57 protein-coding genes (2 of these 57 cut by a window edge) are annotated in these 57671 nt (G+C 44.4%); 32 read left to right on the top strand and 25 right to left on the bottom strand.

All coding sequences use genetic code 11. The features are described from left to right. Both L3V36_RS20480 and L3V36_RS20475 read left to right on the top strand, forming a co-directional pair. Positions 1-750, top strand: partial view of an SgrR family transcriptional regulator gene (locus L3V36_RS20480; RefSeq protein ID WP_208775382.1) — the final stretch only. Its footprint begins 1035 nt before the window's first position; 750 of the gene's 1785 nt are visible here — the last part of the coding sequence; its start codon lies beyond the left edge, outside the window; the stop codon is at positions 748-750. Positions 751-937: 187 nt separating this feature from the next. Further along, positions 938-2002: an MBL fold metallo-hydrolase gene (locus L3V36_RS20475; protein ID WP_102566508.1), complete on the top strand. Its 1065-nt coding sequence runs from the start codon at positions 938-940 to the stop codon at positions 2000-2002. Between the two features lie 130 nt (positions 2003-2132). Here L3V36_RS20475 and L3V36_RS20470 read toward each other — a convergent pair whose 3' ends face one another. Beyond that, entirely contained in the window at positions 2133-2558 is a 426-nt protein-coding gene (locus L3V36_RS20470) for a MarR family winged helix-turn-helix transcriptional regulator (protein WP_017060573.1), read from the bottom strand. Between the two features lie 97 nt (positions 2559-2655). Here L3V36_RS20470 and L3V36_RS20465 point away from each other — a divergent pair, with 97 nt between their 5' ends. From L3V36_RS20465 to L3V36_RS20455, 3 genes are all read left to right on the top strand, one after another. Next, positions 2656-3147, top strand: a complete 492-nt coding sequence (locus tag L3V36_RS20465) for a DUF2798 domain-containing protein (protein WP_208775380.1) — start codon at positions 2656-2658, stop codon at positions 3145-3147. Between the two features lie 33 nt (positions 3148-3180). After that, on the top strand, positions 3181-3486 hold the full coding sequence (locus L3V36_RS20460) for a DUF3861 domain-containing protein (RefSeq protein ID WP_017071499.1): 306 nt from the start codon (positions 3181-3183) through the stop codon (positions 3484-3486). Between the two features lie 206 nt (positions 3487-3692). Beyond that, positions 3693-4457, top strand: a complete 765-nt coding sequence (locus L3V36_RS20455; RefSeq protein WP_121602677.1) for a hydratase — start codon at positions 3693-3695, stop codon at positions 4455-4457. A gap of 155 nt (positions 4458-4612) precedes the next feature. Here L3V36_RS20455 and L3V36_RS20450 read toward each other — a convergent pair whose 3' ends face one another. Together L3V36_RS20450 and L3V36_RS20445 are read right to left on the bottom strand one after the other, a co-directional pair. Then, a complete protein-coding gene (locus L3V36_RS20450; RefSeq protein ID WP_208775378.1) occupies positions 4613-6040 on the bottom strand; it encodes an NAD-dependent succinate-semialdehyde dehydrogenase in 1428 nt (475 codons plus the stop codon). A 180-nt stretch (positions 6041-6220) separates the two neighbouring features. Then, positions 6221-7009 carry an IclR family transcriptional regulator gene (locus L3V36_RS20445; RefSeq protein ID WP_004731927.1) on the bottom strand — a complete coding sequence of 263 codons (789 nt, stop codon included), beginning with the start codon at positions 7007-7009 and terminating at the stop codon, positions 6221-6223. A gap of 153 nt (positions 7010-7162) precedes the next feature. Between L3V36_RS20445 and pta the strand changes: the two genes are divergently transcribed. Together pta and L3V36_RS20435 are read left to right on the top strand one after the other, a co-directional pair. Continuing rightward, positions 7163-8236: a phosphate acetyltransferase gene (gene pta / locus L3V36_RS20440; RefSeq protein WP_208775376.1), complete on the top strand. Its 1074-nt coding sequence runs from the start codon at positions 7163-7165 to the stop codon at positions 8234-8236. 68 nt (positions 8237-8304) lie between these two features. Continuing rightward, positions 8305-9069 (top strand): TSUP family transporter, encoded by a 765-nt coding sequence (locus tag L3V36_RS20435; RefSeq protein ID WP_208775374.1) that lies wholly within the window; start codon positions 8305-8307, stop codon positions 9067-9069. 84 nt (positions 9070-9153) lie between these two features. Here L3V36_RS20435 and L3V36_RS20430 read toward each other — a convergent pair whose 3' ends face one another. Then, positions 9154-10872 carry a cobalamin biosynthesis protein CobT gene (locus L3V36_RS20430; protein WP_208775372.1) on the bottom strand — a complete coding sequence of 573 codons (1719 nt, stop codon included), beginning with the start codon at positions 10870-10872 and terminating at the stop codon, positions 9154-9156. Between the two features lie 3 nt (positions 10873-10875). Beyond that, the gene (locus L3V36_RS20425) at positions 10876-11859 is read right to left on the bottom strand and encodes a MoxR family ATPase (RefSeq protein WP_198593253.1); all 984 of its coding nucleotides are present in this window, start codon (positions 11857-11859) and stop codon (positions 10876-10878) included. A 262-nt stretch (positions 11860-12121) separates the two neighbouring features. On the opposite strand from L3V36_RS20425, the gene xsc reads away from it, so the two are divergent. The 10 genes from xsc to L3V36_RS20375 all read left to right on the top strand — a co-directional run bounded on the left by xsc (position 12122) and on the right by L3V36_RS20375 (position 24445). Then, on the top strand, positions 12122-13933 hold the full coding sequence (xsc, locus tag L3V36_RS20420) for a sulfoacetaldehyde acetyltransferase (protein WP_004731917.1): 1812 nt from the start codon (positions 12122-12124) through the stop codon (positions 13931-13933). Between the two features lie 429 nt (positions 13934-14362). Continuing rightward, the gene (locus L3V36_RS20415) at positions 14363-15178 is read left to right on the top strand and encodes an FRG domain-containing protein (protein WP_108175507.1); all 816 of its coding nucleotides are present in this window, start codon (positions 14363-14365) and stop codon (positions 15176-15178) included. A gap of 264 nt (positions 15179-15442) precedes the next feature. Continuing rightward, positions 15443-15880 carry a nuclear transport factor 2 family protein gene (locus L3V36_RS20410; RefSeq protein WP_004731912.1) on the top strand — a complete coding sequence of 146 codons (438 nt, stop codon included), beginning with the start codon at positions 15443-15445 and terminating at the stop codon, positions 15878-15880. A 48-nt stretch (positions 15881-15928) separates the two neighbouring features. Further along, on the top strand, positions 15929-17395 hold the full coding sequence (locus L3V36_RS20405) for an FAD-binding oxidoreductase (RefSeq protein WP_208775371.1): 1467 nt from the start codon (positions 15929-15931) through the stop codon (positions 17393-17395). A gap of 117 nt (positions 17396-17512) precedes the next feature. After that, positions 17513-18514: a TRAP transporter substrate-binding protein gene (locus L3V36_RS20400; protein ID WP_017077365.1), complete on the top strand. Its 1002-nt coding sequence runs from the start codon at positions 17513-17515 to the stop codon at positions 18512-18514. A gap of 164 nt (positions 18515-18678) precedes the next feature. After that, positions 18679-19221 carry a TRAP transporter small permease gene (locus L3V36_RS20395; RefSeq protein ID WP_004731905.1) on the top strand — a complete coding sequence of 181 codons (543 nt, stop codon included), beginning with the start codon at positions 18679-18681 and terminating at the stop codon, positions 19219-19221. Positions 19222-19258: 37 nt separating this feature from the next. Then, on the top strand, positions 19259-20599 hold the full coding sequence (locus L3V36_RS20390) for a TRAP transporter large permease (RefSeq protein ID WP_004731904.1): 1341 nt from the start codon (positions 19259-19261) through the stop codon (positions 20597-20599). Positions 20600-20610: 11 nt separating this feature from the next. Next, complete coding sequence (locus L3V36_RS20385; protein WP_054545772.1) at positions 20611-21531, top strand: cache domain-containing protein; 921 nt, start codon at positions 20611-20613, stop codon at positions 21529-21531. Positions 21532-21767: 236 nt separating this feature from the next. Continuing rightward, entirely contained in the window at positions 21768-22340 is a 573-nt protein-coding gene (locus tag L3V36_RS20380; protein WP_004731899.1) for a malate synthase, read from the top strand. 497 nt (positions 22341-22837) lie between these two features. Beyond that, positions 22838-24445: a BCCT family transporter gene (locus L3V36_RS20375; RefSeq protein WP_102446951.1), complete on the top strand. Its 1608-nt coding sequence runs from the start codon at positions 22838-22840 to the stop codon at positions 24443-24445. 200 nt (positions 24446-24645) lie between these two features. Here L3V36_RS20375 and L3V36_RS20370 read toward each other — a convergent pair whose 3' ends face one another. Further along, positions 24646-25572, bottom strand: coding sequence for a M14 family metallocarboxypeptidase (locus L3V36_RS20370; RefSeq protein WP_102503626.1), 927 nt, complete (start codon positions 25570-25572; stop codon positions 24646-24648). Positions 25573-25746: 174 nt separating this feature from the next. Between L3V36_RS20370 and L3V36_RS20365 the strand changes: the two genes are divergently transcribed. Further along, complete coding sequence (locus L3V36_RS20365; protein WP_017095842.1) at positions 25747-26652, top strand: DUF808 domain-containing protein; 906 nt, start codon at positions 25747-25749, stop codon at positions 26650-26652. A gap of 173 nt (positions 26653-26825) precedes the next feature. On the opposite strand, the gene pyrC is transcribed toward L3V36_RS20365, so the two are convergent. Further along, entirely contained in the window at positions 26826-27854 is a 1029-nt protein-coding gene (gene pyrC, locus L3V36_RS20360) for a dihydroorotase (RefSeq protein WP_208775370.1), read from the bottom strand. Positions 27855-28056: 202 nt separating this feature from the next. Further along, positions 28057-28215: a YqaE/Pmp3 family membrane protein gene (locus tag L3V36_RS20355; protein ID WP_004731890.1), complete on the bottom strand. Its 159-nt coding sequence runs from the start codon at positions 28213-28215 to the stop codon at positions 28057-28059. Between the two features lie 217 nt (positions 28216-28432). On the opposite strand from L3V36_RS20355, the gene L3V36_RS20350 reads away from it, so the two are divergent. After that, entirely contained in the window at positions 28433-30289 is a 1857-nt protein-coding gene (locus L3V36_RS20350; RefSeq protein WP_102446953.1) for a hybrid-cluster NAD(P)-dependent oxidoreductase, read from the top strand. 139 nt (positions 30290-30428) lie between these two features. Here the strand turns inward: L3V36_RS20350 and nadE are convergent, their stop codons facing one another. After that, entirely contained in the window at positions 30429-31259 is an 831-nt protein-coding gene (gene nadE, locus L3V36_RS20345) for an ammonia-dependent NAD(+) synthetase (protein ID WP_017095623.1), read from the bottom strand. Positions 31260-31368: 109 nt separating this feature from the next. Between nadE and L3V36_RS20340 the strand changes: the two genes are divergently transcribed. Continuing rightward, positions 31369-31890: a nicotinate-nicotinamide nucleotide adenylyltransferase gene (locus tag L3V36_RS20340; RefSeq protein ID WP_017081421.1), complete on the top strand. Its 522-nt coding sequence runs from the start codon at positions 31369-31371 to the stop codon at positions 31888-31890. 22 nt (positions 31891-31912) lie between these two features. Beyond that, positions 31913-32404, top strand: coding sequence for a hypothetical protein (locus L3V36_RS20335; RefSeq protein ID WP_017077380.1), 492 nt, complete (start codon positions 31913-31915; stop codon positions 32402-32404). 113 nt (positions 32405-32517) lie between these two features. On the opposite strand, the gene L3V36_RS20330 is transcribed toward L3V36_RS20335, so the two are convergent. After that, positions 32518-33144 carry an AraC family transcriptional regulator gene (locus L3V36_RS20330; RefSeq protein WP_102446954.1) on the bottom strand — a complete coding sequence of 209 codons (627 nt, stop codon included), beginning with the start codon at positions 33142-33144 and terminating at the stop codon, positions 32518-32520. A 175-nt stretch (positions 33145-33319) separates the two neighbouring features. Between L3V36_RS20330 and L3V36_RS20325 the strand changes: the two genes are divergently transcribed. Next, positions 33320-34426 carry a 1-acyl-sn-glycerol-3-phosphate acyltransferase gene (locus L3V36_RS20325; protein ID WP_029222283.1) on the top strand — a complete coding sequence of 369 codons (1107 nt, stop codon included), beginning with the start codon at positions 33320-33322 and terminating at the stop codon, positions 34424-34426. Positions 34427-34607: 181 nt separating this feature from the next. Here the strand turns inward: L3V36_RS20325 and L3V36_RS20320 are convergent, their stop codons facing one another. Further along, positions 34608-35207: a hypothetical protein gene (locus tag L3V36_RS20320; protein ID WP_102446955.1), complete on the bottom strand. Its 600-nt coding sequence runs from the start codon at positions 35205-35207 to the stop codon at positions 34608-34610. Between the two features lie 100 nt (positions 35208-35307). On the opposite strand from L3V36_RS20320, the gene L3V36_RS20315 reads away from it, so the two are divergent. Further along, complete coding sequence (locus L3V36_RS20315; RefSeq protein WP_017081902.1) at positions 35308-35607, top strand: DUF1496 domain-containing protein; 300 nt, start codon at positions 35308-35310, stop codon at positions 35605-35607. Between the two features lie 39 nt (positions 35608-35646). On the opposite strand, the gene L3V36_RS20310 is transcribed toward L3V36_RS20315, so the two are convergent. After that, a complete protein-coding gene (locus tag L3V36_RS20310) occupies positions 35647-35946 on the bottom strand; it encodes a YfcZ/YiiS family protein (protein WP_004731876.1) in 300 nt (99 codons plus the stop codon). 530 nt (positions 35947-36476) lie between these two features. On the opposite strand from L3V36_RS20310, the gene L3V36_RS20305 reads away from it, so the two are divergent. Further along, a complete protein-coding gene (locus L3V36_RS20305) occupies positions 36477-36938 on the top strand; it encodes a TetR/AcrR family transcriptional regulator (protein WP_004731875.1) in 462 nt (153 codons plus the stop codon). A gap of 432 nt (positions 36939-37370) precedes the next feature. Here the strand turns inward: L3V36_RS20305 and L3V36_RS20300 are convergent, their stop codons facing one another. The 6 genes from L3V36_RS20300 to L3V36_RS20275 form a co-directional block, all read right to left on the bottom strand. Continuing rightward, on the bottom strand, positions 37371-38153 hold the full coding sequence (locus L3V36_RS20300; protein WP_102446957.1) for a heme ABC transporter ATP-binding protein: 783 nt from the start codon (positions 38151-38153) through the stop codon (positions 37371-37373). After that, positions 38153-39190 carry an iron ABC transporter permease gene (locus tag L3V36_RS20295; protein ID WP_029222281.1) on the bottom strand — a complete coding sequence of 346 codons (1038 nt, stop codon included), beginning with the start codon at positions 39188-39190 and terminating at the stop codon, positions 38153-38155. The genes L3V36_RS20300 and L3V36_RS20295 overlap by 1 nt, the downstream gene beginning before the upstream one ends. A gap of 126 nt (positions 39191-39316) precedes the next feature. Continuing rightward, positions 39317-40207: an ABC transporter substrate-binding protein gene (locus L3V36_RS20290; RefSeq protein WP_004731869.1), complete on the bottom strand. Its 891-nt coding sequence runs from the start codon at positions 40205-40207 to the stop codon at positions 39317-39319. Between the two features lie 157 nt (positions 40208-40364). Then, positions 40365-40778, bottom strand: a complete 414-nt coding sequence (locus L3V36_RS20285) for a biopolymer transporter ExbD (RefSeq protein ID WP_017077389.1) — start codon at positions 40776-40778, stop codon at positions 40365-40367. Continuing rightward, entirely contained in the window at positions 40775-41476 is a 702-nt protein-coding gene (locus L3V36_RS20280; RefSeq protein WP_004731866.1) for a MotA/TolQ/ExbB proton channel family protein, read from the bottom strand. The genes L3V36_RS20285 and L3V36_RS20280 overlap by 4 nt, the downstream gene beginning before the upstream one ends. A 2-nt stretch (positions 41477-41478) precedes the next feature. Further along, a complete protein-coding gene (locus tag L3V36_RS20275; protein ID WP_102446958.1) occupies positions 41479-42279 on the bottom strand; it encodes an energy transducer TonB in 801 nt (266 codons plus the stop codon). A gap of 160 nt (positions 42280-42439) precedes the next feature. Here L3V36_RS20275 and hutW point away from each other — a divergent pair, with 160 nt between their 5' ends. From hutW to L3V36_RS20255, 4 genes are all read left to right on the top strand, one after another. Beyond that, on the top strand, positions 42440-43849 hold the full coding sequence (gene hutW / locus L3V36_RS20270; RefSeq protein WP_102446959.1) for a heme anaerobic degradation radical SAM methyltransferase ChuW/HutW: 1410 nt from the start codon (positions 42440-42442) through the stop codon (positions 43847-43849). Positions 43850-43906: 57 nt separating this feature from the next. Continuing rightward, on the top strand, positions 43907-44428 hold the full coding sequence (gene hutX / locus L3V36_RS20265; protein WP_102446960.1) for a heme utilization cystosolic carrier protein HutX: 522 nt from the start codon (positions 43907-43909) through the stop codon (positions 44426-44428). A gap of 141 nt (positions 44429-44569) precedes the next feature. Next, positions 44570-45100 carry a heme utilization protein HutZ gene (hutZ, locus tag L3V36_RS20260; RefSeq protein WP_004731858.1) on the top strand — a complete coding sequence of 177 codons (531 nt, stop codon included), beginning with the start codon at positions 44570-44572 and terminating at the stop codon, positions 45098-45100. A 113-nt stretch (positions 45101-45213) separates the two neighbouring features. Continuing rightward, positions 45214-45756, top strand: a complete 543-nt coding sequence (locus L3V36_RS20255; protein ID WP_004731855.1) for an ATP:cob(I)alamin adenosyltransferase — start codon at positions 45214-45216, stop codon at positions 45754-45756. A gap of 116 nt (positions 45757-45872) precedes the next feature. Here the strand turns inward: L3V36_RS20255 and L3V36_RS20250 are convergent, their stop codons facing one another. Continuing rightward, positions 45873-46787 (bottom strand): chemotaxis protein, encoded by a 915-nt coding sequence (locus L3V36_RS20250; RefSeq protein WP_017095633.1) that lies wholly within the window; start codon positions 46785-46787, stop codon positions 45873-45875. A gap of 279 nt (positions 46788-47066) precedes the next feature. Here L3V36_RS20250 and ppiC point away from each other — a divergent pair, with 279 nt between their 5' ends. Then, positions 47067-47345 carry a peptidylprolyl isomerase PpiC gene (ppiC, locus tag L3V36_RS20245; RefSeq protein WP_004731852.1) on the top strand — a complete coding sequence of 93 codons (279 nt, stop codon included), beginning with the start codon at positions 47067-47069 and terminating at the stop codon, positions 47343-47345. Between the two features lie 134 nt (positions 47346-47479). Here ppiC and L3V36_RS20240 read toward each other — a convergent pair whose 3' ends face one another. Then, entirely contained in the window at positions 47480-48073 is a 594-nt protein-coding gene (locus tag L3V36_RS20240) for an isochorismatase family protein (protein ID WP_017095634.1), read from the bottom strand. Positions 48074-48092: 19 nt separating this feature from the next. After that, positions 48093-48920, bottom strand: coding sequence for a pirin family protein (locus L3V36_RS20235; protein ID WP_102446961.1), 828 nt, complete (start codon positions 48918-48920; stop codon positions 48093-48095). A 108-nt stretch (positions 48921-49028) separates the two neighbouring features. Here L3V36_RS20235 and L3V36_RS20230 point away from each other — a divergent pair, with 108 nt between their 5' ends. After that, on the top strand, positions 49029-49928 hold the full coding sequence (locus tag L3V36_RS20230) for a LysR family transcriptional regulator (RefSeq protein ID WP_017094865.1): 900 nt from the start codon (positions 49029-49031) through the stop codon (positions 49926-49928). Between the two features lie 408 nt (positions 49929-50336). After that, on the top strand, positions 50337-51743 hold the full coding sequence (locus tag L3V36_RS20225; protein ID WP_102446962.1) for an alpha-amylase family glycosyl hydrolase: 1407 nt from the start codon (positions 50337-50339) through the stop codon (positions 51741-51743). Between the two features lie 146 nt (positions 51744-51889). On the opposite strand, the gene L3V36_RS20220 is transcribed toward L3V36_RS20225, so the two are convergent. From L3V36_RS20220 to L3V36_RS20205, 4 genes are all read right to left on the bottom strand, one after another. Beyond that, positions 51890-53761: a methyl-accepting chemotaxis protein gene (locus L3V36_RS20220; RefSeq protein ID WP_004731849.1), complete on the bottom strand. Its 1872-nt coding sequence runs from the start codon at positions 53759-53761 to the stop codon at positions 51890-51892. 457 nt (positions 53762-54218) lie between these two features. After that, positions 54219-55589 carry a YjiH family protein gene (locus tag L3V36_RS20215; protein WP_102446963.1) on the bottom strand — a complete coding sequence of 457 codons (1371 nt, stop codon included), beginning with the start codon at positions 55587-55589 and terminating at the stop codon, positions 54219-54221. Positions 55590-55818: 229 nt separating this feature from the next. Continuing rightward, positions 55819-56493, bottom strand: a complete 675-nt coding sequence (locus tag L3V36_RS20210; RefSeq protein WP_029224322.1) for a YoaK family protein — start codon at positions 56491-56493, stop codon at positions 55819-55821. Between the two features lie 150 nt (positions 56494-56643). Continuing rightward, a complete protein-coding gene (locus L3V36_RS20205) occupies positions 56644-57126 on the bottom strand; it encodes a GFA family protein (RefSeq protein ID WP_017087345.1) in 483 nt (160 codons plus the stop codon). A gap of 32 nt (positions 57127-57158) precedes the next feature. On the opposite strand from L3V36_RS20205, the gene L3V36_RS20200 reads away from it, so the two are divergent. After that, on the top strand, positions 57159-57671 hold the 5' portion of the coding sequence (locus L3V36_RS20200; RefSeq protein ID WP_102446964.1) for a hypothetical protein. Its footprint extends 141 nt past the window's final position; only the first 513 of its 654 coding nucleotides appear in the window; the start codon lies at positions 57159-57161; the stop codon falls past the right edge of the window.

Below are 57671 nucleotides of genomic sequence, written 5' to 3'. Positions count from 1 at the left end.
AGCGATACGGAGCTTGTTTCAGCAGACACAGACGGCCTTCGTAGCCGAGTCGAAGATGGGTGCTTGTTTATCCTGTTCAATCAGAATTCAGCGGCAACTCCGCTTAATAATGAGCAGCGAAAATACCTTTCAGAACTGACCAACCCACAAGCTATTTTATCTCAGCTGGAAAAAAACAAGGGTTTGTTCAGTGTCTCTTTAGCTCAAAATATACTGCCAAGTTGGCATAAATTGTATCGAACGCCTTCGAAAGAAGCTCAATTGCCGAAAAAGATGAGTATTGCAGTTTACGACTATTATGCGTTGTATCGATGTGCGATTTGCGTATCCGACATACTCAAAAGATATGGTGTGGAAGTTGAGGTGAACACCTACAGTTTTCGAGAGTTGGCGCAGCTCTCTCAGAGTGGCGAGTTAAAGGAGGATCTGGTGTTGTGTAACCTCAACCTCGATGACAATGCCCCGTCTTCGCTGTTTTCGTGGATGATGAATGATCCTGTTTTGCACTCTGCTTTGGGAGAGGTGAACAGTGATTGGCTCAAGCAGCGTTTAGATCTTCATAAAGCATCCGTTGAACTGCCTAATTACTTGGCAGAGTTGGAGCCCGTTGCATCCACGTTGATTTCTGATTATTGGCTAGTGCCTATGTTCCATCACCTACAAACAGTTCGTTTCCAAGGCATTTTGAAAAACGTCGCCATCACAAACTGGGGCTGGCCAGACTTCAAGAATGTATGGTCTGCTGATTAACCTTTCTTACTAACTAAATAACTAAGTTAGCTCGTTTTCAAAGTCGGTTTTTCCAAAATCGACTTTGGCACGCTCACGTCTAGATAAATGAAAAATTACACTCATTGGTTTACTTTTTGATTTTGATATGTACACTAGTCAGTGTAGTTTTTGCGTTGGGATAGACCCAATGATTAAAGAGATACCAATGAAAAAATATCTATTACCGATTTTAGGAGTACTTGCCGTGGTCGCTATCGTAAGCACAGGTTCACAATCAAACGACAATCTAGATAAGCTTCCAAAGAAGTTTGTAAACAGTGAGCTGGAATACAAATCGGGTATGTCTGATATTTTTTCAATCTTGAAAGCATACGTGACTGTGGAAAGAAACGAGCCCGTGCCGCGCGCTGCATTGCCTTTGATTCCAATGACAGCTGAGCAATTGATCGAAGAACAAGACGACGTTGCTTACCGCTTGGGTCACTCAAGCGTGATGATGAAGCTGGATGGCAAGTTAGTGATGACTGACCCTGTGTTCAGTGATCGTGCATCACCGGTGCAATGGATGGGACCAAAGCGTTTTCATCCGACACCAATCACACTGCAAGACCTACCCGATATTGATGTGGTGGTGATCAGCCACGATCACTACGACCATTTAGACAAAGGTGCCGTTAAGGTGCTCGCTGACAAAGTGGGGACGTTCTTAGTGCCATTAAGAGTGGGCGCACTATTGGAAAAATGGGGAGTGGATAAAGAGAAGATCATCGAATTGAATTGGTGGGAATCGGCAACGGCCTCAGATATTGAGTTCACTTTGACGCCGACACAGCATTTCTCTGGGCGTGGCTTACTTGATCGTGACCAAACACTGTGGGGTAGCTGGGTTATTAACGCTTCCGACAAAAAAGTCTTCTTTAGCGGTGACTCCGGTTACTTCAGCGGCTTTAAAGAGATTGGCGACCGCTTCGGGCCGTTTGATTTAACCATGGTTGAAACGGGCGCGTATAACTCTCTTTGGGCGGATATTCATATGTTCCCAGAGCAGAGCGTTCAGGCCCACATTGACCTGCAAGGTAAGGTGATGATGCCAATCCACAACAGTACCTTCGACCTTTCTATGCACGATTGGCAAGATCCAATGGAACAAGCTCTGGCGATTAGCAAAGAGCGAGATGTGCAAATGGTAAGCCCTGTGATGGGTGAACGTTTGGTGATCTCAGAGCCCGTACCTGTTCAGGCATGGTGGAAACTGGCATCGAATAATTAGAACGGACATCTAATTAACACTCTCATCTAAGTTAGAAGTAGTCATACTGCTAATCTATATAAAGCCAGTTGATACAAAAAACGCCACCGATCATTCGATTCGGTGGCGTTTTTTCGTTTCGTTTTGAAGATCAGCTTTCTAAGTTCTGCGCCATTTTCTTCGCAATTTTTCTGAATTGTTCTAACTCGTCTTCGGCCATGCCTTTGGTCATTCTCTTCAGCATGTCTCGATCGATATCCGAGACCTTACTCATGATCTCTTGACCCTTATCAGTCAGAACCAATAACTGGCTGCGCTTGTCTTCCGGGTTCGGAGACTTCTTCACAAGTTCCTGATTGATCAAGGCATTAATGAGCCGAGTGACCTGTGCTTTATCACGATCTAGGAAGTGTGCGATATCGATAGCGGTACATGGAGACTTCTTGGTAATGATCTTCATGACACGAATGTTCATAGGTGCGATCTCTGAGTCTAAGCTCTCAATCTGTTCGCTCATTTGACGTTTCAAAGAGTGCACTAAACGAAAGATAGACTCTAGCGATGTGTTATCAGACATAAACGATCCTTAGAAATGTAGCTGACATTGTCAACTACTGTATTTATAGTTGACATTATCAACTTAATTGTTCGTAAATTCAAGACAGGAAATAGATATGACGATTCAAGCAACTCTAACGCTAACTCTTCCTGAGCAAAAAGGCACACCGGTTTTATACAAAATTTTGGTCATGATGAGCTTAATGCTAACGATTGGCGGCAGTTTAACGGCCGTGATGACTTACATGAATGTCGGATTCGGTGAGGCATTTATTGGCAACTGGCTTTCTTCATTAGCCCTTGTTGTCGTGATCATGATGCCAATGGGCGCGGTGATGATGGCTTTAGTCACCAAAGCCGTTGCTAGAGTGTTCACAACTTATGGCGAGAAAGTACGCAACCTGATCGTGGGACTGATCATGGCTTTTATCATGGAGTCCATCATGGCATTTGTAACAGCTGCAAATAATATTGGATTTTCGGATACATCGGCGTTTACCAGTGGATGGTTTAATGGATTTATTGCCGCGCTTCCTGTTGGCCTTACGATCATGGTCGTAATGTCGATGACGGTTAAACCTAAGCTTGAACGACTCATGAAGAGCTAGCCAAAACATTTCACAGCATTGTAGGAGATCCACATGAAAGCATTTACAGGTAAACACAATAACTACCGCATCACTATTGAAGAAGTGAGCGTTAAAGAAGACCGTGAACTTCAAACCATGCAGTTTGAAATTGAAGACAGAGAAAACATGTTCGCGATTGTTGAGAAGATCAAACAAGACAGCGGCTTAGACGAGCAATCTGCAGCGCGACTCGGGGTGAGCATCCGCTTACTTGGCCCAATGATGATGCAAGATAGAAAGCACCCTCTGTTTGTTGATTTCATGCCTCACTTCAGAAACTTCATGCAGAATCTGAAGAAGACATTGAAAGGGCAGTAAAGCCTAATCATCAGTAATACATCGAAAAGCCAGTAACCAACTTACTGGCTTTATTTACATTTAAATCAAAATAGTTTCAGTTGTTTGCGTCTAGAATATGCGAAAATTGAGGACTAAATTTTCGGTGTTGCACCGTTGTTTAATTGTCTATTCAAGCTTTAAGAAATCCGATATTATACTGGTCATAAAACTAAAGGTGGTATTATATGACAAATGTATTTAAGCAAGCAGCTGAAGAACTGTTGAGTCGTCGCGTTGCAGGCACCAAAGCACCAAGATTGGACGAACAGTACCGTCCGAATAACTTGGAAGATGCGCTAAAGATCCAATCATCAATGATCGATTTGAAAAGCGATAAAGTCGGTGGTTGGAAGTGTTTGCTTCCTTTAGCTGAAGACAAGTTCATTGTTGCGCCTATCTTTTCGGGTAGTGTTCAACAAGGCGAGGTTTGCGAACTGTTTGCTGACAACGACGTAGTACGTGTTGAGCCTGAAATTGCATTTACTCTTGCTAAGAGCTTGCCTGCAAGCCAAGAAGGTTACAGCGAAGAGCAAATCAACGAAGCGATTGGCTCTTGCCATATGGCACTTGAGTTAATGCAATCTCGTTTTGCGGATGACAGCGGCGCTGAGTTCTATGAAAAGCTTGCTGATGGCCTAGTGAACCAAGGTCTGTTCATTGGCCCTGAGATTGACCGCGAAAAAGCGTTCACTTCTGCTGAGATCAACATTGAAGTGACCCAAGGCGAACAAGTTCAAGCATTCGATGGTAAGCACCCAAATACATTACCGCCAAGCCCAATCTACTGGCTGATTAACTACATGACTCGTCGTGGTGTTGATTTCCAAGCGGGTGAAGCCATTATCACGGGCTCTTACTGCGGTATCGTAGAAATGGGATTCGATAAGCCAACGACCTTCCACTACGAAGGCATTGGCGAATACCAAGTAACGTTCAAGCAGAAACGCTAACTTCTAGCGGCGTACTATTTGTTATCGAAAGGCTGTTTACTGATGAGTAAATAGCCTTTTCTACTTTCTGGAGCAATAAGAGTCTAATACGACTCTTATTTTAGTGCTCGTTACCATTAAAACGAGTGAATGCGAAATTTAACTACTTCTAATACCTAGTTACTACCAAAACACAGATACTTAATATCCATGTACTCATCGATGCCTTCTTTTGCGCCTTCACGGCCAATACCTGATTGCTTAACACCGCCGAAGGGCGCGACCTCGGTTGAGATGAGGCCATCATTAATACCGACCATACCGTACTCAAGTGCCTCTGCGATGTTCCATACTCGATGAATGTTCTGACTGTAGAAGTACGACGCTAATCCATAAATGGTGTCGTTTGCCATCTCAATAAGCTCTTCGTCTGTCTCGAATTGCATCACAGGAGCGACAGGACCAAAGATCTCTTGCTGAACAATGTCCATGCTGTGTTTCACATTTTTCAGAATGACAGGCTGAAGGAAAAGCCCATCAAGCTCTTGAGTTTGCGTCACAGGTGTCGCGCCTTGTTCTACTGCTCTGTCTATTAATGCTTGGATGTTGTTCTTCGCATTCTGACTGACAACAGGACCAATGGTGACACCTTCATCTAAGCCGTTACCAATCTTAAGCTGCTGAACCGCTTGATCGAATTTAGCCACGAACTCATCGTACACTTTACTGTGAACATAGAAACGGTTTGCACAGACACATGTTTGTCCCGCATTACGGAATTTCGACGCCATTGCGCCTTGAACGGCCGCATCGATGTCGGCATCGTCAAACACAATAAAAGGTGCGTTGCCACCGAGCTCCATAGAAGTGCGTTTGATGCCTTTTGCCGCTTGAGCCATCAAGATACTGCCCACTCGAGTCGAGCCTGTGAAAGAGATTTTTTTGATCAGTGGATGAGAAGTGAATAGGTTGCCAACTTGCTCAGGGCTTTCACCAAGAACGACTTGAAGTAGATCTTTAGGGATGCCCGCTTGATAAGCCAGTTCAACCACAGCAAACGCAGAAAGCGGTGTTTCATCTGAAGGTTTTACGACGAAGCTACAACCAGCGGCTAGGGCAGGTGCTGCTTTACGAGTGATCATTGCAATAGGGAAGTTCCATGGCGTAATTGCACACGCGACTCCAATAGGCTGCTTGATGGTCACCAAGCGTTTGCCAGCGACTGTGCTAGGAATAGAATCACCATAAGTACGCTTGGCTTCTTCTGCAAACCACTCAATAAAGCTCGCGCCATACACGACTTCGCCTGTCGCTTCTGCTAACGGTTTACCCTGCTCAATCGTCATGATTCGAGCCAGATCTTCTTTGTTTTCAATGATCAGTTGGTGCCAACGGTGCAGTGATGCAGCACGAGATTTAGCTGGAACCTTGGCCCACTCTTTCTGTGCAACATGAGCACGTTCAATCGCGTTTGCTAACTCTGCTTGTGATGAAATAGGTGCGTGTCCGACGAGTTCACCTGTCGCTGGGTTTGTGACTGCAACTGCGTTGTTCGCTTCTGTCACCATAAAAGAGAGTAAGTGCTGGTTCTTAATGTTTAGCATCGTGATTCCTTTGTTGTGATTACTTTAGACGTGTTGCTTATATGCGGGTTGGCGAGTGTTCAAATGACTTCGACCAACCGTTGATTGGTCGAAGATTGTGGTCGTTAGTTCGTTAGTTCATTCGTGCTTAAGTTGTTGCTTGCGAAGCGATAGCCACTCGAAGCGGTCTAAGAAAATGACCTATTGTTGACTCCAATTATCAGACTCTATTTTCGCTAGCGCTTTCGCGGCTTTCTGAAGAGCGGGTAGGTACTTGATCGCTTCATCAGGCTTGACTCGAATTACAGGCGCTTGTATCGCTAGGCCGAGGTTTGATTGACCCGTAGATGACGGAATCAGTACCGCGATACAGACTAAGCCGGGCAAAAACTCTTCGTCATCAATCGCAAAGCCTTGGATTTTCGCTTCTTCGATGTCTTTCTCTAACATCGAATAGTCGGTAATGGTGTTCACTGTGTATTGAGTCAGTGGCACATTTTCAATTAATCGTCTGCGCTGTGACTTAGACATGTGCGCCAAAAACAGTTTTCCGCTTGCTGAGCAATGCACTGGGACGCGAGAACCTGGGTGTAGATGAAAACGAAGGGGTGCTTCAGTTTCTGCGCGATCAAGATAGATGATTTCACCACTTGATAGCGCCGTTAGGTTACAGCTTTCACCAACTTCTGCTCTCAGGTTTTCAAGAATAGTGCGTCGGGCACTGTGCATGGTGCTATTCAACAATAGGTTTTCGGCAAGCTTTCTGAGTCGAATACCTGAGCTGTAGTGCTTCTCATCGCCGTCTCTTTGAATAATGCCTGCCGCTTCTAACTGCTGAAGCATTCGGTGCAGCGTAGGTTTTGGCAGTCCAGTTTCTTCGACTAATCCTTGAAGAGAAATAAACTCGTCTTTTTGCGCTATCACCTCTAATAGTGCAAAAAGTCGGAGAGTCGGTGTATCCCCTTGAACTGGTGGTGTTTCTGTTTGCATATAATGATCCATCCTTGCGATATGTCTATGCTTAAGAGTGTACATACCAAATCATTATTCTTCAATTATCTGAATAAAATTTGACCTTTTTTATTATTCCAATAATATAAATATAAATTATGGAACAATTAATCTCAATAAATGGAATTTAAGATGAAGGCGATTGAACGGATTATTGACAAGGCTCACTTAGATCGTAAGCGAGTGGTTTTGAGTGAAGCTGAGGACCCGCGAGTACTAGCAGCCGCAAGAATGGCGATAGACAAACAGCTCGCTTACATCACCCTAGTCGGGGATGAACCAGCGATCATCGCTGCTGCAGAATTGCATCACATTGATCTTGTGGGCATTCATATTGTTTCCCCACAGGCGTCATCACTCAAAGAAGTGCTCGCTGAGCGGTTGTATACATTAAGAAAAGCGAAAGGTATGACTTACGATGATGCGCTAGAGCTGGTTCTAGACCCGCTCGTTTTTGCCAATTTGATGGTCAGAGAGGGGCTGGTGGATGGCACAGTTAATGGTGCGGTTTATACCACGTCTGATGTGGTGCGAGCTGCGCTTCAGATTATCGGCCCCGCGCCAGACAGTGAATTGGTGTCCAGTTTCTTTCTGATGATGTTGTGTGAGCCTTTCCATAATCTTAAAGGCGGCATGATTTTCAGTGACTGTGGTTTGGTGATTAACCCCAATGAAACCGAGCTAGCATCGATTGCAGTGGCCGCATCAAACAGCGCTCAAACGCTACTGATGGAAGAACCTAAAGTCGCAATGCTGTCGTTTTCGACCAACGGCAGTGCCAAGCACGAATCGGTCGATAAGGTTCGTACCGCGGCTCAACTCGTGAAACAGCGTTGTCCCGGAATCGCCGTCGATCAGGATGTTCAACTCGATGCCGCGATTGTGACTGAGATTGCCGCGAAGAAGCTGCCAGATTCAGAGGTGAAAGGTCAATCGAACGTGTTGATATTTCCCAATTTAGAAGCCGGTAATATTGGTTATAAGCTTGCGGAAAGATTAGGAGGGGCAGTTGCGATTGGTCCACTGTTACAAGGGTTGAATCAACCTGCGAATGACTTATCAAGAGGGTGTAACGCACAAGACATCTTTAATGTGATCGCGGTGACCGCGGTACAAGCGCAGCAAGGAAAAACAGCAAATTCAAAGACTGACGCGGCGGCTGATTCTGAAAAAAGAGATGAATCGACATTTGATTTTAGATACTAAAATCTAGCTCCTGAAGCTGATACTCACATTTAAATCAACCCCCAAAAACAACCTAACTAGGACTGCTGATGGAGTTACCTGTTTTACTCGCTATTCTTGCCACCATCGCGGTGGGTACCTATTTTCAAACTGTCACCGGATTTGGCCTCGGTATCATCGTGATTGGTTTAACGGTTAGCCTTAATCTGGTTTCCTTACCCGTTATAGCCGCTGTGGTCAGTATTGTGACCTTGTTCAATTGCTTGGTCGCATTGATGGGTAAGCCACTGCTTGGGGAACTCAAGATTCTTGTGGTGTTGGTCATCGGTATTATTCCCGGCGTTTCGATGGGGGTGTACTTGCTGGACGAGTTAAGCGATTCGGCAACGCATATTCTCCGAGGACTATTGGGTGCGATGGTGCTATTCGCAGGTTTGAGTTTTATGTTCAAACCTAAAACCAGAAAGAACCGTTCGGCAACGGTAACTTTCCTTGTCTCAGGCTTTAGCTCTGGCTTAGCGGGTGGGTTGTTTGGGATGGCAGGTCCACCGATTGTTTATCATCTTTATCGGCAGCCTTTTACGCTCGATCTGGTGCGAAGCACACTGCTGATGGTTTTCGCTTGTACGTCGATGTCGCGTACTGTCAACGTCTACGCTGCAGGCGACATGGAACAGAGCATACTGTGGTTATCTGCTATTGCTGTCCCCTTGGTGGCGCTTGTCACGATGTTTGCTCGACGTTTCCCACCGCCGTTGTCTAATGATCAACTCAGAAAGTTAGTGTTTATTGTGTTGATGTTGATTGGTGGGTACTTGATGGCGGTCTCTGTATGGTCGTTGTTTTTGACTTAGAACGTTTTCTTTATCAAAATTATCTTTGAAGGAGGAGGGCTTGATTCTCGTTTAATGCTTGATGACACCCTCCTCACTGACACGTCAGCGCTTTAGCATCTCAAAGATGTTCCTACATAGCCCGAACAAGCAGCTCTCTTGTACGTCCAAGGTAATGTTGTTGCGGTAATATGGGCTCAAATCCACTCCCATCCCCACGCCATGAATCTCAATTCCGTTTTTGGTCGACTCACGTTCAATGACTTGTTTTAGGTGGTTATCCAAATAGAACTGATCGTTGGCGGTGCTGGTGGCGGTATCCATTGGGCAGCCGTCTGAGAACACGATCAAAACCTTTCGTTGAGCAGTGTGCTGTTGCAACCGCTGGCTAGCGAACTGCACCGCTTCGCCATCAATCCCTTCTTTAAAGACGTCTGCTTTACGAAGACTCGCAATGCCAAGGCGAGATCGTCTCCAATGCGTATCAAAATCCTTAAACACGATGTGCCGAACTTCGTTCAAGCGCCCTGGGTGCTTTGGTTGGCCTTGTTTAAGCCACTGTCGATAGACCTTGCCACCGTTCCAGTTGTTGGTAGTGAAGCCAATGATTTCAAATGGGATATCAGCCAATCCAACGGATTTGAGAATAGTATCCATCAACAAACTTAGCTTGTGACTGTGCTTTTGCATTGAACCTGAACAATCCATCAAAAACGTGATGGCACATTGATGAGATGCGCCGATGTCAGGTTGATAAAAGACAGTGCGATCCAATGGCGACGTGATGAGCTTGGTGATGGTGGTGGCGTTAACAATGCCTTCTTCTAAATGGTCCTGACGTCGGTTCCTTTGTGGCGTGGCGACAAAGCTGGTGAGCATAGCGGCTAAACGGCGAGTGTTTACTTGTCTCGCCATGATGTCATCGGTGAGTTTCTGCCTCAGTTCGAGTAATAGGGCGCGCCTGACGAGTTTATCTGCGGCGATGACTTGATCAAATTCTGAATTAAAGACCTGATAATTCGCGCCCGAAAGCTCGAACACCTTACTACTGCCTGTGATGTCAGTATCGACGTCTTGATCTTGAATGTCTCCATCAACGATAAGGGCAAGCTGCGCAAGGATTTTTATGTCTTCTTCAACCGTTGGCGTAGCCGAGCTATCGCTCTCTTGCTCTTGGTTGATGAGCTCTTGTGCAAGGGCAGCAAGCTCATTGGCGCAGTGAGCAAACTGTTGTTGGTCGGTTCTATGTTGCTTTAAGCGCTTCACGCTGTACCCGAAAGTAGGCACGATACCGGCGCGAGTCGATTCAATGGTCTCAGCGATAGGCTCAGACACCGGAACGCCAGTTAAGCGGGTGTAGATGACTTGCATCAGTGTAAACAGCAACATGCCTATTAGTGATTCGGTAAAGCCATTTTGATGATATTGGTTGCTCCAATACGCAAAGTTGAATTGGATGCTGGTGGTCACGCCTTTTAGATAAGGCGGGACTTGAGATTCAATTCGGACCTGTTCGCAGAAGTCGTAAAGCAGACGTTCTATTTCGTTTTGAGGGCGTAGTGAATAGTGGAGGTCAGCGTCTGAAAGCAATAATCGCAGTGCCGATGAATCGATCTTGCCCTGCATCGATAGCTTGCTGTTTTTTAGCTCGTGGCGAGAAACAAAGGTGAGATCGTTAGTATGCGCAGACTGATAATAACAGGGGCTATTGCCTTTATAGAGACGTTCTCCCCGGTAGTTCAGATTGAGTTCGCCACTGATTGCTCTGGCGACAGACACACCAATATCGAGGATCTTTTTCTGCTGGGAAGAAACATTGGCCATGGTTTACGACTCCGAGTGCGAATAGTTTTGAGTAGGCGTTTCTAAATCTTCACCAAAGCAACGGAAATAGTATTCGCTAACCAGCTCTTTCTCTTCGTCTTCACATCGATTCAAGAATGACAATCTAAATGCAGTCGCTACATCGTCGAATATTTGGATGTTTTCGGCCCAAGTGAGCACCGTTCGCGGAGACATCACCGTTGAAAGGTCACCAGCCCTAAACCCGTTACGCGTTAATCCTGCGGTGGCGATCATTTTCTCGACCAGTTGTCGACCACTCTCATTATTCAGCTCTGGAAGCTTGGATAACACGATCTTAGTTTCATGTTGTGGATCTAAATAGTTGAGCGTGGCGATGATGTTCCATCTATCTAACTGACTGTGGTTAAGCACTTGAGTGCCAGAATACAAACCTGAGAAGTTACCCAAGCCAAGCGTGTTGCAGGTAGCAAACAGGCGGAAAGAAGGGTGAGGCGTGATCACTCGGTTTTGCTCTAAAGAGGTGTACTTTCCGTCTTGCTCTAATAACTGCTGAATCACAAACATCACGTCAGGGCGACCAGCGTCGTACTCATCTAATACCAGTGCGATGGGTTGTTGAATGCTTTGCGGAAGAATGCCTTCTTTAAACTCAGTCACCTGCATTCCGTCTTTAATGACGATGCTGTCTTTACCTATGAAATCCAATCGACTTAAGTGTCCGTCTAGGTTAATCCTCAAACACGGCCAATTCAATCTCGCGGCAATTTGCTCAATGTGAGACGACTTGCCCGTTCCGTGTGTGCCTTGTATCAATGTGCGACGATTGGAGGTGAACCCCGCCAATATAGCCAACGTCACTTCAGGATCAAAACAGTAATTTGGGTCGACTTTCGGCACATATTCACCCGGATGTTCAAATGCCATCACCGTTAGGTTGCTGTCGATGCCAAAGCGTTCTCTCACGCTTACCGGCTGCGTTGGTACCAATTCCGCCTCTTTCATCATATTTCCCTCTATATAGCTCATTACTTGTCGCTGCTATCGCGATATGTCATCGATTATTAACAGCTCCAGTTAAGTTAACGGCACTTTTTGTACGAAAAACTACCAATAATGTGATCCAGTTTTATTAATTAGAATGAATTGTTCCATTTTAATATAAAAAGTTGACGCGCAAAAGTTCTACTACTAAGGTGAAAATGAATTCGAAAAAGAGACAATTCATTCCGAAAAATGAAATTTTGGTTAACTCAAGGAGAATGGAAGAATGAGCGAGCAAGAAAAACGTACGGTTGTTTCCGGCACAGTAACAATGACACCATCAGAAGCGTTCGTTGAAACTATGGTTGCTAATGATGTTACCGATATGTTCGGCATCATGGGGTCGGCATTTATGGACGCAATGGATATCTTTGCTCCTGCTGGCATTCGATTGGTCCCAGTAGTACACGAGCAAGGCGCTGCCCACATGGCAGATGGTTACTCCCGTGTATCGGGTCGCCACGGTGTAGTCATCGGGCAAAATGGCCCGGGTATCAGTAACTGTGTAACAGCAATTGCAGCTGCGTTCTGGGCACATAGCCCGGTCGTAATTGTGACGCCAGAGACAGGCACTAAAACAATGGGCTTAGGTGGTTTCCAAGAATGTAACCAGCTTCCAATGTTCCAAGAGTTTACTAAGTATCAAGGTCACGTAACGCACCCAGATCGTATGGCGGAATACACAGGCCGATGCTTCGACCGTGCGATGAGCGAAATGGGTCCAACTCAGTTAAATATTCCTCGTGACTACTTCTACGGTGAAACTCAAACTGAAATCCCTAAACCCGCGCGTTTAGACCGTGGTCCAGGTGGTGAAAAATCTCTAAATGAAGCAGCAGACCTGATTGCTGAAGCGAAATTCCCAGTCATCATTTCTGGTGGCGGCGTGGTCATGGCAGATGCAGTTCAAGAGTGTGCGGCATTAGCAGAAAGACTGGGTGCTCCTGTTGTGAACAGCTACCTACACAATGACTCTTTCCCTGCTAGTCACCCATTATGGTGTGGTCCTTTAGGCTACCAAGGTTCGAAAGCAGCAATGAAATTGATGGCTCAAGCGGATGTGGTTATCGCTTTGGGTACACGTCTTGGTCCATTTGGTACCTTGCCTCAACATGGCATGGACTACTGGCCGAAGAACGCGAAAATCATTCAGATTGATGCTGACAACAAGATGCTTGGTCTGGTTAAGAAGATTTCGGTTGGTATCTGTGGTGATGCGAAAGCAGCTGCGGTTGCTCTATCTGAAAGATTGGAAGGTCGTGCACTGTTGTGTGATGACAACAAAGGCGCTCGTCAAGACACAGTCGCAACAGAGAAAGCACTTTGGGAAAAAGAGCTTGATGAGTGGACACACGAACGTGACTCTTTCAGCTTAGATATGATTGAAGAAAACTCACACGAGACTCCGTTCTCTGGTGGCGAATACTTACATCCACGCCAAGTATTGCGTGAGCTAGAAAAAGCGATGCCAGAAGACGTAATGGTCTCGACGGATATCGGTAACATCAACTCAGTGGCAAACAGCTACTTACGCTTTGAAAAACCACGTAGCTTCTTTGCTGCAATGAGTTTCGGTAACTGTGGTTACGCATTCCCGACCATCATTGGTGCGAAAGCAGCGGCACCTCATCGTCCAGCTATTTCTTATGCAGGCGATGGTGCGTGGGGCATGAGCTTGATGGAAACCATGACATGTGTTCGCCATAACATTCCAGTGACAGCCGTGGTATTCCACAACCGTCAATGGGGTGCTGAGAAGAAGAACCAAGTCGACTTCTACAACCGACGCTTTGTTGCTGGTGAACTTGAAAACCAAAGCTTTGCAGAGATTGCACGAGCAATGGGTGCTGAAGGTATAACGGTTGATAAGCTAGAAGATGTAGGTCCAACCCTGCAAAAAGCCATCGACATGCAGATGAACGAAGGCAAAACAACCATCATTGAAATCATGTGTACTCAGGAATTGGGTGACCCGTTCCGCCGAGATGCACTATCAACACCGGTTCGTTTCCTAGATAAATACAAAGATTACGTGTAAGTCATAGGAAATTTGTCCGGCCGCAGATATCTCGAGAGTTTTAGAGAAAGTGCTATCGAGAATGTGGTCGGGCAATACCAACGGGTATTGGCAAAGGACTTAGGTGAAGAACGTAAACGCTTAGTTCAATAATTTCCAGTTAAACATTAGAACACTAATTAAATGTTCATTAGGGAAATAAGTGGTTATTGCTATATAAACTTTGTTACTCGTTATTATTAATCGACCATTAACTCATAGCTACTTAGTGAATGGTTCTAATACTGATACTTGTTTATGAAGATATATACTTATTATCATTTTAGAAAAAATAAAATAACGACACTCGTTGACTATTGGTCAATCGTTATTATTGGTTGATTTTTATCATCGATTGATAGGGTTGTTGATATTTGGATCTTACCGAATTTAAATTAAGTGAATCGTAGTATGCATGTTGTGAAAAATAAACATTATATAAGCTCACTCGACGAGCTGTATAAAATAATCGATTCACTCATTACAGAGTGTAATGGGCATCGTGGTTTGATTTATAACGTGTGTGATTATGAAAATAATAACCTGATGCCAAGCTTAGGTCGCTCAAATCGAAAGAATATTCGCCGTGTCGAACAAGAGCTTCTTTCGACCGTGAGAGTTTATGGCGGGCATTCGTTGAGTGCACACGAGATAAACGATTGGTTATTGATGTGTTTAGCCAAGAAACAGGGGTTTCCAACCCGTTTACTTGAGTGGACAGATAACCTGGTCAATGCGTTGTGGTCTGTGTGTCATAGCCAAAGCAAAGACTGTATCAATATTATTAAAGCCATTGATTATCATAAGGTTAGTGTTTTTAACTCACCATGTGACCTGAATAGAACTCAGATATTCAATGTGGCTGATTGTGATCAACAAGAGCAACGAAAGGATAAGTGGTATTCCATTCACCCATTTAAGGAAGGTGGCAATGATGCCATTCAGCCTTTGTACGATGAGAAAGAATATTCAAACGGTCTAGTGTCCGTTCATATTCTTCCATCAGCGAAAGTAAACCTGATAAAGGAATTAACCTCCATGAATGTTTTAAATGAACCGACAGAATATATTGAAGAGAAACTGGCTGATTTGAAAAATGAAGCCCATGTAGATGGTAATCAAGAAATTAATAAAGGTGAGGGTAATATCGAATTACAAGTTAATACCCATGATCGTCAGCTTGAGCAGTATGGCCGAAAGTACCATCAAGATTTTGACTTCGACTAAAGTCTAATATTTCTAATTATTTTATTTAGACCTCGTATAAATCTAGTGAGTGACTGTGTAAATAAAATTAGAACACTAATTAATTTATAAAAAGATGAAATCTGTGAGCTTAAAGATTGTTTATAAAGTAACTCGAAGTTAGAGTGGCGAAGCTTGTTATCAAGTTGTTAAATTTCACAGATCTAGTTTAAACACTCTAATAAAAAAGTGGCGCAAAGCTACTGAAATTTAAACCAATAACGAAAACATAAAGGATTCTGGAATATGAATATGCAAACCAATGCAGCGACATTCGTGCTGGAAAACCAAGTCGACACCGCCTTTTTACAGTCTTTCAGTGATGCATGGAATAACCATGATATTGAAGCGCTAATGTCGTTTATGACCGAAGACTGTGTCTTCCACACCGTGGCAGGAGAAGGCGTACTTGGAAACACTATCGAAGGGTACGAAGCCGTTCGCAATAGCTTTGAATTGGTTTGGCAGAACTTTCCAGATGCAGCCTGGAGCGACCCTGTCCACTTTGTGTGTGGTGACCGCGCAGTAAGCGAATCAACGTTCTCTGCGACTAACCCTGATGGCACTGTCATCGAAGCTCGTATGGTTGATGTGTTTACCCTGAAAGATGGAAAAATCAGCGTAAAAAATGCCTTCCGTAAAACACGACCTCTTTTGACTCCCAGCAATACTCCCAAGAGCTAGACACGAAACCAAAATCAGTCCACGTGTTATGACTAGGAGAGTCGAATTATGAGTTTAGTAATGGAACAACCGGCAGCCGATGTGCCGCCAAAGGTGACAAGCACCCAAGCACAAGAAAGTACCCAAGCAAAAGAAAGATACGACCCAAAATACGATCCACTTAAAGACAAGAGCCCAGGTCACGGCAAGGAATACGCCCCGACTTATTGGGTAGATACCGCAGGCGCGCCACCTGAAGATGATGGCCCAATTACATCGGATATGGATGTCGATGTAGCGATAATCGGTTCAGGCTACACAGGCTTAAGCACCGCGATACACCTTGCTGAAATGTACGGTATTAAAGCGACTGTGATTGAAGCTAACCGTATGAGTTGGGGTTGCAGTACCCGAAATGGTGGTCAGGCTCAGTGTGCGTCAGGACGTTTGAAGCGCTCTCAGTGGATTGAACGCTGGGGACTCGAAACCGCGCTAAAAATGCACCGCGAATGCGTCGATGGTATGAACACCTTTAAGTCTCTGATCAAAGACATTGATTGTGACCCGCAGCCGGGTGGCCACTTATACGTTGCCCATCGTCCCAAAGTGATGGCAACACTTGAAAAAGAAGCCAAGTTGCTGCGTGACACGTTCGATTACGATGCGCAGATTTTAGATGAGGAAACCGTAAAGCGTGATTACGTTGGTGACCAAGAAGCGGCAGGCGCAATGCATGAGCCAGAAGGTATTGGCATCCATGCAGGGAAACTGGCTTTTGGTTATCTAAGAAAGGCGAGAGCACTCGGCGTAAAAGTTCACCCAGCAAGCCCTGTGATGGGTTGGGAAACACGTAACGGTGTGCATTATCTGAAAACGCCAGGTGGTGTTGTGAAAGCTCGCTCTGTTGGTGTTTGTACCGGTGGGTATACCAGCCAAGGTTTGCATTCAGAGCTTAAGAATCGCCTATTACCCGTACTTTCTAATTCGATGGTGACACGTCCGTTAACTCAAGACGAAATTGCTGCGTGTAACTTCAAAACCAATCAGGTGATTACTGATACCAGAATCCTGCGTCATTACTACCGTTTGTTACCGGATAACCGAGTGCAGATTGGTACACGCAGTGCCATCAGTGGCAAGAATGCACCTGAAAAGAAATACGAAGATATGTTGAGAGCGGATTTAACCCGAAAATTCCCTTCTCTCGATCAGATCAAAATCGATTATTCATGGTGGGGTTGGGTTGATGTTAGCCATGACATGATGCCAAGAATCTATCAGCCGAATCCAAAGCAGTCCATATTCTACGCGCTAGGGTATGGAGGCAATGGTGTGATGTACTCCGCTCAAGCAGGCAAGCGCCTTGCCCAGTGGATCGCAGGTGAAGGTCATAAGCTTGACTTGCCAATATTTGAATCAAAACTTCCGTTCCCCAACGTGAGGGAAGTGGTGGAATCTGAGATGTTTGCACCATTTCGAAGAGTAGGGCAACAGTTCCTCTATCAGTGGTATTCGTTAAAGGATGAAGTGCTTTAGCTACTCGAACATTGTTTCCAAAATAGGGAAATAGAACTACGACCAGGAAAGTTGTACCAGGTCACCTTGTGAGCAAAGTACAGGCAGGACGTCTGTATGATATTAAAGGTTAAGACTATGAAATTGATTAAAAATAAAATTATTGCTGGCGTCACAATTGTAGCAACAGCGATGCTATCTCATACCGCGGCAGCAGCAAATTTTAAAATGGCTATCGGCGATGCTGCTGGTGGTACTCAATGGGAATTAGCGACATCATTTTCTGAATTGATGGAGCAAAAAACAGACGGCAAAGTCAAAATAGACCTGTTCCCGAATGGTCAATTGGGCAATGAGCAAGATACCGTGAACGACGCGGCAATCGGCCTTCTCGACTTCTCTGTATTGGCGATCAACAACGTGACGCCTTTCTCTCCAACGGTTGGCCTATTGACCATGCCTTACGTCATTCAAAGTGCAGAAGAAGCGGTGCTATTAACTCAAGGCCAAGTAGGTCAAGACCTTGTTGATAACACGATTCGTGATGCGGGCGTTCGTATCGTTGGCTGGGCTTATTCTGGTTTTAGGGTTCTGACTAACTCTAAAAAATCAGTGGCTTCACCAGCGGATCTAAAAGGACTAGTGATTCGTGTTCCTCGTAACGAAATCATGATTGCTTCGTACCAAGCATGGGGCGTAAACCCAACACCAATGGCATGGTCAGAAACATTTACTGGCCTGCAGCAAGGTGTGGTTGATGGTCAAGATAACCCATACATCACTGTTCATGCGATGAAGTTCAATGAAGTACAAAAGTACGTAACAAACCTGCGTTACATCTTCTCACTTGAGCCGTTAATCGTCAGTGAAACGGTCTTCCAACAACAGACGCCTGAAATGCAAAAGATCATTCTTGAAGCGGGTCAGGAAGCAACAGAACACAGCTTTGCTTATCTAGAGAATACTGAAAACAAGATCCGTGAAGAGCTACAAGCAAAAGGCATGGTATTCACAGACCCAGCAGACAATGAGAAAGAGTGGATTAGCAAGGTAACGAAATCAGTTTGGCCTAAGTTCTATTCAAGCATTGGTGGCAAAGACAAGCTAGACGACGTTCTTGAGTTACTAGGTAGAAAGTAACGATTAGATACGCCCTATCTGCTGTTCTCCGCTACTTAATCACCTAGCGATAGAACAGTGAGATAGGGCATTTACATGGCTTTACTCGTTGATCTGTTTAGTACCTGATCTGCTCAGTACCGCGAGCGACTGGTTGTCATGTGGAAATCAACATTGGAGGTTATATGTCAGTCGCTAAAACTATAAAAAAGCATCTTAACAACATCGAGGAATATACCTGTTGTCTGTTGCTAGCAAGCTTTGTCTTATTACTGTTCACACAAATCCTTACTCGTCAGCTTTTCGATTACTCCATACCTTGGGGTGATGAAGTTGCGACTTACATGTTCGTTTGGTTTGCCTATCTAGGCGCCGTTGTGGCGGCCAAAATGTCGGCGCATAACCGAGTCAGTTTTCACTTCAAGTTCTTCCCTCCGATTGTTCAGACCGTCTGTGAAACCATCGCTGACTTCTTATGGTTGCTGTTCAACGGTTACTTTGTCTATCTCAGTTACGATTTCGTGTTCAACAAAATGAACCTGTTCTGGAAATCTCAAACGACAGGCATCCCAATGAAGTACTTCTATATGATTTTGCCTATCGCGTTTTCGTTGATGATGATTCGAATTATCTGGAACAACTATGAGCGTTTGTTCAAAGGCGCTAAGAACGAAGATCCAGAAGTCAAAGAACTGCGAAAAATGACGGCACAAAAGTCATCACAGTAGTCGTCACAGAGAATAGCCGTAATAGAGAGATGTAATAATGGAATCCTATTTAACTCTAATTTTATTTGGTGGCTTCTTAACCCTGTTAATTCTGGGTGCACCAATCACAGTATCACTGGCCGGCGCTTCAATGGCGGCCTATATGTTGCTCGACAAAAATCCCATCGCTTTAGTACAAATCGCGTTTACTTCGGTGGGTAACTTCCCGTTAATGGCGCTGCCGGCCTTTGTTCTTGCTGGCGCATTAATGGAGGCGGCGGGTATCTCCAAACGTCTGGTGGATATTGCAGAGAGCTTAGCCGGACCCGTGACGGGTGGCCTTGGCGCTGCAACGGTAATGGCCTGCCTTTTCTTTGGAGCTATATCGGGTTCAGGCCCAGCCACGACCGCTGCGGTTGGTATGTTGATGGTACCAGCAATGGTTAAGCGAGATTACGATAAGAGCTACGCCTCTGCGGTGACTGCCGCTTCAGGGGGATTGGGTATCATTATTCCGCCATCCATCCCGCTAGTTATTTTCGGCATCTCCGCTATGGGATTAATGGCACCGCCAGAGGCCATTGCTCAACACGGACAGTTTGCCTCTTTATCTATTCCAAAACTGTTTGTTGCTGGGGTTGTGCCGGGTTTCATTATGGCGTCGACGCTAGTGGTCACTAACTACTTTATTGCTAAACGTGAAGGTTACAAAGGGCTGACTGAAAACTGGTCATTTGGCGAAGTAAGACACTCTTTGCGCCGTGGTATTTGGTCGATACTGGCTCCGTTTTTGATTCTCGGAGGCATCTACAGCGGCATGTTCACACCAACAGAGTCGGCGGTTGTGGCTATCTTCTATTCACTGTTTGTCGGGGTGTTTATTCACCGAGAGTTATCGTTCAAAAGCACGATTAAATCATTGTCGACAACGACATGGATCACCGGACGTGTGTTGCTGATTCTATTCGCGGCTACGGTATTTGGTCGCTTGTTAATAGAACAAAAAATTCCAGTTGTGGTGGCGGAGTCATTGCTAGGTTTCACTGACAACATGTACATGGTGTGGGCACTGACTATTGTGTTACTGCTTTTCGTTGGCATGTTCATGGAAACGTTAGCCGCGATCATGATTATCGTACCGGTCTTGCTGCCAATCATGTACATGTTAGGCGCAGATCCAACCCACGTAGGTATTGTGGTGGTATGTACGTTATCGATAGGTTTTGCTACACCGCCGCTCGGTGAAAATATCTTTGTCGCCTCGGGGATAGGCGGAGCCACGGTCGAACAGATCACCGCGAAGATCCATCCCTTCGTGCTTGCATCCGTCATTGGCGTTTTCGTTATCGCTTTCTTCCCGCAAATTACGCTTTGGCTACCGTCCTTAGTGGGCTATTAGGAGAAGTTACTATGAATATATCAAGAATTATCCTTATTGGTTGTGCCGTATTTGCAGTGATCAGTGGCATTGGACTACGTGCCGAACATTCAGAAACAGCAAAAGAAAACGAGCCAGTTAATGTGCTCGATATTTCAGAGCCACATGTGGTCAGCGATGCTGAAAGAAGAGCCAAAACCCTGCTTGCTAAAGCGGTTGTCCATGTACAAAAGGATGGCGATGAGAGTGTCAAAGACTTCATGAGTGATGCCGAATATATAGACGGTGAGCTCTATGTGTTTGCTCTTGGTATTGATGGCCAATTCCTTGCCAGTGGAGGCTCTTCAATGGTGTTGGTGGGCGACAGTGTTTTGGATACTCAAGACGTTTACGGTAATCCCTTTTTCCGTGAAATGATCACTAAGGCTGTGCACAACGGGTTTGGCGAAGTTCAGTACCATTGGACTAATCCGACTGACCGCATGGGCGAGCCTAAAACCACTTTCTTTGAACGTGTGGGTGATGTGATTGTTGCCGTGGGGTATTACCCAGAACGCTCTAGTGCAACAGAAGCTAAGCGATTATTGGCGAGAGCGATGGCCGCGATAGTGGAATCAGAGCAGGACAGTCTCGCCGAGTTCAATGATACCGAAGGCAGCTTTGTTGAGGGAGACTTGTATGTGTTCGTGATGGATATGAGCTCTGGAAAGCTGCTCGCGCACGGTGTATCCCCTGAGCTTGTTGGGCGTTCACACAACGAAATCCTAAGCCCTGACGATAAGCCAATTCTCACTGAGATGTTAAACCTAGCGAAAGAAAATGGCCGAGGCGTTTATACCTATCAATGGTTAAACCCGCTGTCGAGCAAAGTGGAAACCAAGCACACTTACTATCGAGTGATCGACAATAAGCTGGTTGGTGTTGGTTATTACACAAATTCAAACAACACGTAAAAGTGTTTCTACTGAGCCCTCAACCCAGTTAGATAAAGGGCTGGGGGCTCAAAATGCCGGTTTGTGTAAAAAAGCAATTTAGTAAAATTAACACTGTGAAATTTTTGTTGTGAAATTGTTTCGAAAATACAAGTAGTATGAAATACATGGAAGCAACACAGTAAAGAACAATTTTGAAAAGGGTCAATCAGGATTTTTGACCTACATGAAATTCAAAGCCGTAAGAGGGAAAGACTATGAATATGCTGACACTAGACAGAACAGAACTTCACAGAAACCATTCAACATTTATTGCTGAAGCTGTCTTTGCCGTAGAAATGGTGAAAGCAGACAAGCAGCTCGAAAAACAAAAAATGGCGAAACAGTTGCTTGATACTCTATTTCCTCTTGAGGCTGGTTCACACGAAGACGCAGTGAGCTATGAGATTGACTACCGACATGTTCAGGTTTACTTCAAAAATGGCGAACATACAGGCCTAAAACGAGCGAAGCACTTTGTTGCTTTCACCGGCGATAAGTCTAAGCCTTCAGCAATCCTATTTCGTGATGAAAGCGGTACACATGTTGAAGTGACAATCGGTGCTCGTAAAGGCACTGGCTACTTAGAATTGGTTGATATTCAAGATATCCAGTTAGAGACATGCACCACGTTTGGCCAAACTGAGGCGAGCCGTTCTTCTGGCATCCGTCACTGGGTGAGCTTAGTGAAAGGCGATGAAAGCGGTCGACCGAACGCTTCAAGTGAAGATAAAGAGTTCACGGCAAAAAATGGCGAAGACTATAACCTAGGTTTTTGCTTCGCGATTTGATGTACTGCCTTTGAAATGTGCAGTCTCTGTGGCGAGAAGCGTAGCAAGACGTAGCACTGACATTTGAATACTGATTTCTCTTTTACCTTTGGTAATTTCCCCGCCCCTATAGCGGGGCTTTTTTGTTAGAGCTATAAATAAATTAGGCTGTTGTTGATTTTATCTTTAGAAAGTTTGAATGAGATTTTACAGTGCGTTATTTTTATTTAAAGTGCTGTATTTAAACATTTTTATTTGTTTATTTTATTCTGTTTTTATTGGCTTAACTATCACTATTGACGGTGGTTTGGGTGACTATTGAGCTAAAACTCAGTCAAAATGCTTTGAGCTGTGCTATAATCCGCGCCTTGGGATTGAGCCAATAAGTCCATTTGTCACCAATCATTGTGATTTTTATCGCCTTTTTATTTAGGTGGTGCGGCGAGCCAATCAAGTAGTAATTGGATATGGAGAGCGTCCTTATATTCGTTAATTCGGATATGCGAACATCATAATTTATGAGTTTTAAATCAAAAAAATACAGTATTGATTCTACTGACTATCAAGTTGGTCAAGACAACGTCAGTAAATGGGGCATGGATGTCCATAACACAGTCTTCGTAGCCTCAGTAGGCTTATCTCTTCTCTTCATCATCACTCTTCTTGCTCTTCCTCCTGCAGATGCTAAAGCTGCTATTGATTCTATCAAGGGTGCTGTTTTATCAAAGTTTGACTTCCTCTTTATGTGGGGAGCTAACATCATGCTAGCGTTTGCCGTTGTTCTCGCGTTTTCACCTTTGGGTAAAATTCGTCTAGGTGGCGAAGACGCGACGGCGGATTACTCCATGTCATCTTGGATAGCAATGCTATTCGCAGCGGGTATGGGTATAGGACTTATTTTTTGGGGTGTTGCAGAGCCAACCGCGTTCTTCACGAACTGGTTCGGAACGCCACTCGGTGCAGAACCTTTTACAGAAGCAGGCCGTGAACTCGCTCTTGGCGCGACACTGTTCCACTGGGGTTTTCATGCATGGGCTATCTATGGCATGACGGCACTTTGTCTAGCGTATTTTGTTTATAACAAAGGCTTGCCGCTATCTATGCGTTCTGTGTTTTACCCAATTCTGGGTGAACGAGTATGGGGCAAAACCGGTGATGTGATCGATGTACTGACGGTACTGGTTACATTGTTTGGCCTTGCGACTTCATTAGGCTTAGGTGGTACACAAGCAGCAAGTGGTATCAGCCATGTATTTGGCTTGGAAAACAACATCTTCCTTCAGCAATCTATTATCGTTCTGATCATGGGCTTGGCGATCATCTCTGTTATGCGCGGCATGGACGGTGGTGTTAAGTTCCTAAGTAACTTGAACATGGTTATTGCGTTCGTATTCCTTGGTCTTATCGCTATTCTGAACTTCACAACCGTGCTTGATTCTGTGGCAACGGCGGTGACGGGTTATGCGAATAACATCGTAGCGTTGAGCCAAAGCTCTGGTCGTGAAGACACAACATGGCTGCATGGCTGGACTGTGTTCTACTGGGCATGGTGGGTTGCGTATGCACCTTTCTTCGGCATGTTTGTAGCGCGTATTTCTAAAGGTCGTACGGTTCGTGAGTTTTTACTTTGCGTACTGATTATCCCAACATTGGTAACGTCGGCTTGGATGGCTATCTTCGGTGGCGTGGCTATCGAGCAGGTGATTAATCATGTAGGGCAACTTGGTCTCGACCAAGGCATTACAGACGTATCTCTAAGCTTGTTCTACATGCTAGATGCTTACTCGTTCGGTAGTATTCTGTCGGTTCTCGCAGTCGCGCTGATCATCGTGTTCTTCGTTACAACGCTAGACTCAGGCTCTATCGTTATCGATGGCATGACAGCGGGTGGTAAGCTTGAAGTTCCTGTTAAACAGAAAGTTGTTTGGGCGGTTATCTCAGGTGCTATTGCAATGGTGATGCTGTGGATTGGTGGTACTCAATCTATCCAAGCTCTGCAATCGATCACGATCATTGCTGCATTGCCGTTTACGATCATTCTTCTGATTGGTTGTTTCAGCTTGTTGAAAGGTCTACTGACTGAAGTAGATAAAGGACAAGAAAACGTTAGCGAAACCGCTAAATAAAGTAATCAAGTATGGGGAGTAGATAGTTCTCTAGTTACTCCTTATTAAGTATTATTTCAAAGCTCTCTTGTACTGTGTGCAAGGGAGCTTTTTTATGCCCAAGAAGAAATCAAAGACAAGCAGATAAGACAAAAAAGAGCCACAAGTGAATCGTCACTTGTGGCTCTTTTTAGTTTTAGGGAGCAGCTTTAGCTAATAGCTTACGCGTTCAATTCATGTTGAATTACGTAATCCAAAGCACCGACTACCGCAGCAACTTGAGCGTCATTACACTCTTCGTCTGTCACTTTGTCGCTGTCCGGGTAAACCTCAGTGGTTGTGCCGTACTTACAATCAGTCACACCACCACACAAGCCTAGCTTCTTCATAGGGTAGTTGATCACGCCATGTTGTGTAACTTCAGAACCAATGATCTTGCCGTCTGCATCTGCTGGTGCAATGTGGGTCACTTTTTCGACCGAAGCAATAACCGCTGCTTGGAATTCTGGTTGTGGATTTTCAGTATCACCAACTGTGTAGAAACCGTCTGGGATCATACCTTCGATGTACTCAATACCATCACGCGCTGCGAGTGCTGGTCGGAATTCAGTTTCATCAGAATCTGTCGTCTCATGCAGATCAACGTGAACCAATACTTCTGGCAAAGAGGCCACTAAAGCTCGTAGGTTTGCTGATTCTTCTGCTGGCGTACCGTCGTAGAAAGAGCGGTTTGGATCAACAGCATTTGGATTCCAGCGGTTGATCACTTCGTAACCCCAAGGGCTTACACAAGGTGCTACTACAATGTTGAAGTGCGCTGCGTATTGTTCTGCTTGAGTCGCGGCGAATTTGATAGCGCCATGCACACCACTGGTTTCGTAACCGTGGACACCACCCGTTACAAGGACCGTTGGTTTTGATTCATCCCAGTTTTTACTCTTGACTGCAAAAAGCGGGAAGCGAGCTTCGTCGTAGCTTAGTGCGCCGTATTGTTCGATGTCGAAGCGGTCTGCGAGTGCTTGGATTTTTGGTACAACTTCTTGTTGATATTCACGCTTAACCGTTCTTTGAGCGAACCATGCTTGACGTTCTGCTTGTTGCCATTTTTGTCCAGGCTCACCGATTGGGTAGGAGTATTCACTTTTCATCTATACTTCTTCTTTTATGTTCGTGAAAGATGAAGACAGACTAGTCCTGTCTAGCTGAGACGGCAATAGAAAACACAACTTGTGACTCTATTTTTTACAGACTCATAACTTTGATGAGTGGATTGATGGTGTTACATTTTATCAATTGTTTAATCCCTTAAAAGAGACCATAAAATGGCTGGAGCAAGTTTATTAACGCTACTGGATGACATTGCAACCGTGTTGGATGATGTCGCACTGATGTCTAAGGTGGCAGCGAAAAAAACCGCTGGTGTGTTGGGGGATGATTTAGCGCTGAACGCTCAGCAGGTATCCGGTGTTTCTGCTGAAAGAGAAATCCCAGTGGTATGGGCGGTTGCCAAAGGCTCATTTAAAAACAAGCTGATTTTGGTTCCGGCAGCACTATTGATCAGTGCATTCATTCCTTGGTTGATCATGCCACTACTGGTGATTGGTGGTCTGTTTCTTTGTTTTGAAGGGGCAGAGAAAATCTTAGAAAAGCTCTTTCCTCACGCTCATCAACATGAAGAGAAAGATGAGGAAAGCAGCTCGGGCGAATCTGTTGAAGAGTATGAGAAGAGAAAGGTAGCAGGCGCGATTCGGACTGACTTTATCTTATCTGCGGAAATCATTGTAATTGCGCTGGGTACCGTAACGGGTACAAGTATCGTGACTCAGATTCTTGTAGTGAGTTTGATAGCGGTTGTGATGACGATTGGTGTTTATGGCTTAGTTGCTGGGATCGTGAAGTTGGACGATTTAGGTTTCTATCTCCAGCGAACATCGAATGGGAGTACCATTAAAACTCAATTGGGTAACGGGCTAGTCGCGTTTGCGCCCAAGTTAATGAAGACGCTTGCTGTGGTCGGTACTGCGGCGATGTTCTTGGTTGGCGGCGGTATTGTGGTGCACAACGTTCCTGCGATTCATCATTTAATTGAACCGATTATTATGGACTTCAGTGGACATTCGATTGCAACCGCGGTGGTACCAACGCTGTTGAATGGTGTGATTGGGGTTTTAGCTGGATTGATCGTTGTTGCTGTTTGGACTGTGATTGGAAAAATTCGCGATAAGTAATCGCTCATTATTGGTCTTAATAAAACCCTCTCTCCACGAAACGAAAAAGGGGCACCATAATCATTATGGTGCCCCTTTTAATCTAATGGGTCGTGTTTAATTAACACCACGCTCTTATTTTTCAATATGAGCGCTTATTTACCGACTAAGCGTTTATTTTACAGACCAAGTGTTTATTTCACAGACCAAGCAATCGTCTCGCCGCCACGGATTGGCACAACGATGTCTGAACCGAAAGGCATGGTTTCAGCAACGTTCCACTCTTCTTTAACGAGAGTGATGGTGTCTGAGTTACGTGGCATGCCGTAGAAGTCTGGGCCGTTGTGGCTCGCGAACGCTTCTAGGTTTTCAAGCTTACCCTCTAGTTCAAACACTTCAGTGTAAAGCTCTACTGCTGCGTGCGCAGTGTATGAACCTGCACAACCACATGCTGACTCTTTTGCGCCTTTTGCGTGTGGTGCAGAGTCTGTACCCAAGAAGAACTTCTTGCTGCCGCTTGTTGCAGCTTCGATAAGCGCTAATTGGTGAGTGTTACGCTTCAGGATAGGAAGGCAGTAGAAGTGTGGCTTAATGCCGCCAACCAACATGTGGTTGCGGTTGTAAAGCAGGTGGTGAGCGGTGATGGTTGCTGCCACGTTCTCGTTAGCGTTCTTAACAAAAGTCGCTGCGTCTGCAGTTGTGATGTGCTCAAGAACAATCTTCAGGTTAGGGAAGTCGTTCACAATCGGTGCTAGAACCGTGTCTAAGAACTCTTTTTCACGGTCAAAGATATCAACATCGTGAGCCGTTACTTCACCGTGTACCAGCAGCAACATACCCACTTCTTGCATCGCTTCTAGTACGTGGTAAATCTTTTGAGCTGACGTTACGCCTGAATCCGAGTTAGTCGTCGCGCCTGCTGGGTAAAGCTTTGCAGCCACTACTGCACCAGAATCTTTCGCTTTGCGAATTTCGTCAGGTGTTGTGTTGTCTGTTAGGTAAAGTGCCATTAGAGGCTGGAACTGTTCACTTGGCTGCTCTGCCATGATGCGTTCACGGTAAGCTAAAGCCATTTCGGTATCGGTTACCGGTGGGATGGTGTTTGGCATGATTAACGCTCGACCATTGTAGCGGCTGATATCGCGCACTGTATCTTTTAATACTTCGCCATCGCGTAGATGAACGTGCCAGTCGTCAGGACGAGTAATCGTAAGTTGTGTCATTGAAGGCTCCCACCATTTGAAGTGTTATGTAGTTGGAGCCTAAACTCAGCGAAATCTGTGAAAGCAATCGCTTACGTTTAGGCGACAGGATGATAGTGGAAAAGTACTTTCATTTCATCCTATTTTTAACTCTTCAGGGCTAGGAGCTTGTTTTTCTGAATATTTTATTCGGTATTAATTCTCGGAGATGGTAGGAGGCGGGTTAACGAGTCGCCACCCAGAGTCCGTGAATCATTCCTGGCACCCAGAAGAAGAAAGTCAGGATGATGTTAATCAATAGGTCTTTACCTGCACCACGAGCGAAGAACACGCCAACAGGCGGAAGTAGTACACATAAGATGATAATGACGAGTTTGTTCATGATAAATCCTTTTTATTCAATGAAAGTTCAAAGCAGCAATCGTGTTCAAAGTATAGAACGTATGGAGAGTGTTACTGCATTGCTGCCTTAATGTATCAAAATAGAAAGCTAAACATCTCAAGATAATAGCTTAGTATCAAGTGTTTAATGCCTGCCAGTTTATCTATTTATAACCATTTGTTAGCATTGGGACAAATAACAAAACATTGGAATCGTTATGTCGCAGCTACCGTCAGATCAAAAGGCTTCACAGCAAGTGCCTTCTCTATCTCAAATCAATGTGTTTCCGGTTAAGTCAGTAGGCGGGATTGCACTCTCTTCTGCTTGGGTCGAAAAACAGGGCCTTACCTTCGACAGACGTTTTATGTTGGCGTTAGCTGACGGCTCAATGGTGACGGCACGTAAGTACCCTAAAATGGTCAAGGTATCTTCTAGCTTGCAACCAGACGGTTTGATCTTCACTTATGAAGGTAAACAACCGTTGCGTTTAAAATACGCGAACTTCAAAATGCAAGAAGCACCAGCAACGGTGTGGAAAGACAGCTTCACGGCATACACGACATGTGATGAAGCCGATGATTGGTTCAGTGATGTGTTGGGCGTGCGCGTTGAGCTACTGTTTTCTGGCGAGCAATCGAATCGTGTTCGAGAAAAGCTCGGTCATAATGTGAGCTTTGCCGACGGTTACCCAATGTTAGTGATCAGCCAAGCCTCTCTTGATGAACTCAATCGCCGCAGCCCTGAAACCCATTCAATGGATCAGTTCCGCACCAACTTTGTTGTTTCCAACACAGAACCTTTTGCTGAAGATAGCTGGAAGCGTATCCGAATTGGTGAGGTTGAATTTGAATCCGTTAAGCCTTGTGAACGATGTATCCTAACCACGGTTGATGTCGAGAGTGGTGAGCTTAGAGCGACAAAAGAGCCGCTTAACACCTTTTCTTCATTCCGAGCCAACGAGCGCGGTGGCGTTTTCTTTGGCCAAAACCTTGTGGCTAAAAATGAAGGCTTAGTCAAAGCCGGTGATGTTGTTGAAGTATTAGAAACTAAAGAAAAAGAGCACTACGAAGATACATGGGTAGAATCGCTACACTTAACTTGCGTTGAACGTGAAGAGATCGCTCGAGACTTTACGACGTTCTGGCTAGAGCCAGCGAAAGAGAACTACGCATTACCAAGCTATCAGCCAGGGCAACATCTACCGATTGAAATGGTAATTAATGGCGAAAAAGTGTCTCGTCGTTACACGTTATCTTCGAGCCCATCACGCGCAGGGCGTTTAGCGATTTCTGTAAAGCGAGTGGACGATGGTCAAATCTCAAACTGGCTCAATGATCATTTCCAAGTGGGCGACACTCTAGTTGCTCAAAACCCAGATGGTGCATTCTACTTAGAAGCAAACCCAAAACACCCGTTACTACTATTATCCGCAGGAAGCGGTATTACGCCAATGTTGTCGATGCTGCGTTACTTGGCAGATCATGGTCAAATTGATGATGTGGTTTTCTATCATCAATGCAGCAGCGAAGAAGACATTCCTTATCAAGCTGAGATTGATAAGATCGCTAGTGAGCATGCCGGTCTACGTGTGATTTATTCATTAAGCCAACCAACCAAAGAGTGGGATGGTTTATCTGGCCGTTTGAGTGTGTCTCATGTCGCTAAAATTGAAGAGTTACACAAGCGCCAAGCGTTCGTGTGTGGCCCTGACGGCTTTATGGACAATGCAAAGAAACTGCTGATTCAAATGGGGCTTAATCCTCAGCATTACCACCAAGAAGCGTTTGGTGTCGCTCAGTCGACTGAGGAAGCTGTGAAGCAACTTCAGTTGAGTGTCAATGGCTACTTGTTCGAAGGTAATAATCAATCCACTTTGCTAGAGCAAGCAGAGTCGGCGGGTGTGTCTATTGCTTCAAGTTGTCGTGCGGGTTTCTGTGGCGCTTGTAAAGTGACCCTCGAGTCTGGGCAAGTTCATCAACCTGATGTGCCTGCATTGCAAGAGCATGAACGCAATATGGGTCAGATATTGGCGTGTTGCAGTGTGCCTCAAACCGATATCGAAGTTGTGGATTAACGACTCGTTAGATCTTTAAGAAAAACCATTAAATAGAAAGGCCGGAAGTTCGTTAAATGAACTTCCGGCCTTTTTGATTCTTACAACGTCACTATTTTTACAACCTAGTTCGCCTTACGGTGTTACGGATTGACTAAAATTAATCGTAAATCGTTGGGATAGGTTGACGCTTGTGCTGTGTTGCTTTGTAGATGTTTACTAAGCGATCTGATACGTCTTGAGAGACTTCTTTGCCTTCAAGGAAATCATCGATTTGATCGTAAGAAAGATTCAACGCTGCTTCATCGGCTTTCTGAGGGTCAAGCTCTTCTAGATCAGCAGTTGGTACTTTCTTAACAAGTTGCTCTGGAGCGCCCAGCGTTGCTGCTAGCTCACGAACTTGGCGTTTGTTCAGGCCGAACAAAGGTGCTAAATCACATGCGCCGTCACCGTGCTTAGTGTAGAAGCCAGTAATGTTTTCCGCTGAGTGGTCAGTACCAATCACAAGACCACCAACGTAACCTGCGATTTCGTATTGTGCGATCATGCGAGCACGAGCTTTCACATTACCTTTCACAAAGTCGATTTTTGCTGAATCTGTTGGTAGCAGGCCTGTGCCTTCAAGAGCAACGTGAGATGCAGCGTGAAGCCCATCAACACCAGCTTTAATGTTTACAGAAACAGATTGAGAAGGCTGAATGAAAGACAGAGCAAGTTGTGCTTCGTCTTCATCTTTTTGTTCACCGTAAGGCAGGCGAACCGCAATGAATTGGTAGTCGTCGCTACCAGCGCTTTCATTCAGGCTATCAACGGCCATTTGTGCTAAACGGCCACAAGTTGTCGAATCCACACCGCCACTGATACCAAGGATCAGAGACTTGCAGCCTGACTGCTGAAGTTTAGTTTTGATAAAGTCCACACGGCGAGTCACTTCGAAGTGAGGGTCAATTGAAGGTAGTACGCGCATTTCGTCACGAATTAACTGTTCCATTCGTATTCCTTTCCTGCAAGCAAATTAAAAATCTAGTGTTATCATACCTAAATCATCTGATTTAAAAACCTCTTTGCACAAGCTTAGAAAGAGAAGGCAGTAATAAATAATGGAAAAAATAGCCATTTTCGGTAGTGCGTTTAATCCGCCGAGCTTAGGGCACAAAAGTGTGATTGATTCGTTGGCTCACTTTGACAAAATTCTACTTGTTCCAAGTATTGCCCATGCTTGGGGAAAAGAGATGCTAGACTTTGATACGAGATGTCAGTTAGTTAACGCATTTATTAGCGATCTTTCACTGGATCAAGTGGAGCTTTCTTTGATCGAAAAGAGCCTATTTACTCCAGGTGAAAGCGTCACGACTTATGCAGTGCTCAGTGAACTCCAAAAGTTACATCGTGACGCTGAACTGACGTTTGTTATTGGCCCAGATAACTTCTTTAAATTCTCATCTTTCTATAAATCAGATGAGATTACCAAGCAGTGGTCTGTGATGGCTTGCCCTGAAAAAGTAAAGATTCGTAGTACCGATATCCGCCTTGCTTTGCAAAATGGGAGCAATGTGGCGAAATTGAGTACAAAGTCAGTTACAAAGATATTGCAAGATGGCGAACTGTATACAATAATGTAGATTCACTAATTTAAGAGGTCTGATGACTATGCTAAAGCGCGCGATACCAGCGACGATGATCATTGCAGCATGCAGTATGCCTGCTCACGCTGATTGTGATTTCTTTAGCTTAGATTCGATCATGCTGACTTCTGACGATGAAAATAACTGTTTAGACTTATCTACGAGCCTTGAATCCTTCGGTCAACGTATGATGGAGCTCAGTGGATTAAGCGAAGATGAACCTGAATCAACGGCAGACTATTGGTCTGATTGGGTTATTCAGAGCAAAGATGCGCCTCTATTAACTCAAAGCCTTGAATCTAACTACGTTGGATTAGGTATGTGGTTCCCAGAAGATCTCGAAGATGATCAGTATGATATGTCGACTGAAGAGTGGTTGATGAATCATGGTCTTCAACTGAGCATCGGTTTTGGCGAGAAAGTAGAAGGGCAGCCGCGTATGCGCTTTGATTACCGTTGGCATGACTCACGAGACGCTGACCTCATGATGCAGATTGAATTGCCGTTCTAGACCGTTAGGTTATTAATCGATGCTAAGAATTAAAAAAGCCGCAAAAACTGAGTTTTTGCGGCTTTTTAGTATCTGGTTTGCTGCTTTCATATTAGCTATAACTTATCGCTAAGCTATAAATCTTCGCCAAAAACAAGCATGCACAGCTGTTCAAATTCTTCTTCTTTGCCTGAGAACAAATCATCAATCACAAGTGCACGTTTCTGACCCGACTGCATACGTTTCTTTGCCTCGCGCATTACCATCACCAAGGTGTGTTCTTGCGGTAGGTTCGAGTCATCGATGTTCCACTGATTGAATCGCTGAGACAGAGCACTTTCGCAAAGCAGTGGCTTAAATGCCAACACTTCTTGCTTGAGAACAGAAAGCATATCTTTAAACGCTTGCTCCGTATTATTGGCATTTGAAGCGCGAGCTTTGGTTAGCTCCAACTTTTCCAGCAACGCAGATGAGAGGTTGGTTTGCGTGATGTATCCTGCTTGTCTCGGGAATGAGTCGGTCAAACGAACTGAGAAATCGACACGATTAACCTGGGTGTTTGGAAAGTAGGTCTGTGATGTTAGGCAGTCATATGGAATCCATACACTCTGGCCTGGCTCGACGGCATACTCTTGTTTACCCAGCTTTATCAAAACCAAGCCACTTTGAACCGATACAAGGCTATGTTTAAGTACTTTTTTGCGAGGTGTGATCACCAAGTGTGAAAAGTAAGCCGATGTATATTCAATAGCGAAGTTCATAGATAGTACCTTAATTTTGGGGCGTCAAGATTACCGTTAATTTTCAAGAATGCCAACAATAACAGGGTATTTTCAATCTTTCTGGTCTGACCTTGTCAAAAGTATGGACTCTGTAGCTGCGAGAAGTCAAAACAACGCGTAGAATGAGCCAGATTTTTATTATTTGAATTAAAAAATGACCTCTCCGACCGATCCATATGTTGATATTCGTCCTTACGGCGATGATGAAATTCCAGCGGCACTAAACCGTCTTATTAATGATGAAGAATTTATCAGTGCGATTCTGCACTATCGTTTTTCAAACCATGCGTCTTGGTTTAAAGCATTAATGAGCCCGATCTTGCGCGTTTACTTGAAAATGAAATGGAGCAAGCTGACCAGCGTTGAATCCATTCAGATTGAAGTTAAGAAATACTTGCGAGATACATTAGCGAAAACCACGAATGGTGTGACATACACAGGTGTAGAGTCACTGGACGCTAGTCAAGCTTACCTGTTTATTTCAAATCACCGCGATATTGCTATGGATCCGGCGTTAGTTAACTACGCATTGCATCACAACAATCACCAAACTTGCCGTATTGCAATTGGTGACAACTTGTTGAAGAAACCATGTGCGACTGAACTGATGCGCCTTAATAAGAGCTTTATTGTAAAGCGTTCTTTGAAAGGGCCTCGTGAGATGATGAAAGCACTAGGGCAGTTGTCTTCGTACATCAAGCATTCTTTGGAAACGGGCAATTCTATCTGGATCGCTCAAAAGGAAGGCCGTGCAAAAGACGGCAATGATTTTACTGAGCCAGCAATCTTGAAGATGTTCCACGTTGAAGGTCGTAAGCAAAAAATTGCATTCCCTGAATACGTGAAGTCGTTGAAGATCGTTCCTGTGTCTATTTCTTACGAAAACGATCCATGTGACATCGCGAAAGCGATCGAGCTTTTTGAAAAAGACGTAAACGGCAGTTACGAAAAGGGTGAATTTGAAGATATCGAAAGTATCATTCAAGGTATCATCGGCAATAAAGGACGTGTTCATGTTGGTTTCGGTCAGGTTATCGACCAAGATTTTGATACGCCTGAAGCGCTTGCTCAAGAGATCGACCGTCAGATCCACGACAACTACAAACTGTTTCCAGTAAACTTACTGGCAGCGGAAAAAGAAGACGAGTCGATTACAGCAGCGGTTAAGCAGGAGTTTGAAGATAAACTATCTGGCTTGCCACAAGGTGCTCGTCAGTACTTGATCGACAGCTATGCGAACCCAGTGAAGAACATTGGTTAACGAGCGTTAGTTAGCTTGTGAGTTGAGTCGTAACTTGCTTGAATTGAAAAAGGAGCCTTGGGCTCCTTTTTTGTTTCTGAATTACTACTTGCTGCTGCATTAGAGTTTTAGATCATTAGAGCATTAGAGCATTAGAGCAATAGAGCAATAGAGCAATAGAGCAATAGAGTTTTAGGCTGAATTAGCGAGCGACAGCGCCACCAAGCTCTAGGTTGGTTGGCCACGTGGTAATCGTGTTACCACCGAGGTAGATATTACCTTTGACCGTCATGGTGTCGGGAAATGTTGTAATCCCAGAACCGCCTATATATAAATCGCCATCAATCACTATCCCGTTTGGTAGCTCTGTCAAAGGCGTACGAATCACGCTCAGGTCACCTTTTACTCTAAAGCCATTGGGTAGCCTCTGGAGGGGAGTATCCGTGAGGTTAATAAATCCGCCCACTCTCACACCTCTTGGCCAACTGGTAATCTGACTACCAATCAAGTCGGCATAGCCTTTTATCTTCACTCCTGAGGGAACCCGCGAGAGTTGGCTGTTACCGCCTTTAAGACTTCCGTTTACTTCCAACCCTTTGGGTAGGCGGGTAATCGCAGTGTTCTCAATATTGAGGTTGCCATCAACGACTAACCCTGTTGGCAGTGATGTGTATGGCTTATTTCGTAAATATAAGTTTCCGTAATTATCCAGATGGTTCAATATTTGATACTGATCGAGTGGTTCAGCAGTCACATTTGTTATGGTTAAAGAACCAATAATAAGTGCAATTATTCGGAGCATAACAAGCTTCTTATTACGATAGACGTTAACACTATAAAGAAAAAATTATTCTCGCATAGTGTTTTACTCATTTGTTGGTAGGTAGAAAGGAATAAGAGACATGAAAGGTAAATTTTCGGTTCGAATAAAGCATCAAATTCTAAAATGCTTTGTGATTCTGACCTCTGCGTTTTGTTCAATATCAGTAAGTGCTAATAAAATAATATCAACGCCTGCAAAAGCGGCAGTGGTTGTCACTCAGAGTACTTCACAGAAACGAGTTTGTTATTACAATGATAAGGCATATAGTGTTGGTGCTATCGTTGAGGTCACTGGTGTTGTGATTAAATGTGCGGCTGAAAATGACTTTGAGACCAATGGTGCTCTAGGTTGGGTTGAAATAATAAAAAAAGACGAGTAATAAACTCGTCTTTTAATTATATGAGTATAAGTGCTTATATTAACGCGCTAGAGAGCGAGTCTTAAGTTCGAAAATAATTTTCTCAGCGCTTACTTCAAATTTAAAGCGTGCGTGCAATTCTGTGCTGTCTTCAGTCATCTCTGATGCTTCAAATTCAACATTGCTAGACACTTGCTTTGCTAACTCAACGTACTTAGCTAATTCAGCTTCAATAAGGGCTTTGGAGTTGCCGTAAACCGTTACCTCAGCAACCTCGTCGCCTTCTTTAATGATGAAGCCAATTTCACCTGCGCAACCGCAAGCCTCACATACATCGTTGTTACCAATATCTTGGCTCATAAATAATCCTCTTACAAAGTCTGAGGTTATTCTAACGAGCAATTTGAACTGTATCTACAAAAATTAAAACCTTTGAACTAATTTATACTGGTATGCTATGTTGTTTGTTAAGGTGTTTAATGAATATCTACATTCGCGCCGATAAATATGTATGTGATTTACCTCACGTTTTGTTGAAAAGGAATGTTATTAATTTGTCAGAATATCATTCACTTAGTTGCGTCAGGAATGATTTTATAAGACTATCTATCGCTTGATAGGTATTTATACAATGAATTTTTCGTTGGGTATTTCATATTCTAAGTCGTTATTTAAAATTATCGACTTAGGATTGTAAGGTGATTTTCGAAGAATAATTAGACAAAGTGTCCAAAGAGACATCACTGTAAAATTGTTCGTACATAGTATTTGTGTGCATTTAGTTCTAAATACTTGCGAAAAAACATCTTGCTCACATAATGCTGATAACGATTTTCATTCTGACTTCATTTGATTGAGTTAGATGGATTTACAAAGAGAAGAGCCTGAATATGCCAAAGCGTAGTAAAGAAGATACAGAAATCACGATCCAGAAGATCATGGATGCCGTTGTGGACCAGCTATTGAGATTGGGTTACGACAAGATGTCATACACGACATTGAGTCAACAAACAGGCGTTTCTCGTACAGGTATTAGTCATCACTTTCCTAAGAAAACGGATTTTACTGCTGCTTTAGACGGTCGTATTTTCAAGATGTTTATGGAACACATTGACTTTGAAAATGGCCTTGACGCATTTTCAGCTAGCTGGGTTGCAGCACTTGAAGACGCTGAGTTCCTAGCAATTTTACGTTTACTTTTCCATCATATCGTTACTGCTGAGAGCGCTCATGAGTTCGCTGCAAACGGTATTGACCGTCTATACAAGCTGACTGAAACTCAGTTTGGTGATACTAGCGGTAAAGAACTAGAGTGGTTGATTGGTAAGTCATTGATTCGCATGAGTCAGTAATCAACACACGATAAAAGAAGCTCCTACGGGGGCTTTTTTTGTGTCTGCAATTTCTCTTTCTCTTTCTCTTTCTCTTTCTCTTTCTCTTTCTCTTTTTCTCTCGCTTTTTCTCTCGAACTCATATCGCTTCTGCTATCTTGCTTTGTGCCAAATGAAGTTATTTCTTTTCTTTTTATATGCCTACGCTCGAGTCTTACATTCCACCTCAATTGCGAAAAGCTTAGCAACACTAACTGATTATGTTTATTTCTAGAGCCTCAAACGCTCTGGGTGAGCCGTTTTATAGCTTATTGCTATGGTTACTAACAAAATTGAGTTTAAGGCGAGAGAGAGGCTGTGAGCCAATAAAAAAGCCTCGACTAAATCGAGGCTTTGAATGGTGTCGGCGTTAGAAGGAACGAATACTCTAAATGCGCCAGTTTTTGATTGCGTTTATTGTGCGGGATGAACCTGAGGGAAGCTCATGGTTGGGTGCTTTTCTACGATACTTTTGTATCCATATACGTCTTCAATCATTGACGGCTTTAGCGCCTCCCAAGGACTTCCATCGCAAACTAAGTGTCCATCCTTCAATACCACTAATCGGTCGGAATATTGAGCGGCCAGGTTTAAGTCATGCAAAACTACGATAACCGCGGCATTGTGGTTGTCGGCGAGATCTCTCGCGATCTTTAAGGTGTTGTGCTGGTGGGCAAGATCCAGTGCTGATGTGGGTTCATCAAGCATCAAGATACATTGGTCACCAGAATAGTGAAGCTGGGTTAGCACTCGAGCCAAGTGAACACGCTGTTTTTCACCGCCGGATAGCGAAGGGTAGAGCCTTTCACTTAAGTGAGTCACATCGGCAACATCCATTTTCTGGCTAGCGATGCTGGTGAGGTTCTTGTTGGACTCTTGCAGAGGAATGCCACCAAGCTCGACAACTTCATGTGCCAAAAATGGGAAGGTCAACGTACTGTGCTGAGGTAGCATAGCCAGATGCTTCGCCAATTTTTGAGAAGGCCACTTGTCTTTGGTGTGTCCAAAATATTGGATATCGCCGTTGCTTGATATCTCTTGGCACAAGGCTTTAAGTAACGTGCTTTTTCCTGCGCCATTTGGCCCAAGCAGTGTGGTTACCTTTCCTGCCTCAATCTCAATAGAAACGCCATCTAATATCACTTTGCTGCCGAACTTCACTTCGATATCGGTCGCTTTTAACGCTGAAGGAAACATTAAAGGATTCTCCCTTTCTGTTGAAATAGTAGATACAAGAAGAATGGAGCGCCGATGATCGCGGTGACAATACCTACAGGCAATTCTGCTGGTGCCAGTACCACACGAGAGAACATGTCTGCGGCTGTTAGCAATAGTGCGCCTAGCACTGCTGACAATGGCAAAAGAACTCGGTGATCTGGGCCTGCCAACATACGACCTAAATGAGGGATAACGAGCCCGATGAAACCGATCATGCCAGACAGGCTCACTGTGATACCAACGCCTGCGGCTGTCAGCAGAATGAGCTTTCGTTTGAGTTTTTGTACTGGAATGCCAAGGTGTTGCGCTTCTGACTCACCTAAGAGCAGGGCATTCAGTGACATCGCTTGACGGTAAAAAACAATAAAGAGTGCTACGAGCGTAACTGCAGCAAGCAAAATGCCTGACCACTTCGCTCCTGCTAGTGAACCCATCGACCATAACGAAAGATCACGCAGCATTTGGTCATCAGCGATGAAGTTCAAGAACCCAATACCAGCCCCAGAGAGCGCACTGATCGCCACACCCGCCAACAACATGATGGTTACTGAGGTTCCGAATTTACCCGTGCCCAGTTTATAGACCAAGAGTGTGGTTAAAGCGCCACCTAAAAAGGCAAACACAGGAACGGCCGCAAAATTCATGAAGGCCGGGTATTGCAATGAGAGTTCAGAGAAAAGAACAATAGCCAACGCTGCACCTAATGCCGCGCCTGCAGAGACACCGATGATCCCCGGCTCAGCAAGCGGGTTGCGGAATAGCCCCTGCATAACCGCACCACACAAAGCGAGAATCGCGCCGATTAGCATGCATAAAATGGTTCTAGGTAAGCGAATCTCTTGAATCACTAAATTGATGTGTGGGGCTAAATCATTGTTTGGTTGGAGTAAGCTCGCTGCACTGTCAGCTAAGCTAATGTTCATTGGCCCAACGGTAATTGAGAACAGTGCGACGAAGACTAGGGTAGCCCCTAGGCCTAACATCGATGTTTTCAGTGGGACGGATCGTAGCAACATAAAGGGCCTCAATGTCCATCGCTAGCTTCAATATCCATCACCAACATTGCGGAAAAGCGGGTTGGTAATGGAAACTGAGCTAGCAACAGTAAGAATAGGGTGGTCGAGTTATAGCGGGTAGATAAGTTATAACGGATAGATAAGAGCGTTTAATCGCTTGGCTTCTGAAAGGCTTTCGAGGCCAAGTCCGCCGACTAATGCACTGCCTTTTACGGTAATGATTTGTTTGTTCATGCCAGCAGGAGTCGCTGCTAACATAGGCAGCGATTTAAGAATGGCGTCAGCGCCGCCCATTTTTTGGTAGCTGCGGCCACTCACCAAGATGACATCAGGCTGCATTTCAACGAGTGATTCCATCGATAGTGGTTTGTAAGACGTCAGGCTTTTAGCCGCAGGGTTTACACCGCCAGCCAATTCAATGATCGCGTTTGGTGACGTTTCACCGCCAGCAACGTTCGCCGGGCGACCTTCATGCAATAATAAGAACAGAACTTTCTTCGCTTCGTTGTTGGGTACTTGGTTTGCTTTTAGTGCCGCAATCTTCTTATTTACTTCAGCTTTGACTTGCTGTGAGTGAGCTTCGGTGTGGGTAATTTTTGCGATTTGGTCGATACGCTTTAATAACCCCTCAACGTTTGCTTCGGTATTGACGATCTCGACATCGACACCGGCAGATTTCAATTGAGAAATGGCGTTGTCAGGTCCCATTTCATCTGAGCCAATTAGTGTCGTTGGCTCTAAAGCAATCAAGCCTTCTGCTGAAAGGTTTCGGTGGTAACCAATCTTCGGCAGGTTCTCTGCTTGAGGGAAATGGCTGGTCACATCAATCGCCACTAACTGCTCTTCAGCACCTAGAGCTAAAACCAATTCAGTCACAGCACTGCCCGCACTGATGATTCGAGGTTGCTCAGCGTCGTTAGCATTGGCGATAGGTGCTGTTAGTACCAAACTCATTGCAGCGATTGCGAGTAAGTGTTTGTTATTATTTAATTTGTTGAGCATTTTTAAGTCTTTCATAATAATTTCTTTATACTTTCTTCTGATGGAGAGTAATCGCGAAGATACTCAGTGAGCAGTTCGTTCGCATATTGAGTTCGAATCGATAGAGAGGTTTAGCTCTGCTTCTTTGGTGTTAGTAATCAAGAGCCAAACTTCATGAAAATAGACAGTTGTTCTAGCCATCTTCAGTGAGCAATTGAGTCGCTGGTATTCCGTTCTCTTGAAGGAAAGACAGCAATTTCACTAGGTTCTCAACGTTGGCGGCTTTATCTGCACCAATGATGATCGGCTTCTTGTCTGATGTGCCTGTTTCTTCTAGCAATGCAATCTTGAAGTTTTCCCAGTCGATGTACTCTTGGCCGTTAATCGCCCAGTAGGGTTCGTGATCTAAGATATTGACGCTAATCGAATCTTTATGAACTTCAGAAACGTTCTTAATATCAGAGCTCGGCAGTTCGACTTCTAATGACTCCAACTTCACCGATGCTGTCAGCAGCAGGAATACCATCACGATAAAAATGATGTCGAGCAGCGGTGTTAAGTCCGGAGCCAAACTTTGTGTTTGAGATGAGTGGGGCGTTTTAATCATGCTTGTCTCACATCACCGACAGCGACTTTGTTTAATGATGAACCTTTAGTTTCGCCAGACTGATTAGTTTGAATCGACATGCCTTCTAACCACACATTCACATAATTCAAAGTATGTTCTAGCTGCGCCAAAACCCGATCGGCCCAAAGCCCGAGCAGTTGAGACCCTGATATTGCAGGCAGTGCAATCATCAAACCTGCCGCAGTGGTTCTCATTGCTAAGCCAAGGCCGTCAGCTAGATCATTTGGTGTAATACTTCCGGTGGTAGCAGCTACACCTTTGAACATCTCAATAAGACCAAGCACCGTACCAAGCAAGCCAATTAGTGGACTGATCACGCCGATTAAACCAAGCAACCTTAAACCTGCGTGCAGCTGGTGGCGTTTTTCTTGTAGCCAGATGCCTGCTGCATCTTCACGTAGTCCTTTCGAAAAAGAATGGTGAGCAAGCAACATCGAGACGCCCTTGTACAGCAGCGGTCGTTTACCTGAAATAGACTGAGCGAGAGCCTCAATCTCTTTGCTGTTGGTTGGCGAGATCTGATTGAGCTCGCGACGAATGGCGCGTTTGCCAACACCAATGCTTAACATCACTTGGAAGACACGTTCAGCGATGATCATTGCGGTTAATGCTGAACAGATAAGAAGAGGCCAAGTCATTAAGCCAAGTTGATCTTGTAAGTAACTGATTTGTTGCATGATTAATCCAACCTAAAACGAACAGGTATTTGTACACGGTGAGCAATCGCTCGACCATTGACAGTGTGAGGTGAGAATTTCCATTGTTTAATGGCGTCTAAAGCGGCGTTGTCGAGCATTAGTGCGCCTGATGAATTTACTAATGCTTGTTTAATCTGTTTGCCTTCAGCGTCTAACCAGACCTCATAAGTTGCGACACCTTCAACCCCACGACGTCTAGCTTGGCGCGGGTAATTCGGTGGTGTCGGGCGTGAAGAAAAAGAGGGCTTAGTGACTAATACGGGCTCTTGGTTTGATACGCCTTGGTTTACTTGCTGAGGTTGGTTGGCAGACTCGGCCAGGTTTCTATCGACTTTCTTGTCGGCCAGTTTTTCTGGTTGAGGCGTTGGTTTGGACTTTAGTTCTGGGCGTTCTTTCTTAACGACCTTTTTCTGAGTCACTGGTTTCTTCTCGACTTTCTTTTCAACAACCTTTTTCTCTACTTTCTTGGGTTGAGGCTTATTGGTGATCGCTTTTTTCTTTGGCGTCGGTTTGGCTTGCTTTGGCTCAACGGCCTTGGGTTCGACAGGTTTAGGTTCAGCTTGTGAGACCGTTTCTTTGATTGGTTCTGGTTCAACCGGCTCTGTGATGGTTTTTTGTTGAGCTGGAGAAGGCGTGCTCTTGGGAGTGAAGTTGATCGATACCGTGTTCGATTGGCTACCTGCAGGCATCGCGAATACTTTGGATTCTTGAGCAATAAATAATAGCGCTGCATGAATCACTAACGATGCACCGCCTGCAATAACATATCTAGGGACGTTCACACTCAATCCTTTACCAAATCCAAAATCTGTATCGGATTATTGCTTAGAATCTAAATAAGATCAATTATCAATTGCATTATCATTTGCGTCTATTTATGATTATTTCAGTTTTAGCGAATAGTCTTCCAGACTTTGCTATGTAAGTGTTTAGAGAGATTATATGAGTCTTAATATCTATAAGTATGACGAATCAGTCTTGGGTGTTTCTAGCCCTGATCCGCTTCGTTTTGCGTTTGCTAAAAAGCATTCTGCCCATGCCGGAGGAAGTTCAATTCCGGTCGACCCGAGTAAGAAGTTAGAACTCTTTGACGAACTGATGCTGAGTGAAGGGAAAAAACAGGATAAGCGTTGCTTGTATATCCACATTCCTTTTTGTCGCGTGCGCTGTACGTTCTGCAATTTCTTCCAAAATGCCGCAAGCCGTAAATTAGTGGATGAGTATTTCGATGCACTGATGGTCGAGCTAAAGCAGAAAGCCAAAACACCTTGGGCTCAGTCTGGACTATTTCACGCTGTCTATATTGGTGGCGGAACACCCACCGATTTGTCTCCTCAACAAGTTGAGCAGCTTGGTAAAGCCATTCGTCAATATTTCCCACTAGCAAACGATGTGGAAATGACCTTGGAAGGACGCATCAATCGCTTTGGCGACGAGATGTTTGATCGTGCGCTTGAAGGTGGTTTCAATCGCTTCTCATTCGGTATTCAAAGTTTTAACACTCAGGTTCGGCGCAGTGCTAAGCGCTTGGATGACCGAGAAGTGGTGTTGGAACGTATCAGTTCACTGAGCCGCACTGAACAAGCTCCGATCGTTCTTGATTTGTTATACGGATTACCGCACCAATCTATGGAAGTGTTCCAACAAGATTTAGAAGACTACATGTCTACTGGCGCACACGGCATTGACCTCTACCAACTGATTGTTTCGGGCAATGCTCCTATGCTGAATCTCGTTGAGAAAGGAAAAATACCACCACCGGCCAATACGCCAGATAAGGCGAGTATGTATTTGGCGGGTGTTGAGTTCATGGCAAAAAATAAGGTCAAGCAACTGAGCGTGAATCACTGGACTCGTGATAATCGAGAACGCAGCATTTACAACAGCTTAGCGAAAACTTATGCCGAAGTTCTACCCATTGGTTGTGGCGCTGGTGGCAACATCGGTGGTCATGGAGTAATGCAACATCGAACTTTAGACAGCTACATGGAGTCTATAAAGCAAGGTCAATTACCTATTGCCATGATGACGAAGCAAAGCTCATTAGAGCCAAGCTTCTCTTCATTGAAGGCAGGATTTGATTCTGGTGTTGTTAGAAGAAGCACATTACCGACCTTTATGGGACAAGACACGTTCGACTACCTTAAGCCTTTGTTCGCGCATTGGGAAAAGAACGGTTTAGTCGAGCTTTCGGAAGATTATCTGAGCCTGACTATTGCTGGCAGCTTTTGGGCGGTAAGCCTAGCGCAGAGTGTGATTCAAGTGCTTAACGCTGAATACCAAGCCATGCACCCAGCACCTAAAACGTCAGGTTTGGGCGTACACCCGCATGCAAGTTTGAAGCACGCTTAATATCGAATTTTTAGTTTATAACTTACGTAAATTACTCGTTTATACGGAACATATTCAATGACAGATACAACATTAGAAATGACAGAAACTCTAGAACAACGTGTCGCTCTTATTCTAGAAGAAGAACCTAAGCTACTTCCTACTGCGATTGCTGAGAAGCTAGGCGTTTCAGAAGTTGAAGTAGTGGCTGCTTTTCCAAACGACATGGCGGTAATGCTAGATGGCGGCCGTGCTCAAGAGATTCTAGAAGGTTTAGTGGGCTGGGGCCCGGTGACCACAATTATGCATTCATTTGGCTCAATCTTCGAAGTAAAGGCGCCGTTCCCTAAAGGCAAAGTAGCACGTGGTTACTACAACCTAATGGGCAAAGAAGGCGAGCTTCATGGTCACCTGAAACTCGACAACATCAAACACGTTGGTTTGGTGAGCAAAGCGTTCATGGGTCGTGAAAGTCATTACTTCGGTTTCTTCAGTGAAACGGGCGAGAACATTTTTAAGATCTACCTAGGCCGCAATGAAAAGCGTGAGCTTATTGCCGACCAAGTAGAACGCTTCAAAGCACTAAAAGAACAAGCTTAAGCACGATTAACGGCAAGCTTAACTAAGGTTGCCAACTCGTTTAAACAGTACATCAATGCTCGAGGATCGTTTAGTTCGCCAATGATCGCTCAACCTCGGGCAAAAATAATAAATCAGAGAAAGTGAAGAAAGGAATTACCCATGGAACAGCAAGTAAAACAAGAACGTCTACAAGGTCGCCTAGGTCCAGAAATCAAAGAGTTTCGCCAAGAGCGCCGTACCCTTCAACTTGCAACGGTTGATGAAGAAGGTCGCCCGAACGTAAGTTACGCACCTTTCGTTCAGAACCAAGAAGGTTACTTTGTTCTCATTTCTGATATTGCTCGTCATGCTCGTAACTTGAAAGCGAACCCTCAAGTCTCTTTGATGATGATCGAAGACGAAGAGAGCTCGAAGCAGCTTTACGCGCGTAAGCGTTTAACGTTTGATGCTCAAGCAAGTGTTGTGGAGCGTGAAACGGAACTTTGGACTCAAGTGATCGGCCAGATGCAAGAGCGTTTTGGTGAAATCATTGATGGTTTGAGCCAACTTCAAGACTTCTCTCTGTTCAACCTTAAAGCAGAGAATGGCCTATTCGTTAAAGGCTTTGGTCAGGCATACCAAGTATCGGGTGACGACCTAGTAGATTTCGTTCACCTGCAAGAAGGCCACAAAAAAGTATCTAACGAGTAATCTCGTTTAACCGATTTCTTCAGGAGCCCTCCAATGTGAGGGCTTTTTTATGTCTAAATCAAAGAGTTTGGTATATTGGCGTTTGATGACTATTTATGTGTAAGGATCGGTACGTGAAACCAGTAAGTCGAGATTGGGACGAGTTTTGTTATCCGTTTATCTATGAAGACAGTCCTATCTGTGATTTTGAGATTTTGTCGGATGAACTTTGTTGCCGAGTTGGATTGGTGTTGTCTTTAGAGCTAGAGCCTCAGGTTCGTGAGATCCTGCAACGCTTGCAGCCAAACATCTATCACTTGAATGGCTCTGTGCGCGGTAAGCTTGCCATCACCGAATCTGAATTGGTCGAGCTCAAGCAAGACTATCATCGTATCCGTGAGCAGCTAGAAGGTGGTTTTAAAGGCTTTGTCTTACCCGGTGGGCACCGGGTGTCTAGTGAACTTCACTTGTGTCGTTGTCAGGCTAAAAAAGTCGTGCGAGCACTGGTGAGCATTGAACATCATGAAAGCAAAAAATCGCCAGACCCGATTCTTTTTAAATACGCTAACTTAGTGGCGAACACACTCTATGCATTGGCGTCTTTTACCAATCATGTTAATGAAGTTGAAGAAGTGGAATTTGTGAGTAAGAGCTATTCGATGCCAAAGAAATCTTAAGGAAGAGTTCTACATTGATTCATCTCTAATATCTAATCCTTAAGAAGCTAAGAAGCTAAGAAGCTAAGAAGCTAAGCCATTAAGCATGATGCTAGGTTTAGCTTCCAAAATAGCGTCTAAGCAGCCGTAGATGCTTCGTTTAAGACTTTTGCGCCGCGTAGCATGGCTTCGATTAATTCGCCCGCATTGAACTTCTCAAGCGCTTCATGTGCACCCACCTGATTGGCTCGGTCGACACAGATTTCACTGGACAGTGAGGTATGCAAAATACAGTAGGCATGACTCAGTGCGCTGTCATTTTGTACTTCAAACGCAAGCTCATAGCCATCGAGTCCAGGCATCTCAATATCACTCACTAGAAGATCAATCGCATTGCCTACGCTAGCTTGGCGTCGCATCAGGTCAATCGCATCTAAGCCGTTATTACAAATGCTGTAAGGGATGTTGATGCTGTCTAAGGCATCAGATAGTTGCTTACGCGCAATCAAAGAATCATCCACTAATAAGATGTTCAGCGCTTTGAGGCGTTCCCTTTCTACATCGGTCAGCATTGGAATATGTGCGTTTTCATAAGCCGGGTAGATCTTAGAAAGTAATAACTCCACGTCGAGCATTTGCACGATACGATCTTCAAAACGCGTTATACCCGTAACAAACACATTACGACCGACACTGGTGGGTGGCGATTCAATGCTTTTCCAATCACATTCAATGATTTTATCAATCGAACGAACCAGAAATGCCACTACTGTTCTTAAACAATCGGTGACGATGAGCACACAATCTTGGTATTCAGCAGGTGTTATCGGTCGAAAGCCAATCGCGGCAGACATATCAATAACTGGAACGGTAAGATCGCGGATGGTCACCGTACCAATCACGTGATGATGGGAGTATGGGATTTGAGTCATCGGCTGAAAAGGCACTATTTCTCTTACCTTAAGCGTGCCAATCGCAAAACTTTGAGTAAGGGATAATTTGAACATCAACATTCCCTGTGACTGACTCGCTTTACTGATCGGTTTGGCCATAGTGGCTCCTACTTAATACGCGCTTAATTTATAAGGATTAATTTAAAGGGAAACAGGGGTGTCGGCAAGTCACTATACGGTTTTTAGGGGCTTTAAGGCAGTTGTTTTCGGTTATAGAGTGAAGATTGACAGTTCTTGGGTTAAAATCACGCTAAACGCGCGCTGTCGATGGTTTTATGTCGACAAGTCGTTAGCGATAAACAGAATTACAACAGTCCGTTCATTAACGATGTTCTAAACCGTCGTAAGTAAACTGACCGCAACACACTGAGAATTATCATGGCAAGAACAGCAGCAGCGCTTCATATTTTGGTGAAGCACAAAGAAGTAGCAGAAGACATCATCAAGCAGCTTAAAAAAGGCGCTAAGTTTCAAACGCTAGCGAAGAAACATTCAACGTGTCCATCTGGTAAAAAGGGCGGCGACCTAGGCGAGTTCAAAAAAGGTCAAATGGTGCCTCAGTTTGATAAGGTTTGTTTCTCTGGCGAGACGCTAGTACCACACCTTGTAAAAACAAAATTTGGCTGGCACGTCGTGAAGGTTCTTTACAGAACTTAGCTATAAATATGTGTTAGATTGAATAAAAGGAGCGTATATACGCTCCTTTTTTGTATCCATTTCCCGCACTTTAAACGCTTATGTAACTTGGTTGTTCTAAGGCAACCAAAGTTATGTAGCGGCAGTTTAGTGAATCAATGTTGTTTCGAGATGATCTCTTCGAATAAAACTTGGATTAGCTTGCTACCATGGTCAGTGCTCCAGTCTTGCGCCAGTTCTGCAATCAACTGATTGGTTGAAGTTAGGGTAACGCCGTGTTTTTCCATTCTTCTTAGTGCTGTTTCATCAGCTAATGTTGTTGGAGACCCAGACCCGTCAACCACGACCTGTACATTGTAACCTTCAGCTATGGCTGTGATCGCTGGGTAAACAACACATACATCCGTGGTGATCCCTGCAATGATGATATTTTTGCGTCCAGTTGCTTTAACCGCAGCCGCAAAGTTTTCATCTTTCATGCTATCGACAACTCCTCCACGAAGAATACGATTCTCGTAAGCTTCTGGTACTGCGTTAATCAGCTCATCAAAAAGAGGGCCTTGTGCTTGATCTTCCATACTCGATGTTAGGATCAGCGGCATCTTGGTCACATGTGCAGCGCGAGCTAATGCGACCGTGTTGTTTCTGATCTCTTCTAGGTTAGCCGAGCCAACCCAACCCATGGTGCCAACCTGATGGTCGATCAGTAGCATGACAGAGTTTTCTGGAGTGAATGTTGTAGTATTCATAATGGACTTCCTTTTTTAGTTATTGGTTTACTTGCTGGGATTGCAGTTGTTTTATTCGTCTAACACCTGCGATTAAGTTGCTAGTGCTGCTGTGTAATGATGCTCCATTACTAATGAAGTCTTGTTTTAATGGAGTTCCCGAGACGATCACAAACTCAGCATTACTCTCTAATGCAGAGACAGCGATTAGCGATGTATTCTTATCAAACACACCTAATTCACCCGCTGATACGTCTTTACTTCCGACTCTGACAGAGCCATGGCGTACAAAAATAAAGGCTGTTGTCTGTGATGGTTCTCCTGCGTATTGCCATGTGTATTCGGCATCTAAGTTGATGTGTAAATACGTCATATTAACAGGAGTGAGAGCCTTGCTTTGTTTGCCGTTAAATCGTCCCACAAGTACTTTGGTGATTGAATGAGCCTCTTCAACGACAGGGAGTTGCTCTTGTTGTTGGGTTGAATAAGTGACAGGCCCCAATTCATGTTCGTCTTCGGGTAAGGCAACCCAGAGCTGAAATGCATCCGCAACTTTGTTGTCCGGATGAACGGTCTCTTTGTGCAGCACTCCCGAACCTGCAGACATGATTTGTATGCCTCCGGCTTCTAATAAGCCTGAATGTCCGCTGGTGTTTTTGTGAGCAATAGCACCAATCTGTGGATAGCTTATGGTCGCTACGCCTGAATGTCCGTGAAAGTCAAAACCGGCGGTTCCCTTCACATTCGACATTTTAAAGTGGTCCCACAGCACAAAAGGGTTGAGATCTTTCAGGTTCGATGAGCTTACATAGCTCGTTACGGGGCCGTGATTTCGACCATTTCTGATTTCATGTATTTGTCTAATCATTTTGTTAGTCCTTAAATTTGATTGCTGAAAATAATATTAATAAAAGAATCATTACTTGATTAGATGGTATATTTGGTTTTGTTAATCCCGTTATTAAAGGTAATAAGGATGAATCTGAATGACATCAAGGTGTTCATTGACGTTGTAGAGGCTGGGAGTTTTGCTGGTGCAGGTAAAGTTTTGGATATGCCTTCTACGACGGTAAGTAGGAAGGTGCAGATGCTCGAAGCTGACTTAGGCGTTAAGCTCCTTCATAGAAGTACTCGTAAGCTTTCTATGACAGAAGCAGGGCACCAATACTTCCAATCGTGCCAACAACATCTTGCTGCTCTAGAAGAGGCTAATGAACAGATCAAGCAAACTCAGCTAGAGCCAAAAGGCAAAATTCGTATTACGTCGCCATTAGAATTTGCGATTCAATACGTACAACCTTGGATCGTCGAGTTCTTAAATCAATACCCGGATATCAGTATCGAACTCGATACTTCAGATGACTATATCAACATGGTGGAAGAGCGAATGGATATCGCGTTTCGCTCTGGGACGCTGCAAGACTCTTCGCTCATTGCGAGAAGGATTGGTCCCAAGAAGAATATCTGTTGTGCTAGCCCAGTGTTCCTGACAAAGGCTAAGAAGATCAAAGTGCCAGAGGACCTTCAGAAGGTTAATTGTTTGGTTATGGGCCACTCAATAGCCCATAACCGATGGCATTTTACAAAAGCTGAACAGGCTCATCATGTCGAAGTGACTGGTTTCTACGCGGCGAATGGCGCCAGGTTAATTATCGACTCGGCATTGCAAGGGCTCGGCGTCGCTTATATTCCAATTGCATTAGCGACCCCATACCTTAAAAATGGCCAATTAGTGCCAGTGCTAACTGACTATGACACACCAACCTCAGACATGTTTGTGGTCTATCAATTTCATCGATACATGGCGAAACCGACCCGACTCTTTGTCGATTTTGTGATGGAGAAAGTGACGCCAAATGCGCCTTGGGAAGGTTGATGCGCTTTATTCTGCATTTTGTTTGGATTGTTCGATGTTTGTTTCAGGGCGTTTATCAAGAATATCTCGCCTCAAGGCACTGCCTTTGCAAAAGTATGTAACTGAAGTTCTGTCGTAAAACTGTTGTATCATATGCATCGAATGGAATTTAAATGAGAGCTTATACGCTCCTTTTTTGTCACTTTTTTGCGCATTTAAAAGCACTATGGCTGAGTGTTCATCCCAGACGTTATGCGATAATTGGCACTACGCCCTTGACTATCCGCCGTGACTAATCGGTGGGAGGAGGAGGGTTTTTAATGAGTAACTCATATAATAAATACCATTCTTAAGGAAATTTATGCAGCTTTGCCTTTTAGCCTTTGTATTTATCTAGAAAGCTGTAAACAAGTTTGGTAGGAGAACAACATGGATAGTTCAGCTATGTTAAGCAACCCAGCGACAGATGTGATATTGCATGCCTTTGACTGGTGCTACGCTGACGTAATGAAGAACGCCCCACTGATCCAAGAGTTGGGTTATAAATCTGTTTTAGTATCACCAGCAATGAAGTCGTTACGCGGACCTAAAGGTTGCGACCGTGATTCTGGCACCCAATGGTGGCAGCGCTATCAACCACAAGATTATCGTGTGATTGATAATCAGCTGGGTGACACGCAAGATTTCACTGCGATGGTGAACACGTTAAAGCAACACGGCCTTCGTACCTATGTGGACGTCGTATTTAACCACATGGCCAATGAGTCGGGTATCCGTGGCGATTTAACGTATCCAAGTCAGCAAGACATGGCGTCTTATCAAGAAGATGCTGACTATTACGAATCTATACGTTTGTTTGGCGATCTTTCTAAGCCTTTATTTGATGAAAACGATTTTGTTGAAGCGTTTGGTATCAAAAACTGGAAAGACACTTGGGAAGTACAGAACGGGCGTATTACCGGTGGAGTTAGTGACCCTGGCTTGCCAACGCTGTTAGACAACGACAATGTGGTCGCGCAGCAGAGAGCTTACTTAAAAGCCTTAAAAGAGATTGGCGTGAAAGGGTTTCGCATAGACGCAGCGAAACACATGACACTGTCACATCTACGCAAGGTGTGGACTGATGATATCTGCGAAGAAATGCACATCTTTGGCGAGATCATTACTGATGGTGGTGCGACCAAAGAAGAGTATGAGTTGTTCCTTGAGCCTTACCTCAAACACACTCGCTTAGGCGCTTACGATTTCCCTCTGTTCAATACTATCTTCAAATCCTTTGAAGAGCAGGGCAGCTTTAAATCTCTGATCAACCCTTACTGTTTTGGTCAGGCGTTATCGAATATGCGAGCAATCACTTTTGCCGTCACTCATGATATTCCAAATAATGAAGTATTTTTGGATCACGTAATGGGTGAAGTTGACGAGCGATTAGCGCATGCCTTTATTCTTGGTCGAGACGGCGGTGTGCCGCTTGTTTACAGTGAACTGAGTACCAGCGGCATTCTGGATCAGAGTGGTCAGCCTCGTTGGCTTAACGATTGGCAAGCGCCTTACATGAAAAACATGATTCAGTTCCATAACCATGTTCATGGCGAAGCGATGCGTGTGGTTGAGGCAAATGATGATTTGCTGGTGTTTGTCCGTGGCGACAAAGGCATAGTGGTGATCAACAAGTCGAAGCGAAGTAAAACGGCATCACTGACTTGGACTGGTACAGTAACGGATTTATTGTCTGGTGCAGTGTTTGATTGTGTCGATAAGACGCTAACCATTCAGGTTGAATCTAATCAGTGCATGATGCTGACGAACAATGAGTTCGAACCTGTGACGAGTTAAGTCTGATCGGTTAGAAAGAGAAGTCGAAAAAGAAAGACCCGTTTACTAGCATCTAGTAAACGGGTCTTTTGTTTTTTAGGTTCTTGGCTGAACGTTGGTTAAGCTATGCGTTGATTAAGCTAAGCGCTGATTAACACATACTTCTGTTAAACCGTGAACTTGTTCAATAGTTCATCCTGTGCACGAACATTGTCAGTTTGTACCTGCATTGCCGTGTTTGCTTCTTGAGCTGCGTTGGATACTTGTGTTGAAAGGTCTTTGATCTTAACTGTGTTGTTGTTGATCTCTTCCGCTACTAAGCTCTGCTCTTCTGCTGCTGAAGCAATCTGAATATTCATATCAGAGATACGCTGAATCGCGTCACGGATGCGGTCAAGTGAAGAGTTTGCTTGCTGAGCGCGTTCAACGGCGTCAGTGGCTGTGTCTTTACTTTGGTTCATCGCGTTCGATACTGAGCTTGCACCCGCTTGGAGTTGCTCGATCATGTTGCGGATTTCAGTGGTCGATTCTTGAGTACGTTGTGCCAGAGTTCGAACTTCATCGGCTACGACTGCGAAACCACGACCAGACTCACCAGCACGTGCCGCTTCAATCGCTGCGTTTAATGCGAGTAGGTTAGTTTGGTCTGCAATATCGTTGATTACTTTTAGAATCGTTTCGATGTTGGCTGTTGCTGATTCCAGTACTTGTACTTCTGCAACCGCTTGGTCGATACGTGCTGAAAGGTTATCAATCGCTTGAGTGGTATCACTGACTACGGATGTGCCGTCTAGCGTTGCTTCGTCTGCTTCACGGGCTGCTGCTGCTGCGCCTTGAGCGTTATTCGCTACTTCTGTTGCAGTCACCGCCATTTCGTTCATTGCGGTTGCTAACTGCTCTAGTTCCTGCAGTTGCGTATTCATCGCGTTTGCTGATTCGCCTGCGCCTTTAACCGTGATTTCAGTACCACGCTTAATCTCAACACCAATCGCTTTTGATTGAATGATTTGGTTTTGCAGGTTTTCAGTAAAGGTATTGAAACCTTTTGCTAGGTCAGAGAACTCTTGGTCTGTGTTGGTATCTAGGCGCTTAGTTAAGTCACCTTGACCGCTCGCCACATCTTGAATTGCTTGGTTAAGTACATCAAGTGGACGCATTAACACACGAATCAAAACAGTCAGTGCAATGATGCTGAGAATAACCGCAATCAACGAGTAGATCATTGAGCTGTTTTTCAAATCTTCAACGGTTTGGTAAGCGATCTCTTCATCAAGGATTGCACCTATGTACCAATCTTCACTTGGGATGTGAGTGAAGTTCACTAGGAACATCTTGCCGTCGACTTCAATTTCTTGAGAGCCTTCACGAATGCTTGCTTGTGGCATGTAGCTTGAAAGCATTTCGCCATTGTTTTTCGCATTCGGGTGAGCAATCGTTGTGCCGTCGGCAGTGACTAGGAATAGGTAGCCCGCATCAAACAAGTTCACTTGGTTTACCAATGTCGCAAGGTTAGTCAATTCTAGGTCGTAGAACATACCTGCCGTGAAGCGGCCGTTGTCTTTGACTGGCGTACCTACAGAGATGATGACTTTCTTACTTGATGCATCCACATAAGGAGCGGTAACAACTAAACTGTTTTTGGATTTAGCATCAATGTACCAAGGGCGAATTCGTGGATCGTAATCAGGGCCAGCTTCCCAACCGTCATCATTTTCAATAACGAAACCGTTTGCTTCGTAACCAAAGCCAACCGCTAGGAAGCTGCTTTTAAGCTTTGGCTTTTCTAATATTTCTTTTACGTAAGTACGATCTTCAGGGTTGATCTCGATGACTTCAGTCGTCGATTGAGCCAACGCTTTCTTGGCGTTCATCTCTGATTCGACGGTATTTTTAACGCCAGAGACCATTTCTTTCAGGCTTGCATTGACGTGGTTTTCTACAGCACTTCTTACAGTGTAAAGTTGTTGTATTGAAAGCAATGATACTGTCACTAGCAGCAAGGCTGATGATGCAGCAACCACCTTATGGCTAAATTTCATTGAGTTTTCCCCTTCTCACAGACTTTGCGAAGACTAAAGTTAATCGTATTTTTGTAATTATATATATCGACTAGATTGAAATTTACTTGAGTTTAATTTCACAAAATAGACTACAAAAATACAACAACCCACACAATGCAAAATTCACTTATTTACATATTTGCTACTTTTGTTATTTGGTTCAATGAGTTGAAGAATTGGTTTAATCGGAGTGTAAGAGCATTAAGAATGTATTAATTTAGCGTTTATGTGTGTTGTTTTCTATTCTCAGACGAGAAGGAAGGTAAACAGATATGAAATTAAATGATATGCCAATTTTATATATTGGCTGTATTTCTGGCGGGTGGGTGAATGTATTTTAAGCGGGTAGGGAATGTATTTACTGGCAATAAAAAGCCCCGCAAAAGTGAGGCTTTATAAAATAGTTCTTAATTACGCTATATCAGTAGGGTCTAATTTAGAATATTAGATGTGCTACACCAGCGATAACCGGAAGTGTAATTAACGTACGCAGAATAAAGATAATAAACAGCTCTAAGATGTTCACTGGAATCTTACTGCCTAAAAGCAGAGCGCCCACTTCAGACATGTAGATCAGTTGAGTTACCGACATGGCAGCGATAACAAAACGTGTCATCTCATTGTCGATAGAAGCAGCAAGGATTGCTGGAATGAACATGTCCGCAAAACCAACGACGATCGTTTCAGATGCTGCTACCGCTTCAGGTACACCAAGTAGCTCAAGGAATGGAATGAAAGGCTGGCCTAAGATTGAGAATACAGAGGTGTATTCTGCAATAACCAATGCCATCGTACCAAGGCCCATAACAACAGGTAGTACACCAAATACCATATCTACAGCGTTACGAATGCCTTCAGCAAATACAGATTTAGCTGATTTAACTTGTGATGCTTTATTGACTGCTAGCTCAAGACCCCAAGAGAATGTTGAGTGACCTGCAGGAATAGCGTCAGCGTCTTTGTGGGGCTTAGTGCCATCAATGAAGGTGTCTTTCTTCATGCTTAATGGCGGAAGACGAGGAATGATGACCGCTGCCACAATACCAGCCAAACAGATTGCTGCGTAGAAAGGCAGGAATAGGTGCTCTAGCTCTACTTGAGCAATAACCACAAGACTGAACGTGATAGATACTGCAGAGAAAGTCGTACCAACTACAGCGGCTTCACGCTGCGTGTAGAATTTCTTCTCGTACTGTTTGCTTGTAAGCAGGATACCGACACTGCCGTCACCTAACCAAGAAGCCATACAATCGATAGCACTACGACCTGGCAGGTTGAAGATTGGACGCATCACTTTACTTAGCAAAGTGCCGAATAGTTCTAGCAGACCAAAGTTAAGCAGCAGTGGCAGTAGTAAACCTGCAAAGATAAATACTGAGAACAGTGTTGGAAGTAGGCCTTCTAGCACTAACCCACCAGTGTTTTCTTCCCAGATAAACTCAGGGCCGACTTGGAAGAAAGCCATGAATGCTGCAGCACCACCGATAAGACGAACCAACAACCACAGTGGAGATGGATTGAAAAGGCCGTTCAAAAATGAGTTCGATGTAATGAATGCAGGCTTGAAAATGGTGCTTAAAACGGAAGCTACAGACATGAAGGCAACGATTGCAGTGATAATAGCAACTAGAGACTCACCGAAAACCGCTTGAATTGATTTGGCTAGAATAGCGACAGGGATCGTTAGATCACCTTGGTAGCTAATTGGTGCCATGAAAAGGAATAAACCAATCAGAGATGGGATTAAGAAAACCCAGAAACTGCCTTTAGATTTCTCTGGTTGAGCAGTATTCGTGTTGTTAGACATGTTAATTGTTCTCGTATTTCTACATGTAAAAAAGCCACATCCTTGGCGTTTTTATTCTCTAAACATCCGTATTTTCTCATTGGCTGCAAGATTACCCAGTATTGATAGTGCTTGCAATACTATTCATCAAATATCGCTAACTATTCACACTGGTTATTCTGCAACTCATTAAGAGTTTAGAATAAAGTGTTGCGGATGTTACGTAACTTGAAGATATATTGCCAGATATTTATAAATTGACTGGCGTTTCAGTTCGATAGGTCAGGTAGAGCCAGTAGCTAAATGCGATAATGAAGGCGAAAGAGGCAGGGAAAGCCAGCGCCAAAATTTCAAAGCGCTGGAACAGACAAGCACCGCTTAAACCACCAAACAGAAAGCCAACCACAATGAACATCAGTAGTTTGGCTTTACGACGGTCAAAAGGCATCCCCTTTAAGCGAGAACCAATCATGATCCCAAGATCCGTGATGATCCCGCTCATATGCGTTGTTCGAATGATCGCACCGCTGTAAGTCGTTATCATCGCGTTCTGCAAACCACAGGCTGCTGAAGCGAAGTATTGACCTGAAGTGTAGCCCTGTAACAGTGCCCAAAGTGCTAAAAATAGCAGCCCACCTTCAATACACAGAGCAACGCCGTAGCGACGCCCTAACTTCAGTGCTTGGTTCTCAATAAAGAACCCGCTGAAGGCTGCACCTAACATAAAGCTCATGATAATCAGTAAAAGATGTAAAGAAGCCGAAGTTGGTGTGAGTAGGCTACTGCCTAATAAAGACATGGTGCCTGAAATGTGGGAGATCGCTTGATGCTGAAAGCCGAGTAAGCCAATCGCATTAACGCTGCCAGCAAGGCCTGCTAGCAGCAAAGCGCCGTATTCAACCCAGCGAGGTAGCTTAGAAATCATGTGGTTCACCCTGGGTTAAAAAGAGGAGCAGATTATAACGCTAGCGAAAAGATACGCTAGCGCTGTGGTGCGTTGATATTTGATCTTAGGCAACAGTATTGCAATTTGTTCTAATGCTGTTGCTTTATCGAGATAAAGGTCAGTAACAGGCTAGTTGTAGTGACTCATTTGATGGTCAAATTTGACCCAGCCGTGTTTGCGTTCTTCGTAGACTGAAAAGCTCGGTAGCGGAAAGTCTTGCTCTTTAAATAATCCGAGCGGGACGATATAAAAATCGGCAGCAGCAACAGATTGTAAGAGCATGGTGGTGCCACACTTAGGACAAAACTGATAGGTCACTTCACTGCCTTTATCACTGATGCGTGAGAAAGAGGTGACTTCTCCGTTTAATGTGACTTGTTCTATTGGGAATCGAGCCTGAACACCAAACACACTTCCGGTGCGTTTCTGACATTCATAGCAATGGCATACAGAGGTTCGTTGAGGCTCGCCTCTGCATACTAGGTTGACTGCTCCACAGCGGCATTCGCAACTTCTGATATTTCTATCTTTAATATGATTGATATCCATCCATGCTCCACTTCTGGTTAACCCTGTATTGATAATTATACTAAAGCCCTTTATGGTCTGCACAACTGGATGAAAACAAAAGAATATAATTGCTCATGAAAAAGAAAATCTTACCTATTCCTCTGATTTTACTGATTCCAATTGTCATGCTGGTTGTCGTGATAGTGGCGGGTATTTATCGATTTAGCTTAAGTGACGAAGAGATCTTGGCGAAGTTTCCTTCTTCTCAAGTCAGTTATGACCCTGTTGTTGAAACCGTTTTTGATTTGAAGACGACCAACCCGTGGACAATTAAAGTACCCGAAACCAACGCGTACGCTTTTATTAATGAAGTCGATGAACCTAGAGCTATAGCCTTTGGACGCTATGACTCGGGTGTTGAGCGTGGTGTGGTAACGGTAGATACCAACAACCTTTCAGCCGTCACGTTGGGCAAAGCGAGTTTCTTTGTCGCACCGATGTGGGTATCTAACCAAGGCAGTGGCGTGTTCTATTATCTTGGCTTGTTTAAACATGATCAGCAGCGAAGCCGTGTCGTGCTAGTCGACCAGCTTTTTCTAGGCGATAGAGTGCAAATTCAGACTTTAGAGGTCGCTCAGCAGCAAGAT

It is taken from the genome of Vibrio sp. G-C-1, assembly GCF_021728015.1.
In the GTDB taxonomy this organism is placed as follows: domain Bacteria; phylum Pseudomonadota; class Gammaproteobacteria; order Enterobacterales; family Vibrionaceae; genus Vibrio; species Vibrio splendidus.
This window is presented reverse-complemented; position numbering and strand designations above follow the sequence as displayed.

Coding starts and splice junctions, on each gene's coding strand:
- L3V36_RS20475 (WP_102566508.1), top strand. CDS start 938: ATGAAAAAATATCTATTACCGATTTTAGGAGTACTTGCCGTGGTCGCT.
- L3V36_RS20470 (WP_017060573.1), bottom strand. CDS start 2,558: ATGTCTGATAACACATCGCTAGAGTCTATCTTTCGTTTAGTGCACTCT.
- L3V36_RS20465 (WP_208775380.1), top strand. CDS start 2,656: ATGACGATTCAAGCAACTCTAACGCTAACTCTTCCTGAGCAAAAAGGC.
- L3V36_RS20460 (WP_017071499.1), top strand. CDS start 3,181: ATGAAAGCATTTACAGGTAAACACAATAACTACCGCATCACTATTGAA.
- L3V36_RS20455 (WP_121602677.1), top strand. CDS start 3,693: ATGACAAATGTATTTAAGCAAGCAGCTGAAGAACTGTTGAGTCGTCGC.
- L3V36_RS20450 (WP_208775378.1), bottom strand. CDS start 6,040: ATGCTAAACATTAAGAACCAGCACTTACTCTCTTTTATGGTGACAGAA.
- L3V36_RS20445 (WP_004731927.1), bottom strand. CDS start 7,009: ATGCAAACAGAAACACCACCAGTTCAAGGGGATACACCGACTCTCCGA.
- pta (WP_208775376.1), top strand. CDS start 7,163: ATGAAGGCGATTGAACGGATTATTGACAAGGCTCACTTAGATCGTAAG.
- L3V36_RS20435 (WP_208775374.1), top strand. CDS start 8,305: ATGGAGTTACCTGTTTTACTCGCTATTCTTGCCACCATCGCGGTGGGT.
- L3V36_RS20430 (WP_208775372.1), bottom strand. CDS start 10,872: ATGGCCAATGTTTCTTCCCAGCAGAAAAAGATCCTCGATATTGGTGTG.
- L3V36_RS20425 (WP_198593253.1), bottom strand. CDS start 11,859: ATGATGAAAGAGGCGGAATTGGTACCAACGCAGCCGGTAAGCGTGAGA.
- xsc (WP_004731917.1), top strand. CDS start 12,122: ATGAGCGAGCAAGAAAAACGTACGGTTGTTTCCGGCACAGTAACAATG.
- L3V36_RS20415 (WP_108175507.1), top strand. CDS start 14,363: ATGCATGTTGTGAAAAATAAACATTATATAAGCTCACTCGACGAGCTG.
- L3V36_RS20410 (WP_004731912.1), top strand. CDS start 15,443: ATGAATATGCAAACCAATGCAGCGACATTCGTGCTGGAAAACCAAGTC.
- L3V36_RS20405 (WP_208775371.1), top strand. CDS start 15,929: ATGAGTTTAGTAATGGAACAACCGGCAGCCGATGTGCCGCCAAAGGTG.
- L3V36_RS20400 (WP_017077365.1), top strand. CDS start 17,513: ATGAAATTGATTAAAAATAAAATTATTGCTGGCGTCACAATTGTAGCA.
- L3V36_RS20395 (WP_004731905.1), top strand. CDS start 18,679: ATGTCAGTCGCTAAAACTATAAAAAAGCATCTTAACAACATCGAGGAA.
- L3V36_RS20390 (WP_004731904.1), top strand. CDS start 19,259: ATGGAATCCTATTTAACTCTAATTTTATTTGGTGGCTTCTTAACCCTG.
- L3V36_RS20385 (WP_054545772.1), top strand. CDS start 20,611: ATGAATATATCAAGAATTATCCTTATTGGTTGTGCCGTATTTGCAGTG.
- L3V36_RS20380 (WP_004731899.1), top strand. CDS start 21,768: ATGAATATGCTGACACTAGACAGAACAGAACTTCACAGAAACCATTCA.
- L3V36_RS20375 (WP_102446951.1), top strand. CDS start 22,838: ATGAGTTTTAAATCAAAAAAATACAGTATTGATTCTACTGACTATCAA.
- L3V36_RS20370 (WP_102503626.1), bottom strand. CDS start 25,572: ATGAAAAGTGAATACTCCTACCCAATCGGTGAGCCTGGACAAAAATGG.
- L3V36_RS20365 (WP_017095842.1), top strand. CDS start 25,747: ATGGCTGGAGCAAGTTTATTAACGCTACTGGATGACATTGCAACCGTG.
- pyrC (WP_208775370.1), bottom strand. CDS start 27,854: ATGACACAACTTACGATTACTCGTCCTGACGACTGGCACGTTCATCTA.
- L3V36_RS20355 (WP_004731890.1), bottom strand. CDS start 28,215: ATGAACAAACTCGTCATTATCATCTTATGTGTACTACTTCCGCCTGTT.
- L3V36_RS20350 (WP_102446953.1), top strand. CDS start 28,433: ATGTCGCAGCTACCGTCAGATCAAAAGGCTTCACAGCAAGTGCCTTCT.
- nadE (WP_017095623.1), bottom strand. CDS start 31,259: ATGGAACAGTTAATTCGTGACGAAATGCGCGTACTACCTTCAATTGAC.
- L3V36_RS20340 (WP_017081421.1), top strand. CDS start 31,369: ATGGAAAAAATAGCCATTTTCGGTAGTGCGTTTAATCCGCCGAGCTTA.
- L3V36_RS20335 (WP_017077380.1), top strand. CDS start 31,913: ATGACTATGCTAAAGCGCGCGATACCAGCGACGATGATCATTGCAGCA.
- L3V36_RS20330 (WP_102446954.1), bottom strand. CDS start 33,144: ATGAACTTCGCTATTGAATATACATCGGCTTACTTTTCACACTTGGTG.
- L3V36_RS20325 (WP_029222283.1), top strand. CDS start 33,320: ATGACCTCTCCGACCGATCCATATGTTGATATTCGTCCTTACGGCGAT.
- L3V36_RS20320 (WP_102446955.1), bottom strand. CDS start 35,207: ATGCTCCGAATAATTGCACTTATTATTGGTTCTTTAACCATAACAAAT.
- L3V36_RS20315 (WP_017081902.1), top strand. CDS start 35,308: ATGAAAGGTAAATTTTCGGTTCGAATAAAGCATCAAATTCTAAAATGC.
- L3V36_RS20310 (WP_004731876.1), bottom strand. CDS start 35,946: ATGAGCCAAGATATTGGTAACAACGATGTATGTGAGGCTTGCGGTTGC.
- L3V36_RS20305 (WP_004731875.1), top strand. CDS start 36,477: ATGCCAAAGCGTAGTAAAGAAGATACAGAAATCACGATCCAGAAGATC.
- L3V36_RS20300 (WP_102446957.1), bottom strand. CDS start 38,153: ATGTTTCCTTCAGCGTTAAAAGCGACCGATATCGAAGTGAAGTTCGGC.
- L3V36_RS20295 (WP_029222281.1), bottom strand. CDS start 39,190: ATGTTGCTACGATCCGTCCCACTGAAAACATCGATGTTAGGCCTAGGG.
- L3V36_RS20290 (WP_004731869.1), bottom strand. CDS start 40,207: ATGAAAGACTTAAAAATGCTCAACAAATTAAATAATAACAAACACTTA.
- L3V36_RS20285 (WP_017077389.1), bottom strand. CDS start 40,778: ATGATTAAAACGCCCCACTCATCTCAAACACAAAGTTTGGCTCCGGAC.
- L3V36_RS20280 (WP_004731866.1), bottom strand. CDS start 41,476: ATGCAACAAATCAGTTACTTACAAGATCAACTTGGCTTAATGACTTGG.
- hutW (WP_102446959.1), top strand. CDS start 42,440: ATGAGTCTTAATATCTATAAGTATGACGAATCAGTCTTGGGTGTTTCT.
- hutX (WP_102446960.1), top strand. CDS start 43,907: ATGACAGATACAACATTAGAAATGACAGAAACTCTAGAACAACGTGTC.
- hutZ (WP_004731858.1), top strand. CDS start 44,570: ATGGAACAGCAAGTAAAACAAGAACGTCTACAAGGTCGCCTAGGTCCA.
- L3V36_RS20250 (WP_017095633.1), bottom strand. CDS start 46,787: ATGGCCAAACCGATCAGTAAAGCGAGTCAGTCACAGGGAATGTTGATG.
- ppiC (WP_004731852.1), top strand. CDS start 47,067: ATGGCAAGAACAGCAGCAGCGCTTCATATTTTGGTGAAGCACAAAGAA.
- L3V36_RS20240 (WP_017095634.1), bottom strand. CDS start 48,073: ATGAATACTACAACATTCACTCCAGAAAACTCTGTCATGCTACTGATC.
- L3V36_RS20235 (WP_102446961.1), bottom strand. CDS start 48,920: ATGATTAGACAAATACATGAAATCAGAAATGGTCGAAATCACGGCCCC.
- L3V36_RS20230 (WP_017094865.1), top strand. CDS start 49,029: ATGAATCTGAATGACATCAAGGTGTTCATTGACGTTGTAGAGGCTGGG.
- L3V36_RS20225 (WP_102446962.1), top strand. CDS start 50,337: ATGGATAGTTCAGCTATGTTAAGCAACCCAGCGACAGATGTGATATTG.
- L3V36_RS20220 (WP_004731849.1), bottom strand. CDS start 53,761: ATGAAATTTAGCCATAAGGTGGTTGCTGCATCATCAGCCTTGCTGCTA.
- L3V36_RS20215 (WP_102446963.1), bottom strand. CDS start 55,589: ATGTCTAACAACACGAATACTGCTCAACCAGAGAAATCTAAAGGCAGT.
- L3V36_RS20210 (WP_029224322.1), bottom strand. CDS start 56,493: ATGATTTCTAAGCTACCTCGCTGGGTTGAATACGGCGCTTTGCTGCTA.